Origin of the sequence: Parabacteroides sp. D25, assembly GCF_000307475.1 — a bacterium.
Lineage (GTDB): Bacteria > Bacteroidota > Bacteroidia > Bacteroidales > Tannerellaceae > Parabacteroides > Parabacteroides distasonis.
In genome coordinates, this window is the sequence record NZ_JH976505.1 from 346,029 (window position 1) to 394,737 (window position 48,709).

A 48,709-nucleotide genomic window follows, 5' to 3' on the forward strand; every position below is an offset into this window, starting at 1 on the left:
AGACCGGAAGGCTTTTCTTAGTTGCGGAGGCAAGACTCGAACTTACGACCTTTGGGTTATGAGCCCAACGAGCTACCACTGCTCCACTCCGCGATATAGTTGCTATCATTTCTTGATTGCGAGTGCAAAGGTAGGGATATTTTCTTACAAAACAAATTTATTGCAAGTTTTTTTTAATATACTTGGTAGATACGATCTTTTTTAAGTACTTTGCGCACAGTTTTAATCAAAATGTGCAATACAATGCCGATGACAGTTTCTAAAACACGTGACATGTTGGTGGATGTGGCCAGACAATTGTTTGCCCGCATGGGGGTTGATAACACGACGATGAACGATATTGCACAGGCATCTCGTAAGGGGAGACGTACGCTTTATACGTATTTCAAAAGCAAGAACGAGATCTATTTGGCGGTAGTGGAGTCGGAGCTGGACCAGCTTCATAAGATGCTGGTGGACGTGGCCAGCAAGGATCTGCCGGCGGACGAGAAGCTGCTGACGTTTATCTATAGCCGCTTGGACGCTGTAAAGGCGTTGGTGTTTCGGAACGGTACGTTGCGGGCTACCTTCTTCCGTGATATATGGCGGGTGGAGAAGGTACGTAAGAGCTTCGACCTTCGGGAAGTGGAGATCATAAAGGGAATATTGGACGATGGCGTGAAGGAGGGTATATTCAGCATGCCGGACACGGACATTACCGCCCTCGTGCTCCATCATGCCTTGAAAGGGCTGGAGGTGCCCTATATCCGGGGGATCATGGGTGATAATATCAGCCAGCGGATTAAACGTAGAGACAATGTGATGAATTTAATATTCAACGGAATAAAGATTAAGTAAATCAAAGACACTAAGGAATGTTTATTAATGCGACAGGGTTTTATGTGCCTGAAGAACGGGTAGATAACCAACATTTTCTTGAATTGAGCGGGTTGACAAGTGAGTGGATTGAGCAACGGACGGGAATTCATACCCGCTCGAAAGCGAAAGAGGGGGAGAATATCAATACCATGAGCCTTGAGGCCGTGAAGGACGCTCTTCCCAAATTGCCTTACGATATCACGGAGGTAGACTTGATCGTCTCCGCTTCGTATTCTCCTTATGATACGGTTGCGACGGCCGCGCATACGGTTCAACATGAGTATACTATCGCTGACGCGAAAGCTTTATATCTATCCTCGGCTTGTTCTTCTTTCTTGAACGCCTTGGAGGTTGTGGAGGGATATTTCGCCATGGGGAAGGCTTCCAAGGCTTTGGTGCTTTCCGCTGATAAGAACTCCGCTTATTATAATGAGACAGACCCGAAGGCGGGCCATTTATGGGGTGATGCCGCCGCCGCTTTCTTTATCTCCAAGGAGCGGATCGGTGAGGGCGACGCTGAGATCGTAGAGGTCTACACGCAAGGTCTCGGCCATTTGTCGAAAGCGATGGAGGCGGTTCACTTGCGTCCTCGTGACGGCGGTATCTTGATGCCGGAGGGGCGTGACGTATTTATCCAAGCTTGTACCTATATGCCTAAGAATGTCCTTCATTTGTTGGAGAAGAACGGTTATACGCTGGATAACCTTACTTATTTCATCGGCCATCAGGCGAATATGCGTATCATGGCGAATATCGCCAAGCAATTGAACTTGCCGGACGAGAAATTTTTGCACAATATCGAGGAGCTGGGAAATACGGGTTCCGTAAGCTCGGCCTTGGTATATGCCCAGAACGATAAGAATTTCAAGAAAGACGACTTGATCGCTATCACGGTATTCGGCGGTGGCTATTCGACGGGAGCTTGCTTGATTAAACATTGATATTAAAAAATTTGAGTAATATGAAACTATTAGAAGGTAAAGTGGCTGTCGTAACAGGTGCCGCTCGTGGTATTGGTAAGGCTATCGCCTTGAAGTTCGCCCAAGAGGGCGCTAACATCGCTTTCACGGATCTAGTGATCGATGAGAATGGCTTGGCTACACAGGCCGAGATCGAGGCCTTGGGCGTGAAGGCGAAAGGATACGCTTCTAACGCCGCTAACTTTGAAGAGACTCATAACGTGGTGGCCGAGATCGTGAAGGATTTCGGACGTATCGATATCTTGGTGAACAATGCCGGTATCACGAAAGACGGCTTGATGATGCGTATGAGCGAGGGACAATGGGACGCTGTGTTGAACGTGAACTTGAAGTCCGCTTTCAACTTTATCCATGCTTGTACCCCGGTCATGATGAAGCAACGTGCGGGTAGCATTATCAATATGTCTTCTGTCGTAGGTGTTCATGGCAACGCCGGACAAGCGAACTACTCCGCTTCCAAGGCCGGTATGATCGGCTTGGCTAAGTCTGTCGCTCAGGAGTTGGGTTCTCGTGGCATCCGCGCGAACGCTATCGCCCCGGGATTCATCATCACGGATATGACCGCTCAGCTGTCTGACGAGGTACGTGCCGAGTGGTGCAAGAAGATTCCTTTGCGCCGTGGTGGTACGGTGGAGGATGTGGCTAATATCGCTACCTTCTTGGCTTCGGATATGTCTTCTTATGTATCCGGACAGGTTATTCAGGTTGACGGCGGTATGAACATGTAATATGGAGGTTATTTACGAGGATAATCATATTATAGCGGTAGATAAGACCTGCCGTGAGATCGTGCAAGGCGACAAGACGGGCGATAAGCCTCTCTCGGAGATGCTGAAGGCATGGCTGAAGGAGAAGTATTGCAAGCCCGGTAACGTCTTTGTCGGTGTCACGCACCGTCTGGATCGTCCGGTGAGCGGGGTCGTGATTTTCGCCAAGACGAGCAAGGCCCTTTCTCGCTTGAACGAGATGTTTCGTGTTGGTGAGGTGCGCAAGACGTATTGGGCGATCGTCAAGAACCGTCCCCCGCAGGATGAGGGTGAGTTGGTGGATTGGCTGGTGCGGAACGAGAAGCAAAACAAGAGTTACGCTTACGATACCGAGCGGCCGAATGCCAAGAAAGCCATCCTGCGTTATAAATTGATCGCCCATTCGGATAATTATTATCTGTTGGAGATCGATTTGAAGACGGGGCGGCACCATCAGATCCGCTGTCAGTTGGCGAAGATGGGATGTCCGATCAAGGGGGATCTGAAATATGGTTTCGATCGTTCCAATAAGGATGGAGGCATTAGCTTGCACGCACGTAGCGCAGAGTTTATCCATCCGGTTTCAAAAGAGAACGTGCGAATTGTCGCTCCCGTGCCGGATGATAATTTGTGGAAAGCGTTGTCGGTTGACCGATAATAATTGATATTGATAAAGATCTGATATATGTGGAATCCTTTCGGATGGAGAAAACGTTTCATTCGAAAGGATTTTGTTTTTAAAGTGTAGACTTACCCAGTAGGTGTGGATTTATTCCCCGGTTGGATACACCCTAATTTTAGTATAAATGTTAACATAAACGCTATACGATTTGTTATTAAGTGAAGTAATGTTAATTATCGGTCTCCTCGAGAAAAATGGAATGATTCTTTCTTTCTTTACATAACAAATGTGACATAAGTAATTTATATAGGTAGAATGAGCAGGAAAAGATTGGCAAAAGTACAGGTTATCTTGATAGCCCTTGTAGTAGCGATGACGGGTTGCCGCCATAAGGAAGAGCAGCAATTGCCCATCGTGATCGTAGACAAACCCTCAAAAGAAGACGTGCAGATTTATGGCGAGTACGTGGGACGTATCCGTGCCGCCAGCTTTGTCGAGGTACATGCCCGTGTGGAGGGATTCCTAGAGAAAATGTTGTTTGAGGAAGGTAAACGGGTGAAGCAGAATGAGCCCCTGTTTATGATTAATCCCGATAAATATCGTGCTAGAGTAGAGAAAGCGAAAGCCCAACTGAAGAAAAGCCAAGCCCAAGCGGCCAAGGCCCGGCGTGATGTGGAACGCCTGAAACCGTTGTACGAGCAACACGCCGCCAGCCAACTGGATTTGGATAACGCCACAGCCGCCCTGGAAGATGCCGAGGCGAATATCGCCATGAGCAAGGCGGATCTAGACCAAGCGGAGATGGAGTTGAGCTATACGGTGGTGACCTCGCCGCTGTCTGGGTATATCAGTGAGCGTTTCGTGGATGTGGGTGCTTTGGTGGGCCCGGGTGTCAATTCGAAATTGGCGGCTGTTGTGAAAAGTGACACGGTATTGGTCGATTTTAAGATGACCGCCTTGGATTACCTGCGTGCCGAGCGTCGTAACGTGAAGTTTGGCGAGCAGGATACGACCCGTTCTTGGCAGCCTACCGTGACGGTTACCTTGGCGGACGACTCGGAATACCCGGTAAAAGGTATCGTGGACTTCGCCGACCCGCTGGTGGACCCGAAGACCGGTACGTTTGGCGTTCGTGCGGAACTATCCAACCCGAACCAGAAATTATTGCCCGGACAGTTCACGAAGGTGAAGCTCCTGCTGGATGTCCGCGAGCGTTCGATCGTCGTTCCCCGGAAAGCCCTCTCGATCGAGAAAGGAGGTGCATTCATCTATATCATCCGTAGGGACGATATCGCCGAGAAGCGTTTCGTGCAGACCGGCCCGGAGATCGGCAACAAGGTCGTGATCGAACGGGGCTTGGGCGAGAACGAGCGAGTAGTGGTAGAAGGTTATCATAAATTGGTGCCGGGCGTGAAGGTACATGCGGTAGAGGCCGGCGACGAGAAGGCTATCCAAGCGCTTAGAGAGGAGGAAGAACAATGAAACCGGGATTCTTTATAGACCGTCCTGTCTTTTCGACCGTCTTATCGATACTGATCGTGATTGTCGGAATCATCGGACTGGCATTGTTGCCTGTGGACCAGTATCCGCAGATTACGCCCCCTGTAGTGAAGATCAGCGCCACGTATCCGGGAGCGAGCGCCTTGACGGTGTCTCAAGCGGTCGCTACCCCGATCGAGCAGGAGCTGAACGGTACGCCGGGTATGATCTATATGCAAAGTAGTAGCTCGAACTCGGGTAGCTTGAATATTACGGTGACTTTCGATGTATCCGCCGATGCGGACTTGGCGGCTGTCGAGATCCAGAACCGTGTGAAACTGGCCGAGAGCCGTTTGCCCGCCGAGGTGATCCAAAATGGTATCACGATCGAGAAGCAGGCTCCTAGCCAGCTGATGACCTTGAGCTTGATGTCCGACGATCCGAAGTTCGATGAGATCTATCTGAGTAATTTTGCCACGATCAACGTGTTGGACGTATTGCGCCGTATCCCGGGCGTAGGTCGTGTATCGAATATCGGTAGCCGTTATTACGGTATGCAGATCTGGGTATATCCGGATCGGTTGGCCAACATGGGATTGACGGTAAGTGATTTGCAAGATGCCTTGAAAGACCAGAACCGGGAGTCGGCGGCGGGCGAGCTGGGTAAGCAGCCCGTGCTGGATGTGGATGTCACCTTGCCTATCACGGCCCCGGGACGTTTGTCTACCGTGAAGGAGTTCGAGGATATCGTGGTGCGAGCAAACCCGGATGGCTCGATCGTCCGGATGAGCGACGTGGCCCGGGTATCGCTGGAGGCTTCCTCTTATTCTACGGAGAGTGGGATCAATGGGAAGAACGCCGCTATCTTGGGTATCTATATGTTGCCGGGGGCGAACGCTCTGGAGGTCGCCACGAAGGTGAAAGAGGCGATGAAGGATATCAGCAAGAACTTCCCGGAAGGCTTGGAGTATAATTTCCCGTTCGATATGACGGAGTATATCTCACAATCCGTGCACGAGGTGTATAAGACCTTGTTCGAGGCCCTTTTCTTGGTCGTTCTCGTAGTGTTCCTCTCGTTACAGAATTGGCGTGCGGCTTTGATCCCGACGATCGCCGTCCCGATCTCCTTGATCGGTACGTTCGGTTTCATGTTGATCTTCGGTTTCTCGTTGAATATGCTAACCTTGCTGGGATTGATCTTGGCGATCGGTATCGTGGTGGACGACGCTATCGTGGTGGTGGAGAACGTGGAGCGTATCATGGCCGAGGAGCGTGTGACTGCCCGTGAGGCTACGCATAAGGCGATGCGGGAATTGTCTGGTGCTTTGATCGCTACCTCCATGGTATTGGCTGCCGTGTTCGTGCCGGTGAGTTTCTTGGGGGGTATCACGGGGCAGCTGTACCGTCAGTTCTCTGTTACGATCGTGGTTTCCGTGCTGTTGTCCACGGTAGTGGCCTTGACGTTGAGCCCGGCGATGTGCGCCATCATCTTGCGTCCGTCTCATAAGAAGAAAGCGTTTATTTTCCGTAAGATCAATCTGTGGTTGGCGAAAGGAAATAAGAAATATACGAAGTTGTTGCGTATCTCTATCGCTAATCCCCGCCGTATCTTGGCAGGGTTCGGGATGGTACTGGTGGCCATCTTTGTCTTGAACCGGATGTTGCCTACCAGCTTTATCCCGGAGGAGGATCAAGGGTTCTTCACTGTAGAGCTGGAGATGCCCGAGGGTACTACCTTGGAACGTACACGTGCCGTAACCGACCGTGCGATCGAGTTCCTCGACCATCATCCGGCCGTGGCCTACGTACAGAATGTAACGGGTAGCAGTCCCCGTGTCGGTACGAACCAAGGGCGTGCCACGCTGACGGTGATCTTGAAACCGTGGGAAGAGCGTAAATCCTCCGGCATGAAGGTAGAGGACGTGATGGCCGATGCCCGCCGGGAATTCTACTATTACCCCGAGGCTAAGTCGTATGTGAACCGTCCACCGGTAATCCCGGGTTTGGGTGAGAGCGGTGGCTTGGAGATGCAGTTGGAGGCTAAGGGAGACGCTAGCTGGGATAATCTGGTAAGTGCCACGGATACTTTCCTGTATTACGCTTCGCAAGCGCCTGAGCTTCAAGGTGTGTCTTCCGCCATGCAGAGCGAGATCCCGCAGTTGTATTTCGACGTGGACCGTGATCAGGCGAAGTTCCTCGGCATCCCGTTGTCTGATATCTTCTCGACCATGAAGGCTTATCTAGGCTCCGTGTACGTGAACGACTTCAATATGTTCAACCGTATTTACCGTGTATATATCCAAGCGGAGGCGCCTTATCGGGCCACCCGGGATAATCTGGATTTGTTCTTCGTCCGCAGTAAGGATGGGGCGATGGTTCCATTGACTGCCTTGGGCACGACCCAATATACGACCGGTCCGGGAACGATCAAGCGTTTCAATATGTTCACCACGGCCTCGATCAACGCCGTAGCCGCTCCGGGATATAGTACGGGTGAGGCGATGGCTGCGATGGAACGGATCGCTAGGGAGCATCTGCCCGAGAATATCGGTCTGGAGTGGAGCGGTCTTTCCTATCAAGAGAAACAGGCCGGTGGGCAGACTGGTTTTGTCTTGGCGTTGGTCTTCTTGTTTGTCTTCTTGTTCTTGGCGGCTCAGTATGAGAGCTGGATCGTGCCGATCGCCGTATTGCTTTCCTTGCCGGTAGCTACGCTGGGCGCCTACTTGGGCATCTGGGCGACAGGGTTGGAGAACGATATTTATTATCAGATCGGTCTGGTAACCTTGATCGGTTTGGCGGCGAAGAACGCTATCTTGATCGTTGAGTTCGCCAAGGTACAGGTGGATAACGGGGTAGATGTGGTGAGAGCCGCTATCCATGCCGCCCAGATGCGTTTCCGCCCGATCTTGATGACCTCGTTGGCCTTCGTGTTGGGTATGCTTCCGATGGTGTTAGCCAGCGGACCGGGCTCAGCTTCCCGCCATAGTATCGGTACGGGCGTGTTCTTCGGTATGCTGGTGGCGATTACGGTAGGTATCGTGTTGGTTCCCTTCTTCTTTGTTTTGATCTATAAGATAAAGGGAAAGATGCGTATGGAACGTATCGCTCAAAAGAAAGAAGTGGTAACCTCTATTTTAAAGAGACACAAAAACGGAAAATTATGATGACAAAGAATTTCTATATAGCCGCTTTCGTCGTTTCTATGCTGGCGTTCTCTTCCTGCAAGATCGGAAAGCGGTACGTACGTCCGGAGTTGAACCTGCCGGACCGGATCGAGGCTTATACGGATACGACCGATACGGCATCCGTGGAGAATATCCCATGGGAGAGCCTTTACGCCGATGAGGCCTTGAAGGATCTGATCAGAAAGGCGCTGGATAATAATAAGGATATGAAGATCGCCGCCGCCAAGGTGAAGGAGATGATCGCCGCCAAGCGGATCTCTTTCGCGAGTATGCTGCCGGAGGTGGGAGCGAATGTCTATGCGCAAAAGGAACGCTTGAATTATGGAGGGGATAACCCAAAGCCCGATCCAGAATTTGGGGCGAAGCTGACTTTGTCTTGGGAATTAGATTTATGGGGCAACCTTCGCTGGGCGAATGAGGCAGCCATCGCTTCCTATATGGAGACCGTGGAAGGACAACGTGCCTTGCGATTGACCATCATCGCCGAGGTTGCCGCCAATTATTATCAACTTTGCGCCTTGGACCAAGAGTTGTCGATCGTACAGCAAACTTTGGACGCACGCCGTGAGGGTGTTCGCTTGGCGAAGCTTCGCTATGAGGGCGGACTTACTTCCGAGACGGCTTACAACCAAGCCCAAGTGGAGTTGGCCCGTACCGAGACCTTGATCCCCTCGCTGGAGCGTCAGATCAAGATCAAGGAAAGCGACCTCAGCATGTTGTTGGGCGAGTATACGGATGATATCCCCCGTGGTCTTTCCTTGAGCGACCAGCACTTGCCGGATGCCTTACCGATCGGCTTACCGTCTTCTTTGCTGGAGCGCCGACCGGACATGCGTCAAGCGGAGTTTAAGCTTCGGGCGGCGAACGCTCAGGTAGGTGTGGCGCAAACGGACTTATTCCCGAAGATCCGTTTGACAAGTAATTACGGTTTCGAGAGCGATGAGTTAAGCAGCATCTTGAAGAGTCCGGCTGGTTTTATCGCCGGAAGCCTGTTGCAGCCGATCTTCGCCATGGGGAAGAACAAGGCGAAAGTGAAAGCGGCGAAGGCTCGTTACGAGCAAGAGGTCTATAGTTATGAAAAGAGCGTATTAGGCGCTTTCAAGGAGGTGAACAACGCTATCGTGACCGTCCGCAAGGTGAAGGAGATCCGTGCTTCCCGCATGAATCTGGAAGCCTCCGCCAGTAAATATCTGGAACTCGCCCAACTGCAATACATCAACGGTGTCATCAGCTACATGGACGTATTGGATGCCCAGCGTGGTTTGCTGGACGCCCAGATCGGTTTGAACAATGCCGTGCTGGATGAGTTGCTGTCGGTGGTATACCTGTATAAGGCTTTAGGGGGAGGGTTTTGATAGCGCACCCTCCTCATAGAGGAAACTATCTCAATGGAATATGCCCCGTAAATCAATGGAATCTACTTCGTGTTCCATTGATTTACGGGGCATATTCCATTTACTTTCTGATTGTGTATCCGAGTATGTCCTATATAACGACGAGATAGCCGCACAGGTATGCATGAGGAGGATAACCCGGTGATCATGGTGGCGAAGTATAAGCGATAATGAGAAAATTCTCATTATCTTTGCGCTCATATAAAATCAGAGATAGAAAATGCCATTAAATTTACAAAAGAACTTACCGGCTATCGAGCTGCTGAAGAAGGAACATATCTTCGTGATGGATTCCTTGCGTGCGTCGGAGCAGGATATCCGCCCCCTTCGGGTAGTCGTATTGAATTTGATGCCCCTTAAGATAACGACCGAGACGGACTTGGTTCGCCTCCTCAGTAATACACCCCTGCAAGTGGAACTTGATTTCATGAAGATCAAGGGACATACGCCGAAGAATACGCCCATCGAGCATATGCAAGAATTTTATAAGGATTTCGATGAGATGGCGGATGATTTCTACGACGGGATGATCGTGACGGGCGCTCCCGTGGAGCAGATGCCTTTCGAGGAAGTTAGTTATTGGGAGGAGATCACGCAGATATTCGATTGGGCCCGTACGCACGTTACCTCCACGCTCTATATCTGCTGGGCGGCGCAAGCGGGGCTATACCATTTCTATGGGGTGCCTAAATATGATTTGCCGGCCAAGATGTTCGGTGTCTTCCGTCATTCGCTCCGGGAACCGTTTGTTCCGATCTTCCGGGGGTTCGATGACGAGTTCTTCGTGCCTCATAGCCGTCATACCGAGATTCGCCGGGAGGATATCATGAAGGTGCCCGAGCTCACCTTATTGTCCGAGAGCGAGGAATCCGGCGTCTATATGGCGATGGCTCGTGGCGGACGGGAATTCTTCATCACCGGCCATTCCGAGTATTCGCCCTATACGCTGAATGATGAGTATATGCGTGATTTGGGGAAGGGATTGCCCATCAACAAGCCTCGTAATTATTACCGGAATAACGATCCGGCGCAAGGTCCGGTGGTACGTTGGCGGGGGCACGCGAACCTGCTGTTCACCAATTGGCTGAACTACTACGTATACCAAGAGACCCCGTTCCGCCGGGAAGATATTAAAAAACTAGGAAGCTTGTAAATGAGAAAAGAACCCCGTTCGATAGAACTGTTATCTCCCGCTAAGGATCTGATTTGCGGCAGGGAGGCGATTAACCATGGTGCCGATGCCGTGTATATCGGTGCCCCGAAGTTCGGAGCCCGTGCCGCTGCCGGTAATACGCTGGACGATATACGGCAGCTTTGCGATTACGCCCATCTCTATTCGGCTCGTATTTACGTGGCCTTGAACACTATCTTGAAAGAAGAGGAGCTGGCAGAGGCCGAGCAAATGATCTGGCAGCTTTACGAGGCCGGGGCAGATGCCTTGATCGTTCAAGACATGGGTATCACCCAGTTGAACCTTCCGCCCATCCCCTTGCACGCCAGTACGCAAACGGATAACCGTACGCCGGAGAAGGTGAGATTCCTGCAAGAGGTAGGTTTCACGCAAGTCGTATTGGCGAGGGAGCTATCGCTGAACCAGATACGGGAGATCGCCGAGCAGACGACCGTACCTCTGGAGGTCTTCGTGCACGGGGCGCTGTGCGTAAGCTATAGCGGCCAGTGTTACCTGAGCGCCGCCTTGAGCGGACGAAGCGCCAACCGGGGGGAATGCGCCCAGTATTGCCGCCTGCCTTATAGCTTGATCGATGCGGATGGGAAGGAGATCGTATCGGGTAAACATCTCCTATCCTTGAAAGATATGAACCGAGGGGAATACTTAGAGGAGCTGTTGGATGCCGGTGTCTCTTCCTTGAAGATCGAGGGTCGTTTGAAGGATGTATCTTACGTGAAAAACGTAACGGCTTGGTATCGGAAGAAACTGGACGCTATCTTGGCTCGTCGGCCGGAATACCGTCGTGCCTCGGCCGGGCATAGCACTTACACATTCCAGCCTGTGGCGGAGAAAAGCTTCAACCGGGGTTTCACGCCTTTCTTATGGAAGGAGCGCACGAAGGATATCACCAGCTTTGATACGCCTAAGTCCTTGGGTGAACCGGTGGGTACGGTGAAGGAACTGAAAGGAAACTCTTTCACGATCGCCGGACTGAAACAATTGAATAACGGAGACGGGCTTACCTTCTTCAACGAGAAAGGGGAGTTGGAGGGTTTCCGGGTAAACCGTGTGGAGGCGAACCGGATCTTTACGCTGGATCGCCCGGCGATCCGTCCGAAGATGCCTTTGTACCGGAATTTCGATCAAGAGTTTGATAAACTGCTATCCAAGCCATCCGCCGAGCGGAAACTCTCTGTCCGGATGGAATTTCAAGATAACGCCTTTGGCTTCACGTTAAGTATGGCGGACGAGACAGGAGCCCGTATCATGCTCACCAAGCCGTTCGAGAAAGAACCGGCCCGGAGGGAGCAGGCGGAGAATATCCGTACCCAGCTCTCTAAGTTGGGGAACACGCCTTTCGAGGCGGAGGAAGTTGCCGTGGCGATGTCCGATAACTGGTTTGTCCCTTCTTCTTTATTGGCCGAGATGCGTAGGCTAGGGGTGGAGAGGCTTATCTCTACCCGGCGGATTCGTTACCGCAGGGAAGAGGCTCGTCCGTTTAAGCCGTGTGTAGGCGAGACTCCGGAAGCCCCTTTCCCCGAGAAGTGCCTGACCTATTTAGGGAATGTATCCAATAGCAAGGCTGGTGCCTTTTATAAGGCGCATGGCGTGACTGCCGTGGAAGACGCTTTCGAGTTGTCTCCCCGGAAGGATGTCCCTTTGATGTTCACGAAACATTGCCTGCGGTACAGTATGGGATGGTGCCCTACTTACCAGAAGCAGAAGTCTCCCTATAAGGAGCCTTACTTCCTGCGCTATAAGGAAACGCTCTTGCGTTTGCGCTTCGACTGCAAGAATTGCCAGATGTTGGTCTATGCGGAGGAATAACCGGCTTTGTAACTACTTAATCCGATAAATAAAACAGATATGAAACGACAAATTTTCTCGCTGTTCCTGCTCTTGCTCACGTTGGTAGCTTGTGGGGATAAGCCTTTGGACCCGAATAAACCCGTATATGTGAAAATCAAGACGACGATGGGAGACGTCACCGTCCTGCTATACGACGATACGCCTCTTCACCGGGATAACTTCATCAAGCTTTGCCAGTCGAACGAGTATGAGGGTATGCTTTTCCACCGTGTTATCAAGGAGTTTGTCGTGCAAGGTGGTGATCCGGAGAGTAAAGCGCATGAGCCGGGTGCCTTGTATGGGGATGGCGATGGTGGTTATACCGTTCCCGCTGAGATATTACCTAATCATTTTAATAAGAAAGGCGCTTTGATCGACGCGAAAGAGATCGATGCCGTGAATCCGGAACGTGCTTCCGCCGGTACGCAGTTCTGTTTTGTGCAAGGGAAAGTCTTGGACGACAAGGAGCTTGCGGAGAAAGAGGCTCGTATCAACGAGATCCGCCGCAACTGGTTGTACTATAAATTCCGGGATGAGCTGAAAAAGCAAGATCCTTCCTTGGCCGCCGATTCCTTGGAGAATGAGTTACATGCCCGTGCGTCCATCTTGGTGGAAGATACGTTGGCGGTATTAGGCCCGGTAGTGATCCCGGCCGAACGGCGTGAGATTTATAAGACAATCGGTGGCGTTCCGCATCTGGATGGCTCGGTAACGATCTTTGGCGAGGTAGTGGAAGGCTTCGATATCGTAGAGAAGATCTCCGTGGTAAAGACGGATAAGAACGATCGTCCTTTACACGACGTGATGATTAAATCGACGAAGGTTTTCCAGAAATAATAACAATGCCTATTATAAGGAGGTAACGATGCCCATTGTAAGCTCCTTATAATGGGCATCGTAAGGTCTTTACAATGGGCATTGTTAAAACCATCGGATAGCTCTTGTTATACGAGGCTGATCGCTAGCTTGTTATACTAAAAGTATCATCAATCATATTTGGCTCTCGAGCCATTCCAGATACTTCTTTACTCCCTCCGTATCTTCCGCCTCGGGGCTCCAAGGCGCTAGGTTCTCCGGTGCTAGCGGTGCGAACGGCCCTTGCTTTATCTCATAAATAACCGATCCGGATTCCAGTACCAGAAGCCCGTGCCATATCCCTGCCTTGATCTCCGCTCCATAAGCGCCTTCCTTTGGATTCAGTATCGTTTTCTCCGTGATATTCCCTTCCTCGTCAAACAAGAATACCGCTACCTTCCCACGCAGCAGCAAGAATATCTCGTCTTTCGCCGGATTTAAATGCCGGTGCGGACGCAAATACGTACCGGGCTCCATGGCATTCAGTAACCGATTGATCGGATCATCCAATTTCTCATGGAAATTATAGTTCATTCGCAGGCGGGGAGACTGCAAGGCTTTGGCCTGGGTCTCGTCGAGTAATTGTTCGTTGATTATCTTCATCTCTGTATCTTATTGTATTTCTGAGCTACGAATATACGAAATATTTATTGGTCAATGCTTGATATTTAGTATATTTGTTGTAATCTGAAGTATCTTATTTGATTATCAACGCTTTGTAGAAAACTCGCATAAGAACGGGCAACGGATAAGAAAATTCCAAGCTGTTTAGAATCACTATATTCCTCATGCTTTCAAATAACTCTTTTTTCTTGATGCAAAGGTAGCATTTTTTCGTGATTGCCGGTAATTTTCGGGCATAAAATATCACGGTCATTTCAAGAAACATATACAGCGGACATGACAGCCATACCGTAGCCGAATCCCCGTAACTCACAGGCAAAGGTAACCCGTGTCCTGTTCGTACAAGCAAGGTCAAGCCCTCCGGGTGTCGTGGAAAAATCATCCTCGCCCGGAGGGCTTGCGGTATTTTTCCCGCCAACCTTGCATGTACGGGACACGACCTTTTATGGCCTGTAGTTACGGGAACTCCGGCCCCGAAAAGCCGGATCACTAAAAATAAATTGTTATGTCACAGCAGGTAACAAAAGAAAAGTACAGTATCGAAACACTCAGAGAGCGGAATGTTTCATACGACCACCAGCATTGGCTGACACAGAAAGATGTGGATATGGCCAACAGTTATGTTGAACTCATTGAGCGGACACGCTCCGAAATTACACCTCAAATTGGAGACAGGCTGGTATATGTAACCGAACACGGGGATTATTACGGAAACGCCCTTATTGACAGCAGGAGTGCAAAAGAAGGATATCTTTCCGTATGCGAACAGCCGTATGTGCCTTTCGTGTGGGAAGAGGACGGCAATATTCGTCTGAGTGTCAGCGGAGGCGCATTCCATTCCGTGAATCCGGAGGAACTGAAATTCCTGAAATGGACGGAAGGGGTATTCAAGGAATGGGGGCATTGCGGTGCTTGCGCCAACGGTTCGGTGTCATTTCTGGCTAAGGTACCGTTATGGTTTTATGCCGAACCCAATCCCAGGTATGGAGATTTCACGACCGAGACCTACCGGAAGTTCTACCTACACAAAAGGGAGGAATCGGAAAACGGCAATCTCTATCAAGGCTTTGACATCGCTTTCCGGGACGAAGCCGAGTTCCGGCAGTTCCTGAAGGACTACGAAGGAACGGTGTTCAAGGGAAATTGGGATAATCAAATCGTGTTATGGTGTTTCCGTCGGGAATATGTGTTCCTGCCATCCGCCGAATGGGAGAAGGTTGATGCCCCTGCCGAAGAACGGAGGCTCAACTTCCATCCCGAGCAGGTCAAGATAGTCAAGGACATGGAAAAGCACATCACTTATTTCTACCGGATTAAACCGGATAATTTTTAACATTTAACCCTAACAGATATGCAAACGACAACAGCACCCAAGGCCGGCAACGCTCCCGACCTGCTTCAAGGCATTCTGAGCGTACAAGTGAGAAACGAGGACAAGATTACGGAACAGGACCGTGTCTATTGCCAGACGCAGCAAAACCTGCTTTACAAGACACTCGACCAGATTGACCGCTGGTACGCCGTCTTCAAGGAAGAAGCCGAACAATACCAAGCCGAACGTAAGTCCCATTACGAAGAAAACGGCAAGGTTTCCATGCGTGATTTCTACACTTACCATAACGACAGGGAAGACTATTCACACAACGAGTTCAAACCGTTTGATCTGATTAACGATCTGGTAGATAAGAACCGAAACGCCAACGCGAATTTTGCGAACCGCATCATTTCTTATTTCAACAGGACTTACAAAGTGTCGGTTCCTGAGTATAAAATAGACGAAAAAACCCTTCCGATGGGCTTCCGTCCTGTTTATGACACATATGTAGATGTAGTCATCGAACACTTGGGCGGCAAGAGTTTCCGGGAAACGGCCGTGGAAGAACTGCTCGCACGCCTGAACAAAGTTGTCAGACCGGCATACTGGAGCAAAGTCAAGACGGAGTTGAAGAAGGACAAGATAATCTTTCCCGAAATCATCCGTTTCGACGATTTTTCCATGCAATACAACCAAAGGAACAGAATCTCCTACAACTACGGCGGAGAACTGGAAACCCTGTGTGCCGGCATTGCCTACGGTGCGGATGACATACTGAATGGAAATTCAAAGATGATTATCCGTTTTGATGACAACGACATTTCTGTCACAGACTGGTACGACCTTACGACCACCAATGCCGAGCAAATCCGATTCTACAAGAACGGACGTATCGATGTCCGGTTCAAGGACAGTGCGGCAGCCGAAAGTTGTTTCAAGCGTCTGCATCTGGATGAAATCACCCTAAGAGAAAACTGACCATGATAAGATTTACACAGCACCCCGTAAGGCAATCCTTGCGGGGTGTTTTCATTTTTAACGATAAACAGATAAAGTCATGTATGCCATCATCCCCCAACAGATACCGCAAGGTATGCGTGCCGAAGTCAACGAGAAGATACTTTTCGCCATAGACTCCGGCAAGAACCTCATTCCGGCGGAGAGCATCTACAACTGCTATACCGGTATCGGAGGGCTGCACAACCTCAAACAGTCCGACTTTGCCAGCTACCACGAGTATGCCGAAGCGAAGAAGGAGTTCGAGATGGGACAGTTCTTCACCCCGCATGAAATATGCCGGGACATGGTGGATATGCTGTGTCCTGTCTCATCCGAAATGGTTCTTGACATGTGTTGCGGTATGGGCAATTTCTTCAACCATCTGCCCAACCCGCATAATGCCTACGGCTTCGACATAGACGGCAAGGCCGTGTCTGTCGCACGATACCTCTACCCGGAAGCCCATATCGAGAAATGCGACATCCGGCAATACTATCCGGAACAACGTTTCGATGTTATCATCGGCAATCCTCCTTTTAACTTGAAGTTCGACTACAAACTGTCGCAGGAATACTATATGGACAAGGCTTACGATGTGCTCAATCCGGCAGGAATCCTGATGGTCATCGTGCCCTGTTCCTTCATGCAGAGCGGGTTCTGGGAGAAGACACGGATAGCCGGTATAAACGGCAGATTCTCATTTGTCGGTCAGACGAAGTTGGGCCCGTCAGCCTTTGCCGCAGTCGGAGTCCATGACTTCAATACGAAAATCATGGTATTTCTCCGTAAATCGGGCCACATCAAGATGCAGGCTTACAACGCGGAAGAATTCATAACGGCGGACGAGCTGAAAAAGCGCATCGGCGAGGCAAGGGCGATGAAACACCGGTTGCGTTTCGACCTGATGCGCGAAACCAACCGGATCAACAAGGAAGAACTTGAGCTGTTCGAGTACAAACTTGCCAAGTACATGTACGAGCTGAAGGCGCACGCCAAGTTGAACAAACATATAGACAAGGCGGAAGCGTTGGTCACGAAGTTCCGTAACCAGAAACCGCCTGAGAACGCCACGCGGGAGCAGGTGGAGCAATGGGAGAAGAACAAACTGACCCCGAAGAAAGTGCTTGCCGTCATCCGCAGGTACATCACCTCGCAAAATACCGTACCTCGCAAGGAAGTGGCATTGGTGAAGACCTCATACGGCTTCAAACTGAAACAATATGCTCCGCGACTCCTTGACAAAGTTCCGCACAAGGCGGCAAGTATCAACGACCTCGTGCTGGAACGTACTGAACTGCCCATGCCGGAAGTGCCGACAGAAAAGAACATGCATCAAATCCGTGCGGCGGAGAAACTGATCCGACGCAAGCGGAGAGAGTACGAAATGCAGAACCGGCAGTTCCCGGAAATGGAGGAAGATGGCAGGCTGAAAGAATACCTGGACCGGTGTGCATTCATCAACAAGGACGGCGAGACCTGCGAGTTTACCACGCTCCAGAAACACGACCTGAACCTCGTCTTGCAGAAACGCCACGCGCTGCTGAACTGGCAGCAAGGCTCTGGCAAGACAGCCGCCGTGTACCATCGTGCCAAATACCTGCTCAAATTCCGCAAAGTACGGAATGTCATCATACTGGCTCCTGCCATCGCCACCAATATGACATGGATACCCTTCCTCTCGATAAACAGGGAACAGTTCCGGGTGGCAAGGAACAATGCCGACCTGGAAGCTGTGCCGGAAGGCGTGTTCATCGTCCTATCCACCTCCATGCTCGGCAAGCTGAAACGGGGCATGGCAAGGTTTGTCAAACGCAGTTCAAGAAAACTGTGCCTTGTTTTCGACGAGTCGGACGAGATAACCAACCCGTCGTCACAACGTACAAGGCATATCCTCGGTCTCTTCCGCCGCCTCAAATACAAGATACTCGACACCGGTACGACCACACGCAACAACATCGCCGAACTGTACAGCCAGTTTGAGCTGTTATATAACAATTCCATAAACATGGTCTGTTGGAGCAGTCGTGTGTACCACGAGAACAGGGACAAGGAGATAGAGGAAGATAACAATCCGCACTATGGTGAGCCGTTCCCCGCTTTCAGGGGGCATGTGCTTTTCCGTGCCTGCCACTGTCCGGGGAAATCCACCGTGTTCGGCATTGAGAAGCAGAACCAGGATGTCTATAACAAGGAGGAGCTGGCCGGCCTTATCGGGAAGACCGTCATTACACGCAAGTTCAGGGACTTTGCAGGAGAGAAATACAAGATACGGACACATACCGTCAGCCCGTCCGACGGCGAGCGTGAGGTTTACCGTGTCATCATCGAGGAGTTCTGCCGCATCTGCGAACTGTATTACAACAGCACGGGGGATGCAAAGAAGGATGCCGGACTCCGGCTTATGCGCCAGATCAAGCTGCTCATCAAGGCCTGCTCCGTCCCACACCTGATAGAGGGCTATTCCGGAGACGGGATTCCGAACAAGACAAGGTACATCGAAAGGCTGGTACGGAAGATACCCGGCAAGGTGGCTGTCGGCTGCACGTCCATAGCCGCATTCGACCTTTACGAGAGCCGTCTTCGCGAATGTTTTCCTGACCGTCCCGTATTTGTGGTCAAGGGCGACGTGGCGTTCAAGAAACGGCAAAGCATCGTGACGGAGTTCGATTCCACCATCAACGGCATACTGGTATGCACGCAGCAGAGCCTGAGCAGTTCGGTGAACATACCCACCTGCAACGACGTGATACTTGAATCCCTGCAATGGAACATCCCGAAGATGGAGCAGTTCTACTTCCGTTTCATCCGTCTCGACTCCAAAGAGCTGAAGGACGTGCATTATGTCACCTACAAGGACTCCGTGGAGCAGAACCTGATGGCGCTGGTGCTTACCAAAGAGCGGCTGAACGAGTTCATCAAGACGGGCGAAGTAAAGGAACAGTCGGAAATCTTCGAGGAGTTCGACGTCACCATGTCCGTCATCGAGAGCCTGCTGGTCAGGGAACGGGACAGCGAAGGCAAGATACACATCAGCTGGGGAAGCCAGCGCATCATGAACTGAAAAATGGAAAAACAAATGAGAAACCGCAGATTCCATTCCACAGGCAAAGGTAGCCCGCCCCCTTACCGGCAGGGCAAGGTCATGCCGCAAGCGGTTTTCGGGAAAATCATCCTCGCCGGAGGCTCCGGTATTATCCCGAAAAACCCTGCACTGCCGGGGTGCGGACCTTTTGGAGCCTGTGGAATGAAATCCCCGGTTCCGAATCATAAACTATAATGAAGAATATCATGGACTTGAATCAGGCAGAAGTGGCAGTGACCACGCAGCATCTCATAGACATGGGGCAGGAAAAAGACAACCTGCTGCAAATGTCCGACTTCGGCGACATGGGGGAATTCCTGTGCACCTGCTCCGAACTGTTTCCCGAAGAGGAAACTCCGGAATACAGGTACACGAGATGGGAGGAAATCCCGGACCTGCTCATCAACCGGGAATGGCTGTGTTCCAACTTCTTCGAGATAAGGGAGGCGATGGAACAGCTGGAGGAACCCGACAAGGATTGCTTCTTCGACTGGTGTGACCGTTACGGGCATGACATCAGTACGGAAGACCCGCACCTGCTGGTGGCGCACTATATCGAACTTTATGGAAATGCGGCCTATATCGACGATGAGCCTTGCCCGGACAGCGGGGATGACAGCCTGCTGTACTATCCGGGCATATCAAGCAACTATTTCGACACGGGTATTCCCCGCTTCGAGGTATTCGATGACAATTACGATTAAAGCGTATAAACATATACAAGATGGAAATCAACTTCAAAGGACCGGTAATGCCGGTTGACCCCTATTCGCAAATGGCGTTTGTGGAGATACTGAACATTCTCCTGACGGCAGGGCACATCGTGGATGTGAACAGGTTCCTGATAAACAGGAATGCCAATCCGCTATTCGGCTCGTTGTCAGGATATTTCAGATGGTCATTCTCCGACAACCACTTTACCCTGTGGCAACGGGTGGAATACAACTCGCCGCTCTGCTTCAGCCGGCGCATATTCAGCATCCATTTCGGGATGCTGGCAAGCCGTGACAGGAAAAGAGACAATACGGTAATGAACTAAAAACATATCAATATGAGTCACCAGGTAATTACAAGAATGGCATACAATGCCAAAACCAAGCAGATAGAAACTTGGCAGCATTCCAACAACGTGTGGCCGACAACAGACCATTTTTATGCATTGGATGTGAAAACAGACGAACAGATGTTTGAATTCATAACATTGATAGCAAACGGATTGTGGCAAGGGCGCAAATGGCGTAAAGCATTCAAGACACTTTTTGAAGAATATCCGGAATTGGTCAGGTCCTCATACGAGCACGAGCTTAGAGGCCAACCTTGGAAGGCATACTGTGCCATTTGCAAAAAATATGAGGAACTTGCCCAAAGCAAATGCAATGAAATAGTTGCGCGATTCAGGCAACTTACCGGGATTGTCTGACCCAAACAGATGCAAAATATATGGAAGAGATAAAGATTTCAAACAGACAAATCGCGCTGATGGCTTTCGACCGGTTGCGCAAGGAAGACAAGACAGATTCCGCATTGAAACTCGCACGGTGTATGCTGCATGGCACAAGCATATCTCTTGGCATAGGTGATATCGACTGGGAGATAGACAGGGCAATACAGCAGTGCGGAGGAGTGCCAAGAACAGGATACAGATACACGGCTTATTTCCACTTCAACCGGAATACGGAAATGGCAAAGGAAATATATGACAAGATCGTGAAGGAACTGTATGGTTAGGAAACAACACGGAGGCGGCTTGAAGGCCGCTTCCGTCATTTATAACGGTATGTACGGGAAAAGGAATCCTGCCGTACACAGGTAACAGAAATGGATGAACAGAAAACATTGACATTGGATTTCATCAAATCCCTGATGGAACCGGCCTATACACTAATATGGACGGACTACAATGACAATCTTGACAATCATTGCGGACTGATTCAAAAATGCCTTGACAGCAAGAGCCGCGAACATTTGTGGGAAAAGGCAGACGAGTGGTACAGCGATGCCGAATGGGAAGCTGTCCGTGAGATTATTGCGAAACTGAAAGAGGAATGTGCCGTATTCCATGACTTTGACGGGGAAGCGGTCGATGACTTCTTCGATGAATACGAAGATGAAATCCGTGACGAGATTTACAGCCGCAACGATTCGGACGTGGTGAAGGAATTGGTAAGGCACACGGACGACATTCCTATCCGTGTGGAGATGCTTTCCAACTATGACTGCATCAACTCCAACTGGTTTGAATCGCAAGGCGGTTACAGGTACGAGGAATCCTACTTCGGGGACATGGTGGACAGCCTGAACCTCAATCCGGCGAGAGTAAAGAAAATCTTGACAGAGCACGGCTACAGGGCTTACGGGCGTTTCCCGAACCGTAAGAACCGGAACGGCAAGGAGCAGGTTTCCTACGAACAATTCTACGAGGAACTTATCAATTCCTGCTGCGGGGCGAACCTGCTGACTTACATCGGCAGGGTAAGCCTGAAAGAGCTGTATGAAGCCGACTTTTCATTGAAAGAGGTCATTATCCCCAAAGGCAACTGTTGCGGACTTTTCAGTTCGACGTATGGTGGTGGAAGCCTGCTTGAAATGGAACTGAAACGGGACGTAAAGCTGAAATTGGAAGTCAAGGACTATCATGGTTTCCGCTTCCGGCTGGATGACGAACGTTCCAAATATGACTGTTCGGTCCGGCATGTATATGGGGTGGACGACTCCTTTTTCGGAGATGCGGTTCGCATTGTATCCTGATAAAATCAACTAATCAACAATCAAATCATAGAAGATTATGGAAAAATACGATGTAAAAGTAAGGTACATCTTCGAGGGTACTTACACAGTGGTGGCGGAAGACCGTGAAGAAGCGGAAAGCATGGTGGCGGAAGACTGCGGTCTGGTATTGGGCGGCAACATCCACACAACGCGGGATGACGATGAAGTGACGGACTGGAAGTTCGGTTGTCATCCGGACTTGCAGGTTCTCTCCGTAAGGCAGCGAGGCGGGAAATCCCCCATGTCGGTGTTCGGAGACAGGATCGAAGAACTGCGAAAAGACATCATCGAAGCGATACGGCAGTTGCTCCATGACCATGCCATGAACGCGATACGGTTTCCGGAAGAGGATTATGACCCGGTCTGGGTGATATGGTTTGGCAAGAACGGAGACCCCTACGAATGCAGGGTGACAGGACTCCGGGTAACGGACAGCAGCCTGACCGTCCTTGCCGAAGAGAAAGAAAGCGGTGATGAAGTGGAATGTTACAGCCCGTTCGAACTCGGAGCCAGTAACATCGACTGGCTTTCCGGAATGTATGAGGCTGTATGGCAGCAACTGGAAGAGAGCAAAAAAGTAGAACCACAAACTGAAGAACAATGAAATATCAAGCGGAAAACGCAGTCTCCAGCTTCTTCTACTATATGTGGAACGCCTGGAGCAAGGAAGAATGCAAGGCCGTATTTGGAGATATGTACCGGCACTTCTGGGATAAATGGTCCGCATTGGCGGACAAGTCCATATTCGGCGCGGCGGAACGGTTCTTTGCCGAGTTATCGGAAAACAACCAGAAATTGCTCGTGGAACGTGCCGTTACACTCTATGACGGCAGGGCTTTCAGAAAAGAGCCGGACGATTCCGACATCCTTGTCTGTAAAGAATGCGGTTCACGGCAGTTGGAAATCCAAGCATGGATAAACGCCAATACGGATGAACGTATCAGCTATGTGCATGATGACAATAACGGGCTGTGGTGCGATGGGAAATGGTGCGAAGAATGTGGCGTTCAGGTCTTTTTCTGTACTAAGGCGGAGTTCACACAAAAGATGCAGGGCTGGTGGGAGTCGTGCGGTTTTGAAACAAAGGAACAAATCACAGGGTTGAAAGTCTGTGACTCTCCGCCTTCCGAAAACACGCAGACATTCATTGATGCGGCAGACCAATGGTGGAACAGCCGGGACTACGAACATAAACGGGAAATTTACAACAGGTATAATTCTAAAAACGAATAATATGCAGATTAACATCATTGAACAGATTAGCAACTCATGCAGTTGCAGCCATATGGAAGCGCAGGAATACTTGGATTCTGAAATCCGGTACCTGCGCGAGTTGCAGGAGGCGGACGACCTGAGGGAAGATGACATCGAAATGGCGTGCAGCAACCTCGGACTTGACCTTGACAACCAGGAATATTTTATCAACCGCCTCGCAGGGGCATAAATACCTATAGCTATGGCTTATTTTCATAACATACATTCATTGGCGGACCTGAAGAAGGAATACCGCCGTCTGGCATTGCAGCACCACCCGGACAAGGGTGGCGACACTGCCATCATGCAACAGGTGAACACCGAGTTTGAAAGGCTTTTTGAAGTCTGGAAAGACAAACCGGATGTCTCTGCCGCATCAACCGGGTATGAACATGACTATTCGGGTGCCACGGCAAAGGAATATACCGAGTACGTGTATAATGAATACCGTTGGAAAGGTCGCAACTACAAAGGGCAACATGCCCCTGAAATCGTAGAACTTGTGAGAACTTGGCTAAAGGAAACCTATCCGAGATATAAGTTCTCCGTCAGACGGGAGAACTACAATTCCATTTACATCAAACTAATGAGTGCGGACTTTGAGGCGTTCACCAGGGAATCCGGCAAAGTGCAGGATCATATCAACCACTACAACATAGAGCGGAACCCCGATCTTACAGACCGTGCCAAGGAGGTGATGCTGAATGTCTGTGACTTTGTCATGTCATACAACTTCGATGACAGCGATGCGATGACGGATTATTTCCATACCAATTTCTACCTGACATTGGCTATAGGGAGTTACCGGAAGCCTTACAAGGTGGAACTGCCGAAACTTGACTGCAAGGGAAAGGACAAGCCGGAAGTGTTCAAGCATCCCGAAGGTCCGGCACACAAGGCCATCAGGCAGGCGTTGGGCACAGCCCGTTTCGATTTCATCGAACACAGGAGGCATTCCGGCGAAATGATACTCGGAGAAGACCATTACGGCTCACACGGAGAGCATTATTTCTGGCCGAAGGATTATTCAAGCGCGAAACTGGCTCAGAAACGGATCGACAAATTGGAGAAAGCCGGTATTCGGTGCAAGCTTACCGGATATAACGGCGGTTACATTCGTTTTATCGGCTACACTCCCGAAGCAGAAGCGTTACTGGAGAAGGAACGACAGGAATACATCACCGCCCATCGGCAATGGCAAACCAAACAGACAGTAATCAATTAAACTTATCAATATGGAACCGAACAATTTGAACGAATGGTGGGGCGGACAGCCCGACGGACTGAAACAGGCATTCTCTCTTTTTCCCGATGGACGGTGGAAAGAGGCGGACCTGTATTTGCGAATCAATATCCGTAATTACTGCCTCCTGAAAAAAGGAGGGCTGCTTCCCGAAGACAAGGACCGCTCGATGCTCAACGAAATTGTCTGTGAGCTGGCCGATACGGAGCTGTGCCGTGCAAATGGAAAGACACTCGAAGACATGTGCGATACGGACGGGGCTTTTCTGGAAGAGTACCAGGAACTGTTCAACCGGATATACGATGAACTGGAAATGAGAATTACGGATTATATGAACGGACAATCAAAAAAAATGTAACAATGAAAGCAAAAGTGTTCAAGTACAAGTCTGACGGGAATACCGTCGTGGCTTCTTATATGGAACTGGAGCCGTATGCGAAGAATGTATATCTCTCCCTGTCGAGAAAGAACGAATACGGGAATGAAGACGATGACTGTTTCCATGTGGTCTGCCGGATTGAAAACGTTTATTTTTCCAGCGGGCAGTATTCACGCCGGTTTCTCAAGGGAGAAGGTTGCAGAGAGGAAGCCGCCACCTATTGCAGGAACTGGATTGCGGATACGCTTCAAAGTGCGGAAAGAGGAGCCTTCGTCAATTTGATCTCCGTCCGCGTGTTCGAGGCTCTCGGACTTGATACCACTTCCCTGGTGCAAGCCCGTGAGGAGTATAAAAGAATACAGGAGCAGAAACGCAGGGAGCAGAAGGAGAAAGAGGCGAAAGAGCGCAGAGTGCAGGAAGAGCAACATCAGTGGCTGCTCAATGAACAGAAACGGAAATTCCTGGACGGGGAACGGATCACGGGAGAAATGTTCCTTGAAATCACCGGAAGGGACGGTTTTGACATCCATATCAGAACCAAAGGGACATTCAATAGGCATGTGAGGGGCATTGACAGGAACGGCACCGTCAGTTTCCGGAAAATCAAGGGCTGCCGGACTCCGGACTTTACCGGATGCCATAAGGCCGTGTCCGCCTATCTGGCGTTCATTACAGAAAAAGAGGGCAAATAATTAAATCCGGAGCGGTAACGGTCTGCTCCATGCAGCTGTTACCGCTACCGGCTTCCGGCCTCACAATTCACGGTTCAGCGCCATTGCCAGCGGAAACATCAACCGGTTATAGGCTTTAAGCTTTTGCAAATTCAGCACATATCCGGCATAGGGATTGGTCAGATCGGTATAGAAGAATACATCGGTAAATCCTGCGTGTTCCTCCACGACTTCACCCTCCAACGGAATCTCCTCCACATTGAACCGCTCCAGAGGCAGTTCTTCCAGACGGGTCTGTTCCGCATTTCCCAACACATTGAGGTTACGGTTAAACAGCACGAATCCTTTCTTCCTGTAATCCACACGCATACCGTACGGACGCTCCACAAGGAAAGCATCCGCCGCTTTCTTTATATAGTTTTCCATAAAACTGAAATTAGAATTGCAAAAATACATCTTTTGTCCGGCAATGGCGAACAAATCAGGAAGAGAATCGCCACAGACCATGCAAAGCACACTACCGTGTATTTTATTTCCCACCCTGCAAAGGTAGTCCCGTGTCCGGTGTACCCTGTCAATGTCAGGCCCCTTGCGGGGTTGGCTGAAAGAAAATCATCCTCGCCTGACGGCTGCGGTATTTTCTTTCGCCAAACCTTGCGGGTACTGCCACGGGACAGTCAGGCAGGTGAGAAATAAAAATACCGGCTCCCGGAGCCGGACATGTTTAACAGATAAAATACAATGAATCATGAAAATCCTGAATCAAGAACATTTCGAGAATGTTAAGCGTTATGCCGAATCCATCGGTGACACCTCACTCCAGAAATGCCTGGAACGGTTGAAGAGCTGGGAAGAAAATCCTGACTGTCCCAGCGAAATCTCACTCTACTATGACCATGCCCCGTACTCGTTCGGCTTCACCCAATGCTATCCCGATGGAAGGACGGGCATCGTGGGCGGCCTGCTCTATCACGGAATACCGGACCGTTCTTTCGCCGTGACACTACAGCCGTTCCATGGATGGCAGATACACACCTGATGAGAGGCAAACGACAATATTAACTTTATAAAATTCAATTCAATATGGAAACGACATTGGCAGTAATGGAAAGACAACAGCAGTTTGACTTCCAGAAAAACGGAATTGAAGTGATGAACTTCGAGACACTTCAACGCACCTATAAAGAAAATGACATCTACAACAATCCGGTGCAGGGCATCTACCATTATCAGGTCATCCGGCGCATGATGGACATCTGCGAGAAATACAATCTCGATTATGAGGTGGAAGAAATCTTCGCTGCCCAGAACAGAAACAAGACACAGCCGGGAGTGAGCATCCTCCCGCAGGTAGAACAGACACATGGCGAAAAAGCCGTGGAAGCCCATATCCTGCGCCGTATTTTCGCTACTATCCGGATCAGAGATTGGGAGACAGACGAGCTGACAACCACACTGGTCGTCGCCTACCACCAGGACGGCATACAGGCAGCCATAGGCCCCTGCGTGAAGATATGCCATAACCAGTGCATCCTCTCACCGCAGCGGAGCATCTGCAATTACGGGAAAAAGAAGGTGACAACCGATGAGCTCTTCGAAACCGTGGACGGCTGGCTGGCCAATTTCGAGGTGAACATGAACGAGGACATCGAACGGATACAGCGGTTGAAACGCAGGATTGTCCCGATGGAGGAAATCTACCTGTACATCGGCCTGCTGACAGCCTTGCGCGTTTCCCATGACAGTTCGGACAGAAACCTGTCATCCACTGTGGAAACCTACCCGTTGAACCAGAGCCAGATTTCTGTCTTCACGGAAGAGGTGCTGAAACTGGCCATGAGCAAAGGACAGATTACCGCATGGGACCTGTACAATGTAGCCACTGAAATATATAAGCCCGGGAAAACAGATTTTCCGGCTCTCATTCCGCAGAACGGAGCCATGGCGGAACTGCTGCTTTCCCGTCTCTCTGAAGAGGTGGAAGTACAGTATGCCGTTCCGATAAACTGACATGCAAGCTTCTCAAGCCAAAGAAATAAGGGAGAACCTGACAGTGATAACAACTGAAAGATTCTCCCTTTTTCATTTACTCTTCAAAAAGCAGCATGAATTCCACCTTCCTTCTCCGTTCGATGCTCGGAACCACTTTTCCTTTATAGCACCTGAAAGAGACATATTCCTTGTAAATATTGCGGTCTCCCGACTCCAGCTTCTTTAACAGACGGCTTTTCGGTCTTTTTCCATATCCTTTTAATCTGTAGGGTCCCACATTATATGAAAGGACTGCTGCCAATAAAGAATCACGCCCCAGATAACTGAACATGCGGCACAGCTTACGGAGGTCTTCCCTCAGAATGGAGTCTCCCTGCGCTTTGGAGATGCTGTTGGTAAACCTCTCCCCGGGAAGAACCTTGTGACCCCACCCGACATAAGGCCAATGCTTTTTCTCTCCATGCCAGCCCTCGAATCGCTTGACACACTCGACCGCAAGACTGAACCTGTCCGGACTTGCCTTTACCGGATTCTCCGCCCTTGAAGGCATACCCGGAAAAAAGACCGTGGCGGAAAGTACCGCAAACCATATTGCTTTTAACTTCATCATAGGCAGGACCGGCTTAGTGTCCGACAATTGTGACCGGCAATTCCTTACTATCCGCAGTCACGACGGAATCCTCGTCCTCCGTCTCGTTGTTGAAGTCAAAAGTCAATTGGTAAAGCTGTGCCGGTTCGCTGTTGTCCTCAAAATAGATGTCAATTGTCTGCTGATCTTCGCATTCAGAAGTGTAGTATAACCTGAACACCTCCCTGTCAAGGGGATAGCGGTCATTGGGCAGCAGCACCATCCCGTCATCCATGCGGAGCGTACCCTTGCCGTCCGGCTGGAAATAGCGGATGGTGTAGCGGGCATCGGAAAAATGTCCTTCACGTTTGAGTTCACAGCGTATTTCCACCGTCTCGCCTTTTACTATACGTGTGGGAACAGGCATGTTCTCCACCTTGAACGGATAAGACTGCTGTACTTCCATTTCATCAGAACAGGCGAACAACAGCAAAACCGCCAGACCCAGGAACAGGACTGCCACCATTCCGGCCAATCCTCTTTTTTTATTCATTGCATTCATATTCTATCAGATTTTAATACGTTATACTTTATTCGACACTTACAGGAACTTATGTTGCAGGTATTCATTCAGGTCCTTGTAGCCTTTATACAAAGAGGAACAATCCACCAGTTTATCCGCATAGCGTTTGCGGAGTGCCTCCAGCGTGCGCCGTCCGGCTTCATCCCGATCCAGATAACAGTTGACCCTCTCGTACCTGTCAAGAATAGGGAACGAGCGTTCCAGCAATGACACCGAGTTCAACACAAGATAGTCGTCTCCATATCCCAGACCGAGTTCCAGCCACGAAAGGCAGTCGATAAACCCCTCGAAGAGGTTGCATGTGTCCGAACCGTTATCCATCAGTGAAATGTCCTTAGGTGACAGGCTGGCCTTGAAAAACCGGTTGCGCAACTCGTATCCGTCGCTGACATTCCTGAATCCGATGGCGAAATACCGTTTCCCGTGCAAGGTATATCTGACTTCCCGACAGTTCGGTACAGCCACATCGCTGCTAATGCCGCGTTCCGCCAGATATCGGAGCAGGACTCTGTTGTATAGAGGCCCGAAGCGTACATCCGTGAAACTCTCCTTCTTGAGGAGATCCTCCCTGTCATTCTCATCAGTGCGGGAAACGGTCTTGTGCTCGGGGGCGAGGCCGCCCCATGTCTCTGTGATGAACCTGGCCTGCGCCTTGAAATCCCCGCTGCCGATAAACTCCCCGGCAAGATTGAATATGTCACCTCCCTGCCCGGTGCCGAAGTCATGCCAGATTTCCTTTCGTACATTCACCTGGAACGAGGCGGTGCGTTCCTCCCGGTACGGGGCCAGATACCAGTATTCGTCACCCCGTCTTCTTGCCGGTTCATATCCCATCCTTGCCAGAAAAGCGGCGATAGGGATAGCTTTTATCTCTTCTATAGTCATAGATGTACAGTTTTAATGGATAATGAATTTGATTCCCAATCCGAATTGGGTTGTAAACAGATCCAGGGAACTTCCCCACAAGGCACGTTCCCGGATATTGGCAAGCAGGACAATGCGGTCTGTCAGGTAAGTCTCAAGTTCCAGGGTTATCGCACCGCCATAGACAAACGCATCCTTGGCGAGCAGCGTTGAACCGTCAAACAGCATCCTGTCTCCCCAATTCACGGTTTCATAGCCGGCCAGTGCGGAACCGCCGATGGAGAGAAAGACCGTCCTGGTCGGGTCCGACAGGAATTTCAGGTAATAGCCGCCTTCTGCCGTAAACTGTGCGCAGGGCACATTCACGTTCCGGTACCCGTAATTCTTCATCAGATACTCGGCACCTATGACCCAACGGTCGGCTCTTTTGGTATATCCTGAAACGGCAAATCCGGCATAATGATTCAAGGGGGATTTCGAGCCGTTCGCAAATCCTCCGCGCAGTTCCACGCCCTTCATCCCGGGCAGATACCGCTGGGCATGTGCCCGCCCCGGGAACAGGGCAAGCGACACGGCTGTAACGAATAGGAACAGATACTTCTTCATGGCTACTTCACTTTAAGTTCGTTTATAACTCTGGCTCTCACGATATCTTCACTTTCCACGGTGAAGGTCTGGTGCCTTCCACCGCTTTTCTCGTGCATTTCCACCACCAGCACCTTGTCCGAGGGAATGGTGAATTTGTCCAGGACGAAAACGGTGCGCCCGTCCTTTTTCCCTGCGACAGTTGTTACATAGTCGTAAGCACGCAAAGGAAATATCACCTGTTCCTGGATGGCGGTACGTTTCATCACCTTCTTGTCCACAATCTTGAATGTCACGAAATCCACTTCATAAGGTACGTTGGACCGGTTTCTGATTTGTGTATGAAAGTACAGCAGCCCGTTATGGGTGTAAAGACCGCGCAGCAGGTACTGGATGCCGAACGCCTTGCTCCCGATATGCTTGATGTGCCTTTTGTTGTCCTTGTGGACAGACTTCGAGATGAGATATACCAGTTTCGGAGACTCGCTGCCGAGTTCCTTCAGGTAAATGTCAAGGGCGTTGTTGGGACGGTTCACTTCGCTTCCGTCATGGATGAAATCCTTCATCTCGATGTTCAGCAACAACGGTTCTTCCGCATACTTTACATTGAATGTATAGAAACTTCCGCTTTCGGTTATCACGGACATGTTGGTCTCCTCACGGAAATTCTTTACGGTAGCCTTTACACGGATGACATTTTCCGCACCGTCCGCCTTGCCTGCAATGAGGTTCGGCGATCCGAGGTCCACATAACGCACCGAAGACGGGAAGATGATATGCGTGGTCTTGTCGTAAGTCACTTCCAGACCGTACGGCGGTATCATCCGGTCGAAAGTGAGTTTTCGGGTCAGCCCGTGATAGAGGTCCCCGTCTTCCTCTTTTTGGGGATACACTTCCTTGACCGGTGTGATTCCTTTGTTTACTACCGCTGTACTGTCGGTTTCAGTCTGGGCAAAGGCACCCATGGTGCCCCCTGCAAGGGCAAGCATTACAAATAACTTTTTCATGTTGATTGAATTTTAATGGGTTGTCATTGATTGTCATTCTGATAAAGCATCAGGGTATAGCCGGATTTGAGATGCACCTTCTCTTCACGCATCTTCCGGGAGATGTACTGCGAGACACCCTGTATGGCACCCTTCCCGAGTTCGGAAAGCAGCTGGTCGCCTGCAGACTGGTTGGTGATGGAGATGCTCGTGCCGAGATTCTGCCCCAAATTGGCGGCAACCTCCTTGACGGCGTTTGCTTCCATGGATCCCGGAATGAAGATGCCTTCCTGTCCGTCATTGTCATACACGGCAAGTTTCACGGGGATGATGGTACCGCCATATTCCACCTGAAGGATATTGACGTGAAGCCTTTCTCCCTGTATGCGCCCTTCTCCGATGAGCAAGGAGTTTTTGGGAAGGACATGCTTTCCTACACGCATCGGTTCTTGCAGTCTCATCCTCACGCCCTGACCGCTGATTACAGTCTGGTTCCCGTGGATGCAGGCCCGTATGGTATTCCTCACGTCTTTTTCATCCCTGTGACCAATCGGGGTATGGAATTTTTCCGCCAATCTCCTTCCCGTTAATGGCACGGAATCCCGGATCGGTTGCGGCAACGATGAAACCACGGGAGTGGAGACCAGCCCGACGGGAACGGCCTTCATGTTTCCATCCCGTCCGGCTTCTTCATCCTCCGGGCGGCTGTCCATCCTTTTGCCGCCATTACCCGGCATGTACTTGGCTGCGAGCTCGTAGGACTTTTCCAAAAGTGCCACCTGTTCCTCATAACCCGGCTGTGCATTCTGTGCGGCAACCGTCTGCTTCAGTTGTTCCACCTCGGCTTTCAACGCCTCCTTTTCCGGGTCTTCCTGCGGTGACTCGTAAAAGTTGCCGAGAGTCCTGTTGATGTTATTGTAGGCGGAGACGGATGAAGAGCGGGCTTCATTCCTACTGTCACTTGCACGTGGACTGCCATCCTTGGTATCCGCATCCGATGACAATGCCACGACAGCTCCGGAGTTTTCATCCGCAACACCTGAGAAGTCTCCCAGTGTACGCATTTTTTCCGCCTGTTTGCGCTTTATGTCAGCCTGCTCATAGGCGGCAATCTTGTCTTCCTCTATGCCGGCTCCTCTCGGGTCAGGCAGTTCGGTATTGAAGCCCGCATTTTTCTCCTCCTTTTGTTTGTCCTCTTCGGACGGTGCGAAAATGAGCCACATCGCACCGAGGAAGAGAAGGAACATCCCGGCAAAAACCAGGTATTTCCTGATTTCCAGCCTCTGTTTTAATTTATTAATATCATTACTCATTTTCTTTCTGATTGAATCGGTTAAAAAACTCTTCCATCTCTTGCACCCTTTTATCCGGGAGTGTATCGGCAGGAACGATATCCGGAATGTCCAACGGGGCTATCTCAATGATGTCCCGCTGTACATCTTCCCGCCCGATGTCATAGATGGCGCGGAAAATCAGATAGAAATTTCCGAGAGCAAACAGGACAGCCAGCACGATGACTGTCAACATTCTCTTTTCCGGAGAAAGCCCGGCACACAAACCCCGAAGCTTTTCTGCAACGGTTTCCTTGATTCTTACAAACATTTGTTTCATACATTCAAAATTTTAACGGTCATACACTTTGATATCCCTGTTCTCCACCACACGGAAGGCTTCAAGGATGAAACCGTGCGGATTATTGTCGCTGCGGGTGGAGTTCAGCAGCCTGCCACGTGTGACAAGGCTGCGTTCGGTCACACTCTTCTCCCTAATAATGGAGAGTTTCGCATAGGTCACGACCTCATACGGATAGGTATTGAAATCGCACCTGACACTGTCAATCCCAATCCGCTGGCTCATGTTTCCCGAAATGATCCGGTTGTAATATCCCTGCTCTGCCAAATCCACATAATGGGCATAGGCAGAACGGTCACTGAGGAACATGGCCCGTTGGATATTACCCTCAATCGCACTCTTGTCAGGGGATAACGTAAAGAACAGTTCATGGAACCTCCTGACATGCTCCCTTGCCTCCACCGGACGGTTCTGCTCCAAGTCCTGTGAAAGGGCCAGCATCAACGACTTTCCTTCATCCAGGACATAGATCTTCTCCCGTTGCGCTTCCGCAAAACTGTAAGCCTTCCACACGGAAAAAACCACAAGTAGCGTGCATACACACAGATAGACAATCCCGAACAGACGCAGCTGTCGGAAGCTGGTCTCGATATTCTTCAATGATTTGAATTCCATTCTGTAAATGTTTTATACTGTTATTACTTGATAAGCCTTCCGGCAATGTTTCCCACCGCTGCTCCTGCCGTACCAGCCGCCAGGGAACCGGCCTGGGATGCCCTTTGGTTCACATTCTTGAGGTAGTTGCCTGCACCGCCTCCGGCTTGCACAATCCAGTTTGATACGGTCGGTATGGTGAAATACCCGATGATGCCGATAATGAGGAAAGTGATGTAAACCGCGTTTGAACTGTCGGGGATGAAATCCGGATCGGAAAGCCGCTCGATATCCCTCTGTAGCATCAGCACCTGGATTCTCGCCAGCACACTGCTGAACAGGTCGCTGACAGGAAGCCAAAGGTAGATGCTGATATAGCGGACGAACCACTGGCTGAGAGAAGCTTGGAAACCGTCCCAGCAGGAGATGGCGAAAGAAACCGGACCGAGTATCGAAAGGACTATCAGGAAGAATGTCCTCAGCGTGTCGATGACCAGCGCCGCCGCATTGAACAGGAGTTCCAGCAGTTCCCGGAAGAAATTCTGTACGGCCCTTTTCATGTTGTACATCGCGCGGTCCACATACATCCCGCAGGCTTCTATAGCGTCAAACGCACCCAGCTCGTCCAGCCTGTTGTCAAAAGTCTCCTTGTCGACCAGATAGGCTGTCTCGGGATTCCGTTTCATCGCCTCAATCTCCAGCTTGTCCTTCTGTGCCCGGTACTCGTTCATGTCAAAGGTCTGCGACTCCAATATGGTATGGGTCCCTTTCACGACGGGCGAGAGGATGCTGTTCAGCGTACCCAGAACGAGTGTCGGAAAGAACATGATACAAAGCCCCAAAGCGAACGGACGCAAAAGCGGAAAGACATCCACAGACTCGGCACGTGCCAGAGCCTGCCATACACGATACGCCACATAGAAAAGCGCTCCCAGACCGGCAAGGCCTCTTGCCACACCGGTCATCTTTGAGCAGAGCGGCATCATTTCCACATACAGATTCTGTAAAATCTGATGCAGGTTGTCAAAATCTATAGCCAACAATAACATAATGAAAGCGGATTAGGAATTACCAATAACGTTCGTTCGGTGAGCCGTAGAGTGCCATCACGCGGTCTAGGTCGTTCTGTTTCTTGGCGCGCAGGTAGGACACCCCGATGTTCTTGTTGGTGTAATACTGTACCAGACTGCGGTTTTGCAACATGTCGTTGTAGCAGCGGTCGATGATATCCATCCTTTCCTTGTCGTTCATGGAAAGCCCGTTCTCGTTGACCACCGTCTTCAAATCGTTCAGCAAATGGGCACTTTCTTCCAGCAGTTTGGTGTATCCCAAAGCAATCGCGCTCAGTTCTTCCGGCGTAAAATACGGGTCGCTGAGCATACGCTCGAAGCTGGTGACATAGATGTCCGTGATATCGCCCACCATCAGGATGGTCTGCTGTACCTTGCGGGCATCACGGACAAGGTTCTTGACCTTGCGAAGCCCGTCGTAATACTCCTTGCCCTGCCGGTAGATTTTCACGGTTTCCTGAAAACTATTCGCCATATTGGTGGCAGTGGAGGATGTGTGAACGATGTTCTTGGCAGCATTGATGATTCCCTGCGCCAGATTGCCCGGGTCGCTCACTACCCATTGGGCTTTCGCTGTGAGGCTGACAAGGAAGCAGCCCATGCACAGCATAAGAATTTTCTTTTTCATGATGTTTCTATATTTAATTGTGAATAATTCTGTTAAAAGTCAGATTCCCATTTTCCGCCCTTTGGACGGCGGGTTCCGGAGGATGGTCCGTTGCGCCTGTCTCGGTCGGTTCTCTATTCCGGAATTCTCCCTCTTGCGTCTGATGGAGGCGAAGAGTTCGTCTGCATACGGCCTGCGTCCGGTCATTCTGACGAAACGGGCATCCAGCTCCCGGTAGGCTTTCTCTGCCTGACACGAGCGTTCCGTCGCGGAAACGTTCTTGTCTATGCCGTACTTGGCGAGAAAGTCAGGACTGATTTGCAGGATGTCGTGAACCACATCCGGTGAGGCCGCAATCCGTCCCAAAATCTCCAGTTCTCCATCCAGTCTTTCCAAATAGAAATCCGGCAGACGGACATCCTTGATGCTTTCCGCAGCCTTTTCCGCATTCCTGCATAGACGGCTTTCCAATATCACCCCCTCATCATATGCCGATTCCGGCCCGGAACGGTTCAGCCTGTCAAGCCTGTCATAATCATCCGCAAGCCCGTACCTGAGTGCCACATACCGTGAAGGTGGCATAAGATGCACGGCCAGGTTGCAGAGTTCCCACATGTCGCTCTCTTTCCGATGGAAGTCCAGAATCCGGACAGATGACCGCACTTCTTGCGGTGACGGACGTTCCTGCTTGCTTTCCGGATTTTCCTTCGAGTAAACATCCTGCATGAATGTGTACATGGCAAGCATTCGGTGGACAGGGACGGCTTCTTCAGGTCTGATATCCATAAGCCGGGAACCGTTCTTCTCCATGAAATAAGTATCTTTCAATGCCTCCATCAGTTCCGACCTGGCCGTTTCCGCCGTTTTTTCCGGTGTTGGGAACAGGTACGAGGCTGACAACAGGCAGGAGACTTGGGTAATCACATCCTCCGACTTCCTGTACCGCCTGACCAGTTCCGTCAGCTTCCGGTACTCTTTTTTCCGGACAAGTACCCTTGTCTGTTTCATCACTTCCGTCAACTCCTTGAGGCGCGGCTCGTCCAGATAGCGGCGCTGCTGTTCTTTTATCCATTCTTTCATTTCCATGATTCGTGATTGTTTTTCGGTTTTCATGTGATTCCAATCCCTTTCACCTGGCTCCGCTTGCTATCAGCCAACTGCCTGATGGCAAGCTCTATATTGCCTCCGAGTTTCTCCGTAAGCCGCATCAGCTCAAGTTTTTCGGTCTCTTCAGTGGTGTAGCACATATATTCTTCAAGCGACACCTCGGTGGCATAGACTGCTGACTGTGAGCCTCCGAGACCAATCCACACTTCCTTGTACTTTCGGGAAGGATTGTTTGCCATGTTGATGGAAAGTATCTGCGCCCGCTCCTTGTCGGTCAGACCGAGCAAGGTCTGGATCTCATCGAACTTGTTCATATACTTGCGCTGGTCAAGGAGAATCTTACAGTCACTATTATTAATGATGGTGCCCTTGACAATCGGAGAAGAAATGATGTCCTCCACTTCCTGGGTCACGACCACGGCCTCTCCGAAAAACTTTCGGACGGTCTTGAAAAGGTAGCGGATATAGTTGCTCATATTGGCGGATGCCAATGCCTTCCAGCACTCTTCGATAAGGATTATTTTCCGGATACCTTTCAACTTGCGCATCTTGCTGATAAAAGTCTCCATGATGATGATGGTGACAATCGGAAGTAGCACCTTGTTGTCACGGATATTGTCCAGCTCGAAGACAATAAACCGTTTGCCAAGCAAATCAAGCTGTCTGTCGGAATTCAACAGGAAGTCATACTCGCCACCCTTGTAATAAGGTTCCAACACATTCAGGAATCCCCACACGTCAAAATCCTTCTCACGGGTTCGCTTCTCTTTCAGGATATCCTGATACTCGTCACGGATAAACTCATAGAAGGTATCGAAGGAGGGTTTTATGCTGCTGTCCCTGCGGATTTTCTCCAGAAAGAGATTGACCGCATTGGATAGCGCCACCTCCTCGGCACGTGTCGGCGGCTCGTCGTCACGCTTCCACAGGGTAAGGATAAGCGTCTTGATGGATTCTTTCTTCTCGATATCGAAAATCCCGTCTTCCACGTAAAAAGGATTGAAAGCTATCGGATCTTTTTCTTCATAAGTAAAATAAATCCCGTCCTCGCCGTGTGTCCTGGCATGGATAAGGCTGCACAGTCCCTGATAGGAGTTTCCGGTATCCACCAACAGCACATGCGCACCCTGCTCGTAATACTGGCGTACCATGTGGTTGGTGAAAAAAGATTTCCCGCTGCCCGAAGGTCCGAGGATGAATTTGTTCCGGTTCGTGATTGTGCCGTTCTTCATCGGCAGGTCGGAAATATCCAGATGGACGGGTTTTCCGGTCAGGCGGTCCACCATACGGATGCCGAACGGGGAGAGCGAGTCCTTGTAGGAGGTTTCCCCGATGAACAGGCACAGGGCCTGCTCGATAAAGGTGTGGAAACTCTCCTCGGACGGGAAATCTCCGGCATTGCCGGGTATTGCCGCCCAGAAGAGGGTCGGTACATCCACCGTGTTGTGGCGCGGTTTGGCTTCCATCAACGCCAGCTGGCTGCCCACATCGTTCTTGATGCGCTTCAACTTTTCCCGGTCATCGCTCCATGCCATGACATTGCAGTGCGCACGGATGGAAACCAGCCCTTTGCTGTGTGCCTCGTTCAGGTACTCCTCAATCCATTCGCGGTTGATCTGGTTGGAACGGCTGTAACGGGAAAGCGAGTGCATGTTCCGTGCGGTCTGCTCGAATTTCCTGAGAATTTCAGCCGAATCATCAATGAAGAGATACTGGTTCACCACATGGTTGCAGGTAAGCAGGATGCCTATCGGTGCGGCAAAGGACAGCCGGCAGTCGCTCCGGTCTGTCGAGAGCCTTTCATACCGGCAATCGGTTGACACGTTCGACGGCAGGTCTTCCGGATCGGAAAGCGTATGAAGGCACAGGTAGTTGTCGCCCACCTTCATTTCTCCGGCACCGAGTGACAGATCCTGCAAGCAGGTAGCATCTTCCTGCGACATGGAAAAATACTTCTCGATGATGCCGGCGGAATTGTTGCTCCCGATGATCTCCTCATCCGTCAGGCGGATGATACGTAGCAGGCCGCTGTCGTTTACGATGCGTTCGAATTGTCCGCAGCACTCCATGAACCGGGTGACGGTTTCCTTGTCCTGCATTTCCTTGGGGATAATGAATCCCCTTGTAAGTGCATTGAAACTGCTGGTTGTCCGGCTGTGTTCCTTCGTGGTTTTCGTAAGGAACAGGTAACAGGTATGCTGCAAATACGGCCGCTCGTTGAAATGGCGTTCGAAACTGCGGCTCAGAAAGCTCAGGTCTTCCTTGCAGATATCCGGCTTATATCCCTCTTCGATGAAGAAGTCCTGCTTGTGTACGATGCTGTAGTTCGGCAAGATCTTTACCGCTTTTGCCCAGGTGGAGTGCATGGACTCGTACTCGGCACGTGTCAGCGTGAACAGTTCCGGCAGTTCCACCCGGTATGCCACGGTGATGTCCGCATCCTTGCTGATGATGCAGCCGTTCTCCACGGCCAACAGTGGAAACTTGCTTTCCAGCGTGGCTGTTTTCATTACGTTTTTCATGCTTTTCTGTTTTTAATGGTTGGAGAAAACAACCGGAGGAACTTTCTCCGGCTGATGATGTAGCGGGGATGGCTGCGCAGCGCATGGAGTTTCATAAGGCCCCATTCACCGTATTTCGAATTCATCCTGAAAGTGCCCCAGACCAGCACCGATGCGGAAACGACCCCGAAACCGATGCAGACCCACTGGTTGATACCTGCCATGTACATGACGACGAAGATTACGAACAACGCGAGCAATCCTCCCGCAAAGATGAACAGGTACTGGCTCTTGAGTCCCTTGAACTCCGGGCTGCGCCCAATCCCCTTGTTGACATTGAATTCCGCCATATTACAGGAAGAATGAGCGTAAGATGGTGGCAGCGACAATCAGGAAGATACACGCACCGAACCAGCTGGCGGCAGTCTTTGAGGTGTCCGGGTCGCCTGACGAGAACTTGGAATAGACCTTCACGCCTCCGATAAGGCCGATAACGGCACCGATAGCGTAAATCAACTTGGTGCCGGGATCGAAATACGAAGTGACCATATTGGTAGCTTCCGTAATTCCACCGATACCGTTGCCCTGGGCGGATGCCCCCATTGAAACCAGCAGCGTCATGGCTGCCAAAAAGAATCTTTTTTTCATGTGTCGAAACTTTTAATTAGTGAGACAAAAAATGATTTCGACTGCGAATATATAATGCTTAATTTATTGATTTACAAACTGTACGATATGTGACACCGTATGACATTACGTTACATCGGCAGGGAATTTTCAATCATTCAAAAAGGGTTTTCCTGGCAATATGAAACAGTAAAAACAGGATAAGGAGAAAGCGGCATTTCATTTCTTCCGGCAAAGGTAGCCCCGTGTCCTGAGAAGCCCGGCAAGGCGGCCCTGCGGGCTGGTTGCCGTGAAATAATCATCCTCGCTGCGCTTGCGGTATTTTTTCACGGCAAGCCTTGCGGGATTCCGAACCGGGGCGGAAAAGCCTTCAGGAAATAAAATACCGTTCGGTTTGAATGGATATATGTAAAACAAAAAACAGAAGATAACATGGAAACAAGAAACAATCAGACAGTGGCTTTCACGGGACACCGTAAGGAACGTATTCTGCAAGGGTTCGGAAACGATCCCCGGATACTTGCACAAATCAGGGAAGCTGTGGCTGGAATGGTAATAGAACTGTACGGGCAGGGATACAAGGAATACTACACCGGGATGGCCAGCGGATTTAATATGACTGCTGCGGAGGCGGTCTTGCAGGTCAGGGAGAGATACGAAGGTATCAAGCTCATAGCGGCAGTACCTTTTCGGAAACAGCCCTTGTGGTTTGAAGCGGAAGACCGGCTGTTGTATGCCCGTCTGTTGGAAAGGATGGACCGGGTGGTCATGGTTTCCGAGAATTACCACAAGGGATGTTACCTTCGCAGGGATGAATACATGGTGCGTAAAGCAGATACAGTCATAGCCTATTGGGATCTTGTGCCGAAAGGGGGAACATTCTACACGGTGAGCAAGGCGTTGGAAAGCGGCAAGCCGGTCATCAATCTTTATGAAAGGATGAAATAGCGGCTGTCTGTATTGGAATGGAAAAGCGAAGTGTGAAAGCCGATCGGCCTTCACACTTCGCTTCTTGTATATTATATTATCTATTCCTCAGAACCGGAAGAGAGGGCACGCTGTTTCCTCCGTTCCTCCTTCTTCGCTTTCTGTTGCTTCTTCTTGACCTCCATTTCAGCCATAATCTGCTTTAAGGGCTTGACCGTTTCCGGCTCTTCCCGTTTGAACCGCTTGAAGTAGATATCCTCGATAAACTGCGGAAGCGGGGTTTTCCACACCTCCTGCCGGTGGTTATCTATCTTGCCGAGCTTGTCGGGATTCAGACCCAATTCACGGGCCATCTGCACCTGCCTGTCTGAAAGGCGGTGACGCTTCTGCGCCACCAGCCATTTTTCTAATATCGCTTTTGTCATTGCCATCGTTCATTTTTTTTGCAAAGATAGAGTTTTTGCATTGATTTCTCTTAAATACCTATTTGTCAGCATTATCTTATAGTCCATAATATATAAGTGCCAATATTGGCAGAAATTTAATATGACGATGGAAACAAAAAGAGACAGTTTGGATATATAAATCTCCAAAAACAGGAAAAGGCACACCGATATCACATCGACATGCCTTCTGAAACTATGACAGCAAAAAGAAACAATTAAACGAATTCATCTATATCGAATGCTTCTGTCTTATTTTTTGTATTATCCATTTCTGAAATTTGTGAGTCATCACAAAGCATACTATCAATAAGATTTCCTATCTTCTTTTTAATAGCGGCTTCTTTCCGCATAATTCTGATGATTTCTTCTTCAGATAGATAGATGCGTGGGGCACGAATTGCAGGATTTCTTTTTATGCCGAAAGATTCTGCTTCTGACTTCGGCATTGCTTGTTGTTTTTTGTTTTTCACATTCGATCCCATATTTACATGTATTTATTCCAATCAATTCTAATCTGTTCCAAAGACTGTTTTGGCGTCTCTTTTCCATTTGGCATATTTTCCTTGAGCAGTTTTTCCAATTGGCTTTGAGTACTCAATTCGGTTGCAAAGAACCTGAACAGGTCTGTATCCTGAAGTTGGTACAAGGTTTCGGCTGCATTTCGGATTTTCTTTCTGTCATCCGTCCCCGAAATAAGTACATCAGCGACATTGTTCAGTTCTTCAAAAGTCAGTGCCCTTGAAAAATCCGGGTCAGGAACACACCCGTCATTTGACATAAGTTCCCGTTTTTCCGATTCTGTCAGTCCCTTTTGTGAAGAGAAACCATCTATCACATCATCCGGATCTATATCCTCATCTTCCTCTATAGGCTCTTTCTTCATAGGTTCAGAACGTGTGGGAGTTTTTCTCGCCACGTCCGGGTCTTCAAGATAGACTATTTTTGTCTTTCCGATAACTTCATTGTACTCGTCCAGTGGATTCGGCTGCGTTTCGGTTTTCTCTTCATGCCCGACTTTAAGGATATCCTTCTCCGCTTGTGCGATCCACGCTTCAGCCTTGTCCAGTCTTGCCCTATACCGGGCTTTCCTTGCTTTTTCCGCCATCCGCTTTTTGCGTGATTTCCATAACCGGATACGTGCAATACGCATATGACGAAGCTGACTATCCCAAAAATTATAAACTTTCGGACTGAAAATGAACATCCATACCTTATATAATATGTAGGTTGCCGACAGGACTTTTACTGAAAAATAAATTAATGTTGTTTCCATGACTATTGAATTTTAGGGGGTGAAAAACGGTCTTTATACATTCGGGTGATTTCCTCGATGTTGAGTTCTATATGCTCGGCGATGATGTTACTGATATAGCTCGCAATACTTACTTCGGGAGCTATCACATGGAGATAATTCTTTATCTCGTCGTACAGCTTGCGGTTCAGGTATACCTGGATGCGTCCGGGCATGGGGGTATTCACCAGATACTTCTGACGAAAGTTACTGTCACATTCGGGCATATTGCAAGGTTTGGGATTTTTCCGGGCAGTTTCTTTTTCCGTATCCTGCCTTTCATTGTTTTCCTCTTCCGGAACCTCAACCACTATGATATCCTCGTTCTCGATGGCATCAGGAATGTCACCGACCATATACCCCCTGATTTTTTCTTCATTCACTTTTACAATTTTCTTTGCCATATCTCAATTACAGGTTAAATTTTACAATCAGTTCGTTTGCCAGTTCCTGCAATCCGCTGCCTTTAAGCTGTCCTGCCGGCGGGGGAAGGAGTGAACATCGGAAATAGGTGCGGGTCCGGGATGAGAGTTCCTTGTCATAGCGACAGAGATCGGGAATCATTGAATCCAGAATTTTCAACCCCTGTTTCTTCATCAGTGCCATATAATTGTCAAGCACTTCGGTATTGCTTCTTTTCTTGACCTTGGTCCAGAACAGGAACACGTCTTTCAAGGGAATGTTCTTCCGGTTTTCCGCACACTTCATAACACTTTTGGCAAAGACAAAACTGCTGTCCATAACGAAATTGTCAGCGGCAATGGGGGTCAATACATAATCCACATTGAAAATGGTCTGCAAAACGCCGGATATGTCCATAGACCCCGGCAAATCTATGAAAACGATATCAAAATCTGCTTTTGCCGCCAACTCTCCGGCCACCTGGCGTGCATTCTCCGGCTTTGCCTGCCTGATAGGATAAATCCTGCATCCCCTGAGCCTCTGTTCCTCCAGCAACACCATGTACTTTTTGTTTATCTCCACCATCTCCATGTCCCGTTCCCTCAGATTGAACAGGCTGCGCTGGGTGGCGTCACAATCAACGATAGCCACATTCTTGCCCATCGAATAATTCAGGAGACTGGCAAGTGTTACCAACATTGTACTTTTGCCGACCCCACCTTTCTGGTTGCTGACCGCAACGAATAACGGATTCTTCTTCATAACTGAACTTTTTTAATGGTTTATTACACTATTGTTTTACTTGTCTGTTGTTTGCTTTGTGACAAGGTTTGTTAGTGATATGGTTACTTTGTGCTCACCAACCGGCAAACCGACCAACCGATAGTTATCTGCCCTAACAAAGCAAGTAAACAATTACTGCCCACCTGTTGCAACAAGTGTTTTCGCTAACCGACAATACAACGGACAGTCACTTGATTATTGGTTTGTTTTACCGTTTACGCTGCAAATAAAAGGGTATTTTTTCATACCTGCACTATGTTTTAAGGGAGGTGACGACCTGTGTCATCATTTGTCATCACGTTACATATAACCCGCTATTTTACAACAGGATAAACCGCCATAACTTTGCACCGACAACGGAACGGATACCGCTGCGGAGGTTTCCCGAAGCCGAAGAATGAGGCTGAAGGTCAAAACTTAATTTGACGAAGGAAAATTCATGTTCAAGCGAACATAGCAAGTTGTGTTTTGAGGCACCCGAAATAAATTCGGGCACTCAAAACAACTTGCCGCTCGCCTGACGGCTCGGGAGGGATTCACTCCAAAGTCGTGAATCCGGGACGGAAAATCAGAAACAGGAAACATCAATGCGTATGGAAGAAAACAGAAAGAAAAAATCGACAAAAGGTGTGGGGCGGAAGCCAAAATCCGACCCTGCCGTGCACCGTTATGTAGTACGGTTGAACTCGGAAGAAAACGGGCGTTTCAACATCCAGTTCCAGAAATCCGGATTGAAAGAACATTCAAAATTTATCAAGGCGATGCTTTTCGGACACGAAATCAAGGTGGTTAAAATCGATAAGGCAACGATGGACTACTACATCCGCCTGACCAATTTCTACCACCAGTTCCAGGGTATCGGCAACAATTACAACCAGACGGTCAAGGCGGTCAAGACCAATTTCGGGGAAAAACGGGCATATGCCCTGCTCCGAAATCTAGAAAAGGCGACCATAGACCTGGTAGTGCTGAGCAAGCGGATTATTATGCTTACCCACGAGTTTGAAGAAGCCTACCTTATCAAAAGGAAAAGGGAGGAAGGATGATATGGTGGCGAAAATCAACAGAGGCGTTTCCCTTTACGGGGCAATCGTCTATAACCAGCAGAAAGTGGATGATGCCACGGCACGTATCATTTACGAGAACCGCATGATTACCGATGTCACGGGCAATCCTGAACAGGTCATGCGGCAGACGATATGGGCGTTCGAGAATTACCTGCTTGCCAACAAGAACACGGAGAAGCCCGTACTGCACATCTCGTTAAACCCCTCATTGGATGACCGGCTGACAGACAGCCAATTTGCCGACCTCGCCAAAGAGTATATGCAGAAGATGGGATATGGCGACCAGCCCTACATCGTATATGTACACGAGGACATCAGCCGCAGGCACATCCATATCGTATCCACTTGCGTGAACGAGAAAGGGGAAAAGATTGACGATGCCTACGAGTGGAACCGCTCGATGAAAGCCTGCCGGGAACTGGAACGGAAGTTCGGCCTGAAACAGGTGGAAGACAAGCGGAAGGAACTGCTGGAACCGTATCTCAAAAAAGCGGACTACCAAAGCGGTGACGTGAAGAAACAGGTATCCAATATCGTCAAGAGCGTATTCGGTACCTACCGTTACCAGTCTTTCGGAGAATACAGCGCGTTGCTTTCCTGTTTCAATATCGAGGCGAAGCAAGTGAAAGGCGAATTTGGTGAAGTACCCTATAACGGTATCGTCTATATCATGACAGATGATACGGGAAAACCGGTATGCACACCCATCAAGTCTTCCCTTATCGGTAAACGCTACGGTTACGAAGGGTTGGAAAAACGTATCGGTTACAACGCCCGCGAGTATAAAGCAAAAAAATGGCAACCGAAGATACGGAACGAGATTACCCTTGCCATGCACGGCTGCCGTGGCAACAGAGAGGAATTTGTCCGTCTGCTTGCCGACAAAGGCATAGACGCGCTGTTCCGTGAAAACGATGAAGGACGCATCTATGGAGCGACCTTCATCGACCACAAGAACCGCGAGGTCTATAACGGCTCCCGACTTGGCAAGGAGTTCTCGGCGAATGCCTTTGAACGGCTCTTCAATAATCCTGACAACATCCCCAATGTGGATGCTCACATGCCGGACATCGGTCTGCAAAGCGGATTCTCCTCCGATATGGAAAGCGCCATCGAACAGGCTTTCGGTATATTCGCCATGGAACAGAACGGTCCCGACCCACAGGAAGAGGCTCTTGCCCGAAGACTGCAACGTAAAAAGAAGAAGAAACGCCGCTCACGCGGAATTTCCTAATTACCGATTTTTCTAATATTAAAATTAGTTCATTATGCAACAGGAAGATGATTTGAGAGGACTGGCCAAAGTCATGGAATTCATGCGAGCTATCTCCATTGTGTTTATTGTCATTCACGTGTACTGGTTCTGCTACCGGTCATTTGTGGATATGGGTATAAATATAGGTGTGGTCGACAGGATACTGCTCAATTTCCAACGGACGGCAGGACTGTTCAGCAACCTGCTTATAACGAAAGTATTTGCCGTCATATTCCTTGCCCTCTCATGCCTGGGTACCCAAGGAGTGAAAAATCAGGAGATGACATGGGGCAGGATATACGCCGCTTTCCTTTCGGGATTGGTGCTGTTTTTCATGAACTGGTGGATGCTTGACCTGCCATTCAGCCCGACGGCCAACGCTGTCATATATACGGTAACACTTACCGCAGGATATATCCTTCTCTTGATGTCGGGTATGTGGATCAGTCGTATGCTGAAACATAACCTTATGGAAGATGTCTTCAATACTGCCAACGAGAGTTTCATACAGGAAACAAGGCTTATGGAGAACGAGTATTCCGTCAACTTGCCCACGAAGTTTGTCTATCAGGGCAAGGAATGGGACGGATGGATCAACGTTGTAAACGTTTTTCGTGCGTCCATCGTACTGGGAACGCCCGGTTCGGGGAAAAGCTATGCAGTGGTAAACAATTACATAAAACAGCAGATTGAGAAATCCTTTGCCATGTATATTTATGATTACAAATTTCCGGATTTGTCCGAAATTGCATACAACCATTTGCTTAAGCACAAGGAGCATTACAAGGTAAGACCGGAGTTCTATGTCATTAATTTTGACGATCCGAGGCGCAGCCACCGCTGTAATCCTATCAATCCCAAGTTCATGGCGGATATTTCCGATGCTTATGAAAGTGCCTACACGATAATGCTCAATTTGAACAAGACCTGGGTGTGACCTGAAAAGTCACGTAATTGATTGTTAAACAGCAATGTATATTGCAAGATTTAACCCGCTGTTCCGTCAGCGGTAGCCTACTATAAGGTGCATCTCCAGTGATGGGTTGTGCTAAGCTTATAGGACAAAGTACACTTTCCGAAAGGACAAGACTGAACCGTGAGGGAACGTCAAGGGCGGTTAGTATCATACCGTCGAGTGGCGAGGCTGGATAGCATGGTTAACGTAATGTGAACTGACTTTAGCCGTCGTAAGGTTTGAAGGAGCGCAAGATACTTTAGCTCTCACCAAAAGGTAAGCAGTCGGATAACCCTCGCCCATGTTGGGGTTACACGGACATAGCACTGCCGGCGGACTTGGCAGAACCTAAACTATCCGTTTGTCAATTGCGTGGAACAGGGCAAGCCTGTATCTCTCTCGTAATAATGCGAGTAAGCGAACCGCAAGGCAAGCCGAATGGGGTGCAGGTATGAGATAACGAAGAAAGCGAATGCCGCCCTGTAATGGGGAGGATACGGATTGAACCAACATCACGAGTTAATGAGGGTAACATCATCCGACACGAAAGTGGGCAGACTTCCGTATATGGTAACTCTTTACAAGATAACTTTTAGAACTTTCAAAAGGAGGAAAGCAAATGAACGAGATTAAAACATCGTGTGCGCCTGCTGACAGCAGGAATCTGACTTGGGACGGTATGAACTGGTCTAAGTGTGAAACCTATGTCCGAAAGCTACAAGCGCGTATTGTAAAGGCTCAGAAAGAAGGCAGACATAACAAGGTGAAAACCTTGCAGTGGATGCTTACTCACTCTTTTTACGCCAAGGCATTGGCAGTAAAGAGGGTTACTTCCAACAAAGGGAAGAATACGTCTGGAGTAGATAAACAGCTTTGGGACTCTCCCAAGCGCAAGTACAAAGCAATCGGTGAACTTAGACGTCGTGGCTACCATCCACAGCCGCTCCGTAGGGTTCACATCAAGAAAAAGAACGGTAAACTCCGACCGTTGGGAATACCGACCATGAAAGACAGGGCGATGCAAGCATTATATCTCATGGCATTGGAACCGATAGCCGAAACGACAGGCGGCCGTTTTTCTTACGGCTTCCGAAAGAAGCGCAGGACAATGGACGCAATTCGTCAGATTGATACGGTTCTAAATCGCCAGCATTCCCCCGAATGGATTTTGGAGGGAGATATTAAGGGTTGCTTCGACCACATCAGTCACGACTGGCTTATTGAAAATATCCCTATGGATAAAACAATACTCAGAAAATGGCTGAAATGTGGAGCTGTATTCAATGGTAAACTGTTCCCGACAGAAGAGGGTACACCACAAGGAGGTATCATATCACCGACACTTGCAAATATGGCACTTGACGGACTTCAACCACTCTTGGCTGAAAGATTCAAAAGACGTTTCATCAACTATAAGACATTCCACTACAAAGTGAATCTTATCAGGTATGCGGACGACTTTATAATCACGGGTCGAGATAAGGAATTATTGGAAAACGAGGTCAAACCAATGGTGATAGAATTTCTCAAAGAAAGGGGTCTTACCTTATCCGAAGAGAAAACTACCATTACGAACATATACGATGGATTTGATTTCTTAGGTTTCAATGTAAGGAAGTTCGGCAAAAGGCTGTACACATCTCCGTCCAAAGATGCACAGAAACGCTTTAGGGCAAAAATCAGTGACATCGTTAAAGGACATAAAATGTGTAAGCAGGAATCGCTGATACGAATGCTCAATCCTGTGATAACAGGTTGGGGAAACTATTACCGATATGGTGCATCAACCAATGCTTTTCACGGTTGCGACAATCACATTTACAACCTCACAAAGAAATGGGCTTTACGTCGCCACCCAAAGAAACGCAAGTCTTGGGTTGCAGATAAGTATTGGCATGAAATTCGGGGGCGTAAATGGACGTTTGCATGGAAATATGAAACAAAAAGCAAGAAAGTGAACTACCTGACCCTTAAAAGGTTGTCGGATATACATTATACTCCGTACAAGCAAGTCAAGGGGGAGGCAAACCCTTTCGACCCGGAATACGATGATTATTTCTTTCAGCGAAAGGAGCAACAAATGCTGGAATCTCTCAAAGGACGTAAGTCACTCTTATATTTATGGAACAAGCAGAAGCGGACTTGTCCGTTATGCGGCAAGGAGATAGATTGTACAAAAGCATGGAACGTCAATGAAATATCTGTTGGTGGTTCAATTGTACGGCAACTTGTCCATAACAACTGCTACAAGCGAAATAAACGAAACTGTTGAAAGTATGAGCCGATTTCTAACAACAAATAGAAATATTGAGTTGCTTGAGCCGTATGAGGGGAAACTCTCACGTACGGTTCTTAGGGGAGAAGGGGGCAGTAATGCCCTTGACTTACCCGAT

The 48,709-nt window shown here is 49.4% G+C and carries 54 protein-coding genes, 1 tRNA gene and 2 pseudogenes; 33 read left to right on the forward strand and 24 right to left on the reverse strand.

The annotated features are described in order from the left end of the window. Positions 1-21: 21 nt before the first annotated feature. A tRNA-Met gene (locus HMPREF0999_RS15895) sits at positions 22-93 on the reverse strand. A 150-nt stretch (positions 94-243) separates the two neighbouring features. On the opposite strand from HMPREF0999_RS15895, the gene HMPREF0999_RS15900 reads away from it, so the two are divergent. From HMPREF0999_RS15900 to HMPREF0999_RS15945, 10 genes are all read left to right on the forward strand, one after another. Continuing rightward, entirely contained in the window at positions 244-837 is a 594-nt protein-coding gene (locus tag HMPREF0999_RS15900) for a TetR/AcrR family transcriptional regulator (RefSeq protein ID WP_005855975.1), read from the forward strand. A gap of 17 nt (positions 838-854) precedes the next feature. Next, positions 855-1,799, forward strand: a complete 945-nt coding sequence (locus HMPREF0999_RS15905) for a 3-oxoacyl-ACP synthase III family protein (RefSeq protein ID WP_005868085.1) — start codon at positions 855-857, stop codon at positions 1,797-1,799. 20 nt (positions 1,800-1,819) lie between these two features. Next, positions 1,820-2,566: a 3-oxoacyl-[acyl-carrier-protein] reductase gene (gene fabG, locus HMPREF0999_RS15910; RefSeq protein WP_005855977.1), complete on the forward strand. Its 747-nt coding sequence runs from the start codon at positions 1,820-1,822 to the stop codon at positions 2,564-2,566. Position 2,567: 1 nt separating this feature from the next. Next, positions 2,568-3,242 carry an RluA family pseudouridine synthase gene (locus tag HMPREF0999_RS15915; protein ID WP_009017818.1) on the forward strand — a complete coding sequence of 225 codons (675 nt, stop codon included), beginning with the start codon at positions 2,568-2,570 and terminating at the stop codon, positions 3,240-3,242. A gap of 279 nt (positions 3,243-3,521) precedes the next feature. Next, positions 3,522-4,688, forward strand: a complete 1,167-nt coding sequence (locus HMPREF0999_RS15920) for an efflux RND transporter periplasmic adaptor subunit (RefSeq protein WP_005855980.1) — start codon at positions 3,522-3,524, stop codon at positions 4,686-4,688. Beyond that, positions 4,685-7,849: an efflux RND transporter permease subunit gene (locus tag HMPREF0999_RS15925; RefSeq protein WP_008780328.1), complete on the forward strand. Its 3,165-nt coding sequence runs from the start codon at positions 4,685-4,687 to the stop codon at positions 7,847-7,849. Before HMPREF0999_RS15920 ends, HMPREF0999_RS15925 begins: the two co-directional genes overlap by 4 nt. Continuing rightward, positions 7,846-9,225, forward strand: coding sequence for an efflux transporter outer membrane subunit (locus HMPREF0999_RS15930; protein ID WP_010184517.1), 1,380 nt, complete (start codon positions 7,846-7,848; stop codon positions 9,223-9,225). The genes HMPREF0999_RS15925 and HMPREF0999_RS15930 overlap by 4 nt, the downstream gene beginning before the upstream one ends. Positions 9,226-9,484: 259 nt before the next feature. After that, positions 9,485-10,417, forward strand: coding sequence for a homoserine O-succinyltransferase (gene metA, locus HMPREF0999_RS15935; protein WP_005855991.1), 933 nt, complete (start codon positions 9,485-9,487; stop codon positions 10,415-10,417). Then, positions 10,418-12,262, forward strand: a complete 1,845-nt coding sequence (locus tag HMPREF0999_RS15940; protein ID WP_009276374.1) for a peptidase U32 family protein — start codon at positions 10,418-10,420, stop codon at positions 12,260-12,262. Positions 12,263-12,301: 39 nt separating this feature from the next. Next, complete coding sequence (locus tag HMPREF0999_RS15945; protein WP_005855996.1) at positions 12,302-13,120, forward strand: peptidylprolyl isomerase; 819 nt, start codon at positions 12,302-12,304, stop codon at positions 13,118-13,120. 153 nt (positions 13,121-13,273) lie between these two features. Here HMPREF0999_RS15945 and HMPREF0999_RS15950 read toward each other — a convergent pair whose 3' ends face one another. Together HMPREF0999_RS15950 and HMPREF0999_RS22765 are read right to left on the reverse strand one after the other, a co-directional pair. Further along, positions 13,274-13,741, reverse strand: a complete 468-nt coding sequence (locus HMPREF0999_RS15950; protein ID WP_009017824.1) for a WbuC family cupin fold metalloprotein — start codon at positions 13,739-13,741, stop codon at positions 13,274-13,276. A gap of 275 nt (positions 13,742-14,016) precedes the next feature. Continuing rightward, positions 14,017-14,199, reverse strand: coding sequence for a hypothetical protein (locus HMPREF0999_RS22765; RefSeq protein ID WP_009018768.1), 183 nt, complete (start codon positions 14,197-14,199; stop codon positions 14,017-14,019). 68 nt (positions 14,200-14,267) lie between these two features. Here HMPREF0999_RS22765 and HMPREF0999_RS15960 point away from each other — a divergent pair, with 68 nt between their 5' ends. From HMPREF0999_RS15960 to HMPREF0999_RS16030, 15 genes are all read left to right on the forward strand, one after another. Then, the gene (locus HMPREF0999_RS15960; RefSeq protein ID WP_009276375.1) at positions 14,268-15,095 is read left to right on the forward strand and encodes a DUF4121 family protein; all 828 of its coding nucleotides are present in this window, start codon (positions 14,268-14,270) and stop codon (positions 15,093-15,095) included. 18 nt (positions 15,096-15,113) lie between these two features. Next, positions 15,114-16,055 carry a hypothetical protein gene (locus HMPREF0999_RS15965; RefSeq protein ID WP_009276376.1) on the forward strand — a complete coding sequence of 314 codons (942 nt, stop codon included), beginning with the start codon at positions 15,114-15,116 and terminating at the stop codon, positions 16,053-16,055. Positions 16,056-16,134: 79 nt separating this feature from the next. Then, entirely contained in the window at positions 16,135-19,137 is a 3,003-nt protein-coding gene (locus HMPREF0999_RS15970; protein ID WP_005832101.1) for an N-6 DNA methylase, read from the forward strand. Between the two features lie 15 nt (positions 19,138-19,152). After that, the gene (locus HMPREF0999_RS15975) at positions 19,153-19,353 is read left to right on the forward strand and encodes a hypothetical protein (RefSeq protein WP_005832102.1); all 201 of its coding nucleotides are present in this window, start codon (positions 19,153-19,155) and stop codon (positions 19,351-19,353) included. Positions 19,354-19,364: 11 nt separating this feature from the next. Next, positions 19,365-19,862, forward strand: a complete 498-nt coding sequence (locus HMPREF0999_RS15980) for a hypothetical protein (RefSeq protein ID WP_009276377.1) — start codon at positions 19,365-19,367, stop codon at positions 19,860-19,862. 20 nt (positions 19,863-19,882) lie between these two features. Further along, the gene (locus HMPREF0999_RS15985) at positions 19,883-20,197 is read left to right on the forward strand and encodes a hypothetical protein (RefSeq protein WP_005647143.1); all 315 of its coding nucleotides are present in this window, start codon (positions 19,883-19,885) and stop codon (positions 20,195-20,197) included. A 12-nt stretch (positions 20,198-20,209) separates the two neighbouring features. Beyond that, positions 20,210-20,578 (forward strand): hypothetical protein, encoded by a 369-nt coding sequence (locus HMPREF0999_RS15990; RefSeq protein WP_005647142.1) that lies wholly within the window; start codon positions 20,210-20,212, stop codon positions 20,576-20,578. A 20-nt stretch (positions 20,579-20,598) separates the two neighbouring features. Beyond that, positions 20,599-20,886 (forward strand): hypothetical protein, encoded by a 288-nt coding sequence (locus HMPREF0999_RS15995; RefSeq protein ID WP_005647140.1) that lies wholly within the window; start codon positions 20,599-20,601, stop codon positions 20,884-20,886. A gap of 90 nt (positions 20,887-20,976) precedes the next feature. Continuing rightward, the gene (locus HMPREF0999_RS16000) at positions 20,977-21,906 is read left to right on the forward strand and encodes a hypothetical protein (RefSeq protein ID WP_005832104.1); all 930 of its coding nucleotides are present in this window, start codon (positions 20,977-20,979) and stop codon (positions 21,904-21,906) included. A gap of 37 nt (positions 21,907-21,943) precedes the next feature. Continuing rightward, complete coding sequence (locus HMPREF0999_RS16005; RefSeq protein WP_005832105.1) at positions 21,944-22,531, forward strand: hypothetical protein; 588 nt, start codon at positions 21,944-21,946, stop codon at positions 22,529-22,531. After that, positions 22,528-23,160, forward strand: a complete 633-nt coding sequence (locus HMPREF0999_RS16010; protein WP_005832107.1) for a hypothetical protein — start codon at positions 22,528-22,530, stop codon at positions 23,158-23,160. Before HMPREF0999_RS16005 ends, HMPREF0999_RS16010 begins: the two co-directional genes overlap by 4 nt. Position 23,161: 1 nt before the next feature. Further along, on the forward strand, positions 23,162-23,371 hold the full coding sequence (locus tag HMPREF0999_RS16015) for a hypothetical protein (protein WP_005647134.1): 210 nt from the start codon (positions 23,162-23,164) through the stop codon (positions 23,369-23,371). Between the two features lie 12 nt (positions 23,372-23,383). Beyond that, on the forward strand, positions 23,384-24,406 hold the full coding sequence (locus tag HMPREF0999_RS16020) for an LPD29 domain-containing protein (protein WP_009276378.1): 1,023 nt from the start codon (positions 23,384-23,386) through the stop codon (positions 24,404-24,406). 10 nt (positions 24,407-24,416) lie between these two features. Beyond that, entirely contained in the window at positions 24,417-24,782 is a 366-nt protein-coding gene (locus tag HMPREF0999_RS16025; RefSeq protein WP_009276379.1) for a hypothetical protein, read from the forward strand. 2 nt (positions 24,783-24,784) lie between these two features. Then, the gene (locus HMPREF0999_RS16030) at positions 24,785-25,495 is read left to right on the forward strand and encodes a hypothetical protein (protein ID WP_009276380.1); all 711 of its coding nucleotides are present in this window, start codon (positions 24,785-24,787) and stop codon (positions 25,493-25,495) included. A 60-nt stretch (positions 25,496-25,555) separates the two neighbouring features. Here HMPREF0999_RS16030 and HMPREF0999_RS16035 read toward each other — a convergent pair whose 3' ends face one another. Then, a complete protein-coding gene (locus tag HMPREF0999_RS16035) occupies positions 25,556-25,900 on the reverse strand; it encodes a hypothetical protein (protein ID WP_005647127.1) in 345 nt (114 codons plus the stop codon). Between the two features lie 322 nt (positions 25,901-26,222). Here HMPREF0999_RS16035 and HMPREF0999_RS16040 point away from each other — a divergent pair, with 322 nt between their 5' ends. Both HMPREF0999_RS16040 and HMPREF0999_RS16045 read left to right on the forward strand, forming a co-directional pair. Beyond that, positions 26,223-26,513: a DUF4120 family protein gene (locus HMPREF0999_RS16040; RefSeq protein WP_009276381.1), complete on the forward strand. Its 291-nt coding sequence runs from the start codon at positions 26,223-26,225 to the stop codon at positions 26,511-26,513. Between the two features lie 44 nt (positions 26,514-26,557). Then, positions 26,558-27,484, forward strand: a complete 927-nt coding sequence (locus HMPREF0999_RS16045) for a hypothetical protein (RefSeq protein WP_009276382.1) — start codon at positions 26,558-26,560, stop codon at positions 27,482-27,484. 76 nt (positions 27,485-27,560) lie between these two features. On the opposite strand, the gene HMPREF0999_RS16050 is transcribed toward HMPREF0999_RS16045, so the two are convergent. The 15 genes from HMPREF0999_RS16050 to HMPREF0999_RS22530 all read right to left on the reverse strand — a co-directional run bounded on the left by HMPREF0999_RS16050 (position 27,561) and on the right by HMPREF0999_RS22530 (position 39,607). After that, positions 27,561-28,076 carry a glycoside hydrolase family protein gene (locus HMPREF0999_RS16050; RefSeq protein ID WP_008779475.1) on the reverse strand — a complete coding sequence of 172 codons (516 nt, stop codon included), beginning with the start codon at positions 28,074-28,076 and terminating at the stop codon, positions 27,561-27,563. Between the two features lie 13 nt (positions 28,077-28,089). Beyond that, positions 28,090-28,596: a DUF3872 domain-containing protein gene (locus tag HMPREF0999_RS16055; protein ID WP_009276383.1), complete on the reverse strand. Its 507-nt coding sequence runs from the start codon at positions 28,594-28,596 to the stop codon at positions 28,090-28,092. A gap of 39 nt (positions 28,597-28,635) precedes the next feature. After that, entirely contained in the window at positions 28,636-29,502 is an 867-nt protein-coding gene (locus HMPREF0999_RS16060) for a toprim domain-containing protein (RefSeq protein WP_009276384.1), read from the reverse strand. Between the two features lie 12 nt (positions 29,503-29,514). After that, a complete protein-coding gene (locus tag HMPREF0999_RS16065) occupies positions 29,515-30,087 on the reverse strand; it encodes a conjugal transfer protein TraO (RefSeq protein WP_009276385.1) in 573 nt (190 codons plus the stop codon). 2 nt (positions 30,088-30,089) lie between these two features. Beyond that, entirely contained in the window at positions 30,090-31,073 is a 984-nt protein-coding gene (traN, locus tag HMPREF0999_RS16070; protein WP_009276386.1) for a conjugative transposon protein TraN, read from the reverse strand. A gap of 23 nt (positions 31,074-31,096) precedes the next feature. Then, positions 31,097-32,365 (reverse strand): conjugative transposon protein TraM, encoded by a 1,269-nt coding sequence (gene traM, locus HMPREF0999_RS16075; RefSeq protein WP_009276387.1) that lies wholly within the window; start codon positions 32,363-32,365, stop codon positions 31,097-31,099. Then, positions 32,358-32,663 (reverse strand): TraL conjugative transposon family protein, encoded by a 306-nt coding sequence (locus HMPREF0999_RS16080; RefSeq protein WP_005644331.1) that lies wholly within the window; start codon positions 32,661-32,663, stop codon positions 32,358-32,360. The genes traM and HMPREF0999_RS16080 overlap by 8 nt, the downstream gene beginning before the upstream one ends. A 12-nt stretch (positions 32,664-32,675) precedes the next feature. After that, positions 32,676-33,299 carry a conjugative transposon protein TraK gene (gene traK, locus HMPREF0999_RS16085; RefSeq protein WP_005644329.1) on the reverse strand — a complete coding sequence of 208 codons (624 nt, stop codon included), beginning with the start codon at positions 33,297-33,299 and terminating at the stop codon, positions 32,676-32,678. 23 nt (positions 33,300-33,322) lie between these two features. Next, positions 33,323-34,327 (reverse strand): conjugative transposon protein TraJ, encoded by a 1,005-nt coding sequence (gene traJ / locus HMPREF0999_RS16090; RefSeq protein ID WP_009276388.1) that lies wholly within the window; start codon positions 34,325-34,327, stop codon positions 33,323-33,325. Positions 34,328-34,346: 19 nt separating this feature from the next. Next, the gene (locus HMPREF0999_RS16095) at positions 34,347-34,976 is read right to left on the reverse strand and encodes a DUF4141 domain-containing protein (protein ID WP_005644326.1); all 630 of its coding nucleotides are present in this window, start codon (positions 34,974-34,976) and stop codon (positions 34,347-34,349) included. A gap of 39 nt (positions 34,977-35,015) precedes the next feature. After that, positions 35,016-36,068 (reverse strand): hypothetical protein, encoded by a 1,053-nt coding sequence (locus tag HMPREF0999_RS16100; RefSeq protein WP_010184469.1) that lies wholly within the window; start codon positions 36,066-36,068, stop codon positions 35,016-35,018. Next, on the reverse strand, positions 36,065-38,584 hold the full coding sequence (locus tag HMPREF0999_RS16105) for a TraG family conjugative transposon ATPase (protein ID WP_009276389.1): 2,520 nt from the start codon (positions 38,582-38,584) through the stop codon (positions 36,065-36,067). Before HMPREF0999_RS16105 ends, HMPREF0999_RS16100 begins: the two co-directional genes overlap by 4 nt. Beyond that, entirely contained in the window at positions 38,581-38,913 is a 333-nt protein-coding gene (locus HMPREF0999_RS16110) for a DUF4133 domain-containing protein (RefSeq protein WP_009276390.1), read from the reverse strand. The genes HMPREF0999_RS16105 and HMPREF0999_RS16110 overlap by 4 nt, the downstream gene beginning before the upstream one ends. Before the next feature lies 1 nt (position 38,914). Next, positions 38,915-39,211, reverse strand: coding sequence for a DUF4134 domain-containing protein (locus HMPREF0999_RS16115; RefSeq protein WP_004310646.1), 297 nt, complete (start codon positions 39,209-39,211; stop codon positions 38,915-38,917). 198 nt (positions 39,212-39,409) lie between these two features. Then, positions 39,410-39,607 carry a hypothetical protein gene (locus HMPREF0999_RS22530; protein ID WP_117616063.1) on the reverse strand — a complete coding sequence of 66 codons (198 nt, stop codon included), beginning with the start codon at positions 39,605-39,607 and terminating at the stop codon, positions 39,410-39,412. A gap of 15 nt (positions 39,608-39,622) precedes the next feature. Between HMPREF0999_RS22530 and HMPREF0999_RS16120 the strand changes: the two genes are divergently transcribed. Further along, the gene (locus HMPREF0999_RS16120) at positions 39,623-40,138 is read left to right on the forward strand and encodes an SLOG family protein (RefSeq protein WP_009276391.1); all 516 of its coding nucleotides are present in this window, start codon (positions 39,623-39,625) and stop codon (positions 40,136-40,138) included. A gap of 80 nt (positions 40,139-40,218) precedes the next feature. Here HMPREF0999_RS16120 and HMPREF0999_RS16125 read toward each other — a convergent pair whose 3' ends face one another. From HMPREF0999_RS16125 to HMPREF0999_RS16145, 5 genes are all read right to left on the reverse strand, one after another. Next, positions 40,219-40,548: a hypothetical protein gene (locus HMPREF0999_RS16125; RefSeq protein ID WP_008779479.1), complete on the reverse strand. Its 330-nt coding sequence runs from the start codon at positions 40,546-40,548 to the stop codon at positions 40,219-40,221. 230 nt (positions 40,549-40,778) lie between these two features. Continuing rightward, positions 40,779-41,045 (reverse strand): hypothetical protein, encoded by a 267-nt coding sequence (locus tag HMPREF0999_RS16130; RefSeq protein WP_005644305.1) that lies wholly within the window; start codon positions 41,043-41,045, stop codon positions 40,779-40,781. Positions 41,046-41,047: 2 nt separating this feature from the next. After that, a complete protein-coding gene (locus HMPREF0999_RS16135; protein WP_005644304.1) occupies positions 41,048-41,836 on the reverse strand; it encodes a DUF4122 family protein in 789 nt (262 codons plus the stop codon). A gap of 2 nt (positions 41,837-41,838) precedes the next feature. Beyond that, positions 41,839-42,258, reverse strand: a complete 420-nt coding sequence (locus HMPREF0999_RS16140; RefSeq protein ID WP_005644303.1) for a DUF3408 domain-containing protein — start codon at positions 42,256-42,258, stop codon at positions 41,839-41,841. A gap of 7 nt (positions 42,259-42,265) precedes the next feature. Continuing rightward, a complete protein-coding gene (locus tag HMPREF0999_RS16145; protein WP_005644302.1) occupies positions 42,266-43,018 on the reverse strand; it encodes a ParA family protein in 753 nt (250 codons plus the stop codon). A 608-nt stretch (positions 43,019-43,626) separates the two neighbouring features. Here HMPREF0999_RS16145 and mobA point away from each other — a divergent pair. The 5 genes and pseudogenes from mobA to HMPREF0999_RS22985 form a co-directional block, all read left to right on the forward strand. Next, a complete protein-coding gene (mobA, locus tag HMPREF0999_RS16150; RefSeq protein ID WP_005644301.1) occupies positions 43,627-44,085 on the forward strand; it encodes a conjugal transfer protein MobA in 459 nt (152 codons plus the stop codon). Position 44,086: 1 nt separating this feature from the next. After that, positions 44,087-45,340 (forward strand): conjugal transfer protein MobB, encoded by a 1,254-nt coding sequence (gene mobB / locus HMPREF0999_RS16155; protein ID WP_005644299.1) that lies wholly within the window; start codon positions 44,087-44,089, stop codon positions 45,338-45,340. Between the two features lie 34 nt (positions 45,341-45,374). Next, positions 45,375-46,295 (forward strand): annotated as a pseudogene (locus tag HMPREF0999_RS16160) (YWFCY domain-containing protein); the annotation flags it as partial. Between the two features lie 640 nt (positions 46,296-46,935). Then, positions 46,936-48,588 (forward strand): group II intron reverse transcriptase/maturase, encoded by a 1,653-nt coding sequence (gene ltrA, locus HMPREF0999_RS16165; protein ID WP_009275190.1) that lies wholly within the window; start codon positions 46,936-46,938, stop codon positions 48,586-48,588. After that, positions 48,524-48,709 (forward strand): annotated as a pseudogene (locus tag HMPREF0999_RS22985) (conjugal transfer protein TraG); the annotation flags it as partial. The gene ltrA and the pseudogene HMPREF0999_RS22985, both read left to right, overlap by 65 nt.

Excerpts from the sequence above, each read along its gene's own strand:
- metA (WP_005855991.1), top strand. The coding sequence starts at position 9,485 with ATGCCATTAAATTTACAAAAGAACTTACCGGCTATCGAGCTGCTGAAG.
- HMPREF0999_RS16025 (WP_009276379.1), top strand. The coding sequence starts at position 24,417 with ATGGAACCGAACAATTTGAACGAATGGTGGGGCGGACAGCCCGACGGA.
- HMPREF0999_RS16050 (WP_008779475.1), bottom strand. The coding sequence starts at position 28,076 with ATGATGAAGTTAAAAGCAATATGGTTTGCGGTACTTTCCGCCACGGTC.
- HMPREF0999_RS16095 (WP_005644326.1), bottom strand. The coding sequence starts at position 34,976 with ATGAAAAAGAAAATTCTTATGCTGTGCATGGGCTGCTTCCTTGTCAGC.
- HMPREF0999_RS15960 (WP_009276375.1), top strand. The coding sequence starts at position 14,268 with ATGTCACAGCAGGTAACAAAAGAAAAGTACAGTATCGAAACACTCAGA.
- HMPREF0999_RS16015 (WP_005647134.1), top strand. The coding sequence starts at position 23,162 with ATGCAGATTAACATCATTGAACAGATTAGCAACTCATGCAGTTGCAGC.
- HMPREF0999_RS15930 (WP_010184517.1), top strand. The coding sequence starts at position 7,846 with ATGATGACAAAGAATTTCTATATAGCCGCTTTCGTCGTTTCTATGCTG.
- HMPREF0999_RS15915 (WP_009017818.1), top strand. The coding sequence starts at position 2,568 with ATGGAGGTTATTTACGAGGATAATCATATTATAGCGGTAGATAAGACC.
- HMPREF0999_RS16030 (WP_009276380.1), top strand. The coding sequence starts at position 24,785 with ATGAAAGCAAAAGTGTTCAAGTACAAGTCTGACGGGAATACCGTCGTG.
- HMPREF0999_RS15990 (WP_005647142.1), top strand. The coding sequence starts at position 20,210 with ATGAGTCACCAGGTAATTACAAGAATGGCATACAATGCCAAAACCAAG.
- HMPREF0999_RS16040 (WP_009276381.1), top strand. The coding sequence starts at position 26,223 with ATGAAAATCCTGAATCAAGAACATTTCGAGAATGTTAAGCGTTATGCC.
- mobA (WP_005644301.1), top strand. The coding sequence starts at position 43,627 with ATGCGTATGGAAGAAAACAGAAAGAAAAAATCGACAAAAGGTGTGGGG.
- HMPREF0999_RS15970 (WP_005832101.1), top strand. The coding sequence starts at position 16,135 with ATGTATGCCATCATCCCCCAACAGATACCGCAAGGTATGCGTGCCGAA.
- HMPREF0999_RS15940 (WP_009276374.1), top strand. The coding sequence starts at position 10,418 with ATGAGAAAAGAACCCCGTTCGATAGAACTGTTATCTCCCGCTAAGGAT.
- traM (WP_009276387.1), bottom strand. The coding sequence starts at position 32,365 with ATGAGTAATGATATTAATAAATTAAAACAGAGGCTGGAAATCAGGAAA.
- HMPREF0999_RS16060 (WP_009276384.1), bottom strand. The coding sequence starts at position 29,502 with ATGACTATAGAAGAGATAAAAGCTATCCCTATCGCCGCTTTTCTGGCA.
- HMPREF0999_RS16100 (WP_010184469.1), bottom strand. The coding sequence starts at position 36,068 with ATGAAAACCGAAAAACAATCACGAATCATGGAAATGAAAGAATGGATA.
- HMPREF0999_RS15920 (WP_005855980.1), top strand. The coding sequence starts at position 3,522 with ATGAGCAGGAAAAGATTGGCAAAAGTACAGGTTATCTTGATAGCCCTT.
- HMPREF0999_RS16020 (WP_009276378.1), top strand. The coding sequence starts at position 23,384 with ATGGCTTATTTTCATAACATACATTCATTGGCGGACCTGAAGAAGGAA.
- HMPREF0999_RS16110 (WP_009276390.1), bottom strand. The coding sequence starts at position 38,913 with ATGGCGGAATTCAATGTCAACAAGGGGATTGGGCGCAGCCCGGAGTTC.
- HMPREF0999_RS16115 (WP_004310646.1), bottom strand. The coding sequence starts at position 39,211 with ATGAAAAAAAGATTCTTTTTGGCAGCCATGACGCTGCTGGTTTCAATG.
- HMPREF0999_RS16010 (WP_005832107.1), top strand. The coding sequence starts at position 22,528 with ATGAAATATCAAGCGGAAAACGCAGTCTCCAGCTTCTTCTACTATATG.
- HMPREF0999_RS15905 (WP_005868085.1), top strand. The coding sequence starts at position 855 with ATGTTTATTAATGCGACAGGGTTTTATGTGCCTGAAGAACGGGTAGAT.
- HMPREF0999_RS16045 (WP_009276382.1), top strand. The coding sequence starts at position 26,558 with ATGGAAACGACATTGGCAGTAATGGAAAGACAACAGCAGTTTGACTTC.
- HMPREF0999_RS15965 (WP_009276376.1), top strand. The coding sequence starts at position 15,114 with ATGCAAACGACAACAGCACCCAAGGCCGGCAACGCTCCCGACCTGCTT.
- HMPREF0999_RS16005 (WP_005832105.1), top strand. The coding sequence starts at position 21,944 with ATGGAAAAATACGATGTAAAAGTAAGGTACATCTTCGAGGGTACTTAC.
- HMPREF0999_RS16105 (WP_009276389.1), bottom strand. The coding sequence starts at position 38,584 with ATGAAAAACGTAATGAAAACAGCCACGCTGGAAAGCAAGTTTCCACTG.
- HMPREF0999_RS16125 (WP_008779479.1), bottom strand. The coding sequence starts at position 40,548 with ATGGCAATGACAAAAGCGATATTAGAAAAATGGCTGGTGGCGCAGAAG.
- HMPREF0999_RS16120 (WP_009276391.1), top strand. The coding sequence starts at position 39,623 with ATGGAAACAAGAAACAATCAGACAGTGGCTTTCACGGGACACCGTAAG.
- ltrA (WP_009275190.1), top strand. The coding sequence starts at position 46,936 with ATGAACGAGATTAAAACATCGTGTGCGCCTGCTGACAGCAGGAATCTG.
- HMPREF0999_RS16135 (WP_005644304.1), bottom strand. The coding sequence starts at position 41,836 with ATGGAAACAACATTAATTTATTTTTCAGTAAAAGTCCTGTCGGCAACC.
- HMPREF0999_RS15985 (WP_005647143.1), top strand. The coding sequence starts at position 19,883 with ATGGAAATCAACTTCAAAGGACCGGTAATGCCGGTTGACCCCTATTCG.
- mobB (WP_005644299.1), top strand. The coding sequence starts at position 44,087 with ATGGTGGCGAAAATCAACAGAGGCGTTTCCCTTTACGGGGCAATCGTC.
- HMPREF0999_RS16035 (WP_005647127.1), bottom strand. The coding sequence starts at position 25,900 with ATGGAAAACTATATAAAGAAAGCGGCGGATGCTTTCCTTGTGGAGCGT.
- HMPREF0999_RS16140 (WP_005644303.1), bottom strand. The coding sequence starts at position 42,258 with ATGGCAAAGAAAATTGTAAAAGTGAATGAAGAAAAAATCAGGGGGTAT.
- HMPREF0999_RS15925 (WP_008780328.1), top strand. The coding sequence starts at position 4,685 with ATGAAACCGGGATTCTTTATAGACCGTCCTGTCTTTTCGACCGTCTTA.
- HMPREF0999_RS16000 (WP_005832104.1), top strand. The coding sequence starts at position 20,977 with ATGGATGAACAGAAAACATTGACATTGGATTTCATCAAATCCCTGATG.
- HMPREF0999_RS15975 (WP_005832102.1), top strand. The coding sequence starts at position 19,153 with ATGAGAAACCGCAGATTCCATTCCACAGGCAAAGGTAGCCCGCCCCCT.
- HMPREF0999_RS15995 (WP_005647140.1), top strand. The coding sequence starts at position 20,599 with ATGGAAGAGATAAAGATTTCAAACAGACAAATCGCGCTGATGGCTTTC.
- HMPREF0999_RS16065 (WP_009276385.1), bottom strand. The coding sequence starts at position 30,087 with ATGAAGAAGTATCTGTTCCTATTCGTTACAGCCGTGTCGCTTGCCCTG.
- HMPREF0999_RS16080 (WP_005644331.1), bottom strand. The coding sequence starts at position 32,663 with ATGAAACAAATGTTTGTAAGAATCAAGGAAACCGTTGCAGAAAAGCTT.
- HMPREF0999_RS15950 (WP_009017824.1), bottom strand. The coding sequence starts at position 13,741 with ATGAAGATAATCAACGAACAATTACTCGACGAGACCCAGGCCAAAGCC.
- traK (WP_005644329.1), bottom strand. The coding sequence starts at position 33,299 with ATGGAATTCAAATCATTGAAGAATATCGAGACCAGCTTCCGACAGCTG.
- HMPREF0999_RS15980 (WP_009276377.1), top strand. The coding sequence starts at position 19,365 with ATGGACTTGAATCAGGCAGAAGTGGCAGTGACCACGCAGCATCTCATA.
- HMPREF0999_RS16055 (WP_009276383.1), bottom strand. The coding sequence starts at position 28,596 with ATGAATGCAATGAATAAAAAAAGAGGATTGGCCGGAATGGTGGCAGTC.
- traJ (WP_009276388.1), bottom strand. The coding sequence starts at position 34,327 with ATGTTATTGTTGGCTATAGATTTTGACAACCTGCATCAGATTTTACAG.
- HMPREF0999_RS15945 (WP_005855996.1), top strand. The coding sequence starts at position 12,302 with ATGAAACGACAAATTTTCTCGCTGTTCCTGCTCTTGCTCACGTTGGTA.
- HMPREF0999_RS15900 (WP_005855975.1), top strand. The coding sequence starts at position 244 with ATGCCGATGACAGTTTCTAAAACACGTGACATGTTGGTGGATGTGGCC.
- HMPREF0999_RS16145 (WP_005644302.1), bottom strand. The coding sequence starts at position 43,018 with ATGAAGAAGAATCCGTTATTCGTTGCGGTCAGCAACCAGAAAGGTGGG.
- HMPREF0999_RS16130 (WP_005644305.1), bottom strand. The coding sequence starts at position 41,045 with ATGGGATCGAATGTGAAAAACAAAAAACAACAAGCAATGCCGAAGTCA.
- fabG (WP_005855977.1), top strand. The coding sequence starts at position 1,820 with ATGAAACTATTAGAAGGTAAAGTGGCTGTCGTAACAGGTGCCGCTCGT.
- traN (WP_009276386.1), bottom strand. The coding sequence starts at position 31,073 with ATGAAAAAGTTATTTGTAATGCTTGCCCTTGCAGGGGGCACCATGGGT.